This window comes from Geobacillus sp. Sah69 (assembly GCF_001414205.1).
GTDB lineage: Bacteria > Bacillota > Bacilli > Bacillales > Anoxybacillaceae > Geobacillus > Geobacillus stearothermophilus.
In genome coordinates, this window is the sequence record NZ_LLKS01000042.1 from 1 (window position 1) to 57671 (window position 57671).

General features: G+C 52.8%; 51 protein-coding genes, 10 tRNA genes and 4 rRNA genes (1 of these 65 running past the window's edge). 3 read left to right on the plus strand and 62 right to left on the minus strand.

Translation table 11 applies throughout. The features are described 5' to 3' along the window. A partial coding sequence (locus AP057_RS10935; RefSeq protein ID WP_055358729.1) for an ExeA family protein occupies nt 1-642 on the plus strand: 642 nt, incomplete at its 5' end. Between the two features lie 197 nt (nt 643-839). On the opposite strand, the gene AP057_RS17060 is transcribed toward AP057_RS10935, so the two are convergent. The 3 genes from AP057_RS17060 to guaB all read right to left on the minus strand — a co-directional run bounded on the left by AP057_RS17060 (nt 840) and on the right by guaB (nt 4132). Further along, complete coding sequence (locus AP057_RS17060) at nt 840-1067, minus strand: hypothetical protein (protein WP_152968880.1); 228 nt, start codon at nt 1065-1067, stop codon at nt 840-842. Between the two features lie 138 nt (nt 1068-1205). Beyond that, entirely contained in the window at nt 1206-2561 is a 1356-nt protein-coding gene (locus AP057_RS10945; protein WP_055358731.1) for a D-alanyl-D-alanine carboxypeptidase family protein, read from the minus strand. Between the two features lie 104 nt (nt 2562-2665). Beyond that, entirely contained in the window at nt 2666-4132 is a 1467-nt protein-coding gene (gene guaB / locus AP057_RS10950; RefSeq protein ID WP_055358732.1) for an IMP dehydrogenase, read from the minus strand. A gap of 126 nt (nt 4133-4258) precedes the next feature. Between guaB and AP057_RS10955 the strand changes: the two genes are divergently transcribed. Beyond that, complete coding sequence (locus AP057_RS10955; protein WP_049625370.1) at nt 4259-5248, plus strand: YaaC family protein; 990 nt, start codon at nt 4259-4261, stop codon at nt 5246-5248. 104 nt (nt 5249-5352) lie between these two features. On the opposite strand, the gene rrf (AP057_RS10960) is transcribed toward AP057_RS10955, so the two are convergent. The 58 genes from rrf (AP057_RS10960) to metG all read right to left on the minus strand — a co-directional run bounded on the left by rrf (AP057_RS10960) (nt 5353) and on the right by metG (nt 56960). Further along, a 5S ribosomal RNA gene (gene rrf, locus AP057_RS10960) occupies nt 5353-5469 on the minus strand. Nucleotides 5470-5667: 198 nt separating this feature from the next. Then, nucleotides 5668-8595: ribosomal RNA gene (locus AP057_RS10965) — 23S ribosomal RNA — on the minus strand. A 397-nt stretch (nt 8596-8992) separates the two neighbouring features. After that, nucleotides 8993-10551, minus strand: a 16S ribosomal RNA gene (locus AP057_RS10970). Nucleotides 10552-10755: 204 nt separating this feature from the next. After that, nucleotides 10756-10828, minus strand: a tRNA-Ala gene (locus AP057_RS10975). A gap of 12 nt (nt 10829-10840) precedes the next feature. After that, nucleotides 10841-10914: transfer RNA gene (locus tag AP057_RS10980), tRNA-Pro, on the minus strand. Between the two features lie 4 nt (nt 10915-10918). Further along, a tRNA-Arg gene (locus AP057_RS10985) sits at nt 10919-10992 on the minus strand. A 3-nt stretch (nt 10993-10995) separates the two neighbouring features. After that, nucleotides 10996-11081: transfer RNA gene (locus tag AP057_RS10990), tRNA-Leu, on the minus strand. Between the two features lie 15 nt (nt 11082-11096). Next, nucleotides 11097-11171 (minus strand) — tRNA-Gly (locus tag AP057_RS10995). An 11-nt stretch (nt 11172-11182) separates the two neighbouring features. After that, nucleotides 11183-11267, minus strand: a tRNA-Leu gene (locus AP057_RS11000). A gap of 17 nt (nt 11268-11284) precedes the next feature. Continuing rightward, nucleotides 11285-11357, minus strand: a tRNA-Lys gene (locus AP057_RS11005). 285 nt (nt 11358-11642) lie between these two features. Continuing rightward, nucleotides 11643-11718, minus strand: a tRNA-Val gene (locus AP057_RS11010). An 8-nt stretch (nt 11719-11726) separates the two neighbouring features. Next, nucleotides 11727-11843 (minus strand): 5S ribosomal RNA (gene rrf / locus AP057_RS11015). Together the 16S, 23S and 5S rRNA genes with 8 tRNA genes alongside form the textbook arrangement of a ribosomal RNA operon. Nucleotides 11844-12350: 507 nt before the next feature. Further along, nucleotides 12351-13835: a lysine--tRNA ligase gene (gene lysS / locus AP057_RS11020; RefSeq protein WP_033008952.1), complete on the minus strand. Its 1485-nt coding sequence runs from the start codon at nt 13833-13835 to the stop codon at nt 12351-12353. A gap of 330 nt (nt 13836-14165) precedes the next feature. Then, on the minus strand, nt 14166-15164 hold the full coding sequence (gene dusB / locus AP057_RS11025) for a tRNA dihydrouridine synthase DusB (RefSeq protein WP_055358733.1): 999 nt from the start codon (nt 15162-15164) through the stop codon (nt 14166-14168). Between the two features lie 15 nt (nt 15165-15179). Beyond that, nucleotides 15180-15401, minus strand: a complete 222-nt coding sequence (locus AP057_RS11030) for a helix-turn-helix domain-containing protein (protein WP_055358734.1) — start codon at nt 15399-15401, stop codon at nt 15180-15182. Continuing rightward, nucleotides 15353-15880: a 2-amino-4-hydroxy-6-hydroxymethyldihydropteridine diphosphokinase gene (gene folK / locus AP057_RS11035; protein ID WP_033008956.1), complete on the minus strand. Its 528-nt coding sequence runs from the start codon at nt 15878-15880 to the stop codon at nt 15353-15355. Before folK ends, AP057_RS11030 begins: the two co-directional genes overlap by 49 nt. 1 nt (nt 15881) lies before the next feature. Further along, nucleotides 15882-16241 carry a dihydroneopterin aldolase gene (folB, locus tag AP057_RS11040; protein ID WP_287136198.1) on the minus strand — a complete coding sequence of 120 codons (360 nt, stop codon included), beginning with the start codon at nt 16239-16241 and terminating at the stop codon, nt 15882-15884. Continuing rightward, a complete protein-coding gene (folP, locus tag AP057_RS11045; RefSeq protein WP_050368050.1) occupies nt 16234-17088 on the minus strand; it encodes a dihydropteroate synthase in 855 nt (284 codons plus the stop codon). The genes folB and folP overlap by 8 nt, the downstream gene beginning before the upstream one ends. Then, the gene (pabC, locus tag AP057_RS11050) at nt 17085-17960 is read right to left on the minus strand and encodes an aminodeoxychorismate lyase (protein ID WP_055358735.1); all 876 of its coding nucleotides are present in this window, start codon (nt 17958-17960) and stop codon (nt 17085-17087) included. Before pabC ends, folP begins: the two co-directional genes overlap by 4 nt. Nucleotides 17961-17967: 7 nt before the next feature. Next, nucleotides 17968-18543: an aminodeoxychorismate/anthranilate synthase component II gene (gene pabA / locus AP057_RS11055; protein WP_055358736.1), complete on the minus strand. Its 576-nt coding sequence runs from the start codon at nt 18541-18543 to the stop codon at nt 17968-17970. A 5-nt stretch (nt 18544-18548) separates the two neighbouring features. Further along, a complete protein-coding gene (gene pabB / locus AP057_RS11060; RefSeq protein WP_055358737.1) occupies nt 18549-19970 on the minus strand; it encodes an aminodeoxychorismate synthase, component I in 1422 nt (473 codons plus the stop codon). Nucleotides 19971-20088: 118 nt separating this feature from the next. After that, entirely contained in the window at nt 20089-21015 is a 927-nt protein-coding gene (gene cysK / locus AP057_RS11065) for a cysteine synthase A (protein ID WP_033014187.1), read from the minus strand. 86 nt (nt 21016-21101) lie between these two features. Next, nucleotides 21102-21980, minus strand: coding sequence for an Hsp33 family molecular chaperone HslO (gene hslO, locus AP057_RS11070; RefSeq protein ID WP_033014188.1), 879 nt, complete (start codon nt 21978-21980; stop codon nt 21102-21104). Between the two features lie 14 nt (nt 21981-21994). Continuing rightward, complete coding sequence (locus AP057_RS11075; protein WP_033009019.1) at nt 21995-22771, minus strand: type III pantothenate kinase; 777 nt, start codon at nt 22769-22771, stop codon at nt 21995-21997. Between the two features lie 131 nt (nt 22772-22902). After that, nucleotides 22903-24801, minus strand: coding sequence for an ATP-dependent zinc metalloprotease FtsH (gene ftsH / locus AP057_RS11080; protein WP_033014189.1), 1899 nt, complete (start codon nt 24799-24801; stop codon nt 22903-22905). 94 nt (nt 24802-24895) lie between these two features. Next, entirely contained in the window at nt 24896-25441 is a 546-nt protein-coding gene (gene hpt, locus AP057_RS11085) for a hypoxanthine phosphoribosyltransferase (RefSeq protein WP_012820458.1), read from the minus strand. 11 nt (nt 25442-25452) lie between these two features. Beyond that, nucleotides 25453-26847: a tRNA lysidine(34) synthetase TilS gene (gene tilS / locus AP057_RS11090; protein WP_055358738.1), complete on the minus strand. Its 1395-nt coding sequence runs from the start codon at nt 26845-26847 to the stop codon at nt 25453-25455. Between the two features lie 87 nt (nt 26848-26934). Then, a complete protein-coding gene (locus AP057_RS11095) occupies nt 26935-27918 on the minus strand; it encodes a phosphotransferase (protein ID WP_033014215.1) in 984 nt (327 codons plus the stop codon). Then, the gene (locus tag AP057_RS11100; protein ID WP_080706498.1) at nt 27881-28675 is read right to left on the minus strand and encodes a VWA domain-containing protein; all 795 of its coding nucleotides are present in this window, start codon (nt 28673-28675) and stop codon (nt 27881-27883) included. The genes AP057_RS11095 and AP057_RS11100 overlap by 38 nt, the downstream gene beginning before the upstream one ends. 13 nt (nt 28676-28688) lie before the next feature. Beyond that, entirely contained in the window at nt 28689-31166 is a 2478-nt protein-coding gene (spoIIE, locus tag AP057_RS11105; RefSeq protein ID WP_055358739.1) for a stage II sporulation protein E, read from the minus strand. Nucleotides 31167-31370: 204 nt separating this feature from the next. After that, nucleotides 31371-31442: transfer RNA gene (locus AP057_RS11110), tRNA-Glu, on the minus strand. 11 nt (nt 31443-31453) lie between these two features. Then, a tRNA-Met gene (locus AP057_RS11115) sits at nt 31454-31530 on the minus strand. A 167-nt stretch (nt 31531-31697) separates the two neighbouring features. Then, a complete protein-coding gene (locus AP057_RS11120) occupies nt 31698-32093 on the minus strand; it encodes a S1 domain-containing RNA-binding protein (protein ID WP_055358740.1) in 396 nt (131 codons plus the stop codon). Between the two features lie 118 nt (nt 32094-32211). Continuing rightward, on the minus strand, nt 32212-32583 hold the full coding sequence (locus AP057_RS11125; RefSeq protein WP_033014193.1) for a septum formation initiator family protein: 372 nt from the start codon (nt 32581-32583) through the stop codon (nt 32212-32214). A 16-nt stretch (nt 32584-32599) separates the two neighbouring features. Then, on the minus strand, nt 32600-33232 hold the full coding sequence (gene yabQ / locus AP057_RS11130; protein ID WP_049624443.1) for a spore cortex biosynthesis protein YabQ: 633 nt from the start codon (nt 33230-33232) through the stop codon (nt 32600-32602). Then, complete coding sequence (gene yabP / locus AP057_RS11135; protein WP_033008977.1) at nt 33229-33534, minus strand: sporulation protein YabP; 306 nt, start codon at nt 33532-33534, stop codon at nt 33229-33231. Before yabP ends, yabQ begins: the two co-directional genes overlap by 4 nt. Nucleotides 33535-33896: 362 nt before the next feature. Further along, entirely contained in the window at nt 33897-34178 is a 282-nt protein-coding gene (locus AP057_RS11140) for an RNA-binding S4 domain-containing protein (RefSeq protein WP_033008978.1), read from the minus strand. 12 nt (nt 34179-34190) lie between these two features. Beyond that, a complete protein-coding gene (gene mazG / locus AP057_RS11145; RefSeq protein ID WP_033008979.1) occupies nt 34191-35651 on the minus strand; it encodes a nucleoside triphosphate pyrophosphohydrolase in 1461 nt (486 codons plus the stop codon). Nucleotides 35652-35657: 6 nt separating this feature from the next. After that, nucleotides 35658-37214, minus strand: coding sequence for a polysaccharide biosynthesis protein (locus AP057_RS11150; protein WP_055358741.1), 1557 nt, complete (start codon nt 37212-37214; stop codon nt 35658-35660). 320 nt (nt 37215-37534) lie between these two features. Continuing rightward, nucleotides 37535-38071, minus strand: coding sequence for a stage V sporulation protein T (gene spoVT, locus AP057_RS11155; protein ID WP_033014196.1), 537 nt, complete (start codon nt 38069-38071; stop codon nt 37535-37537). Between the two features lie 228 nt (nt 38072-38299). Then, the gene (mfd, locus tag AP057_RS11160; RefSeq protein WP_055358742.1) at nt 38300-41833 is read right to left on the minus strand and encodes a transcription-repair coupling factor; all 3534 of its coding nucleotides are present in this window, start codon (nt 41831-41833) and stop codon (nt 38300-38302) included. 88 nt (nt 41834-41921) lie between these two features. Beyond that, on the minus strand, nt 41922-42152 hold the full coding sequence (locus tag AP057_RS11165) for an anti-sigma-F factor Fin family protein (protein WP_049624440.1): 231 nt from the start codon (nt 42150-42152) through the stop codon (nt 41922-41924). Between the two features lie 102 nt (nt 42153-42254). Continuing rightward, nucleotides 42255-42815 (minus strand): aminoacyl-tRNA hydrolase, encoded by a 561-nt coding sequence (gene pth / locus AP057_RS11170; RefSeq protein WP_033008986.1) that lies wholly within the window; start codon nt 42813-42815, stop codon nt 42255-42257. A gap of 60 nt (nt 42816-42875) precedes the next feature. Then, nucleotides 42876-43508, minus strand: coding sequence for a 50S ribosomal protein L25/general stress protein Ctc (locus tag AP057_RS11175; protein WP_049626432.1), 633 nt, complete (start codon nt 43506-43508; stop codon nt 42876-42878). Between the two features lie 77 nt (nt 43509-43585). Continuing rightward, on the minus strand, nt 43586-44533 hold the full coding sequence (locus tag AP057_RS11180) for a ribose-phosphate diphosphokinase (RefSeq protein WP_055358743.1): 948 nt from the start codon (nt 44531-44533) through the stop codon (nt 43586-43588). A 12-nt stretch (nt 44534-44545) separates the two neighbouring features. Next, nucleotides 44546-45922: a bifunctional UDP-N-acetylglucosamine diphosphorylase/glucosamine-1-phosphate N-acetyltransferase GlmU gene (glmU, locus tag AP057_RS11185; protein WP_033008990.1), complete on the minus strand. Its 1377-nt coding sequence runs from the start codon at nt 45920-45922 to the stop codon at nt 44546-44548. Between the two features lie 470 nt (nt 45923-46392). Beyond that, entirely contained in the window at nt 46393-46683 is a 291-nt protein-coding gene (spoVG, locus tag AP057_RS11195) for a septation regulator SpoVG (protein WP_003247437.1), read from the minus strand. Nucleotides 46684-46810: 127 nt separating this feature from the next. Continuing rightward, nucleotides 46811-47185: a RidA family protein gene (locus tag AP057_RS11200; protein ID WP_055358745.1), complete on the minus strand. Its 375-nt coding sequence runs from the start codon at nt 47183-47185 to the stop codon at nt 46811-46813. A 47-nt stretch (nt 47186-47232) separates the two neighbouring features. Further along, nucleotides 47233-48054, minus strand: a complete 822-nt coding sequence (gene purR, locus AP057_RS11205) for a pur operon repressor (RefSeq protein WP_033014206.1) — start codon at nt 48052-48054, stop codon at nt 47233-47235. Between the two features lie 55 nt (nt 48055-48109). Next, nucleotides 48110-48982: a 4-(cytidine 5'-diphospho)-2-C-methyl-D-erythritol kinase gene (ispE, locus tag AP057_RS11210; RefSeq protein WP_033008994.1), complete on the minus strand. Its 873-nt coding sequence runs from the start codon at nt 48980-48982 to the stop codon at nt 48110-48112. 224 nt (nt 48983-49206) lie between these two features. After that, nucleotides 49207-49386, minus strand: a complete 180-nt coding sequence (locus AP057_RS11215) for a small, acid-soluble spore protein, alpha/beta type (protein ID WP_011886605.1) — start codon at nt 49384-49386, stop codon at nt 49207-49209. A 193-nt stretch (nt 49387-49579) separates the two neighbouring features. After that, nucleotides 49580-49837 carry a biofilm formation stimulator Veg gene (veg, locus tag AP057_RS11220; RefSeq protein ID WP_033008996.1) on the minus strand — a complete coding sequence of 86 codons (258 nt, stop codon included), beginning with the start codon at nt 49835-49837 and terminating at the stop codon, nt 49580-49582. A 181-nt stretch (nt 49838-50018) separates the two neighbouring features. Next, nucleotides 50019-50915 (minus strand): sporulation peptidase YabG, encoded by an 897-nt coding sequence (gene yabG, locus AP057_RS11225; protein ID WP_055358746.1) that lies wholly within the window; start codon nt 50913-50915, stop codon nt 50019-50021. Nucleotides 50916-51007: 92 nt separating this feature from the next. Then, nucleotides 51008-51889 (minus strand): 16S rRNA (adenine(1518)-N(6)/adenine(1519)-N(6))-dimethyltransferase RsmA, encoded by an 882-nt coding sequence (gene rsmA / locus AP057_RS11230; RefSeq protein ID WP_055358747.1) that lies wholly within the window; start codon nt 51887-51889, stop codon nt 51008-51010. Next, a complete protein-coding gene (rnmV, locus tag AP057_RS11235; RefSeq protein WP_033009000.1) occupies nt 51882-52445 on the minus strand; it encodes a ribonuclease M5 in 564 nt (187 codons plus the stop codon). The genes rsmA and rnmV overlap by 8 nt, the downstream gene beginning before the upstream one ends. Nucleotides 52446-52703: 258 nt before the next feature. Further along, nucleotides 52704-53909 carry a G5 and 3D domain-containing protein gene (locus AP057_RS11240; protein ID WP_055358748.1) on the minus strand — a complete coding sequence of 402 codons (1206 nt, stop codon included), beginning with the start codon at nt 53907-53909 and terminating at the stop codon, nt 52704-52706. Between the two features lie 197 nt (nt 53910-54106). After that, on the minus strand, nt 54107-54877 hold the full coding sequence (locus tag AP057_RS11245) for a TatD family hydrolase (protein WP_033009004.1): 771 nt from the start codon (nt 54875-54877) through the stop codon (nt 54107-54109). Between the two features lie 133 nt (nt 54878-55010). Continuing rightward, entirely contained in the window at nt 55011-56960 is a 1950-nt protein-coding gene (gene metG / locus AP057_RS11250) for a methionine--tRNA ligase (protein WP_055358750.1), read from the minus strand. A gap of 393 nt (nt 56961-57353) precedes the next feature. On the opposite strand from metG, the gene AP057_RS11255 reads away from it, so the two are divergent. Further along, nucleotides 57354-57647: an AbrB/MazE/SpoVT family DNA-binding domain-containing protein gene (locus AP057_RS11255; protein ID WP_033009007.1), complete on the plus strand. Its 294-nt coding sequence runs from the start codon at nt 57354-57356 to the stop codon at nt 57645-57647. A 19-nt stretch (nt 57648-57666) separates the two neighbouring features. Here AP057_RS11255 and rsmI read toward each other — a convergent pair whose 3' ends face one another. After that, nucleotides 57667-57671, minus strand: partial view of a 16S rRNA (cytidine(1402)-2'-O)-methyltransferase gene (gene rsmI / locus AP057_RS11260; RefSeq protein ID WP_055358752.1) — the 3' end only. 904 nt of this gene lie beyond the right edge of the window; only the last 5 of its 909 coding nucleotides appear in the window; its start codon lies beyond the right edge, outside the window; its stop codon occupies nt 57667-57669.

Genomic DNA, 57671 nt, shown 5'->3' on the forward strand with positions numbered 1-57671 from the left:
GGCAAGACGTTCGCCCTTCGGGCGCTGAAAGAGTCATTGAATCCATCATTGTATCATGTCGTCTACTTTCCGTTATCCACCGGAGGYGTGATGGATTTTTACCGTGGACTGGCCTTGGGATTAGGAGAGGAACCGAAGTACCGCAAGGTAGAYCTCTTCCGCCAAATCCAGCAGGCGATCGAGCGATTGTATCATGAACGGCGGATCACGCCGGTGTTCATTTTGGATGAGATGCATTTAGCGAAGGATGCATTTTTACAGGACATCGCGATCTTGTTCAACTTTGAGATGGATTCGACCAACCCATTTGTCTTGATTTTGGCCGGGCTGCCCCATTTACAGGGGAAGCTGCGGCTCAATCAGCACCGCCCTCTCGACCAGCGGATCATCATGCGATACCGGATGGGGCCKCTGGAGAAGGAAGAGGTGGCGGGCTACATCGARCATCGGATGAAACAGGCCGGGGCGAAGCATCCGATCTTCACCCCATCGGCGTTAGAGGCGATTGCCCTGCAGTCGCGGGGATGGCCTCGGGTGATCAACACGTTGGCCACGACGTGCCTGTTATACGGGTATCAGCTGAAAAAGGACGCCATTGACGAAGAAGTGGTGCGCATGGCCGCAGAGGAAATGGGGTATTAGCACGAAAGGGGCCGAATCGGCCTCTTTTGTGCTTTCTCTTTTCCATAGGTCCATCAGGCGCGCTGGAAATCTTCATCTGAAAGAGCGTGCAAACGTTCCGAAAGAATGTGCAAAATCTGGAACAATCCGCAAAAATTTTGCACATTATTTCCGAATCCGCCTGAAATAATTTGAAAAAGGGATTCTGAAATAATGTGCTAATTTACAGTGTAAGCGTAAAGGAGAATTTTGGTCATCATTTTCGGATGATAGGCGGAGGCGCCCCCTCCTTTGTAGTAAGCAAGAAACGTCTCCATCGGGATGCGTTCAACCATCTCATGAACCACGTGGGCCATGTTATCCCGTGGAATGAGATCGGCGATGTTGCTTGGCAAAGAGAGGTTGTCCATGGTATACTCTTTAAAGGAAATATGATCATGTTTCATAAAAGAATCGCCCTTCTTTCGGTGGTAGTGGTTTTGGTGACTCTATTCTACCAGAAAAAAGGGCGATTCTTCTATATTTGAGGCAAAAAAGTGGGGGCTGATCCCAAAACGCATTCGCGTTTTGGGTCAGCCCCAGCGTTACAACCAACCTTTCACCGTTTTGGCAACGCTTGTCCATAAATCAGCAAACAGTCCGCCAATCGCACGCATCGAGAGAACGAACCAGTTGGCTTTCTCCACCTCGGTTGTCGTAACGAGCGGCACCCGGATGTTTTTTTGCATGTCCGGGCTTAAGAACGCGAGCGAGTCATCGCCTTTGTATTCAAGCGTCATATATCCGACCGTCTCTCCTTTTTTCAACGGAGCGATCAATTTTCCTTCTTTCGTCATTTTTTTCTGATCCAATACATAAACCGGCTTGTACTGTTTTTCCTCGCCATTTTTGATGAGCAGAGACAGCTTTTTCGCCGTTGCGACGCGAACTTCTTTTTCCTTCCCTTTCACGACTGGAATCGTCTCTTTCCCCTTCAGCTGATACCCTTTCGGATAGAGAGTTTGGAGCGAGTATTGATGAAATCCATAGTTAAATAGTTTTTCTGTCTCCTTAAAACGCGCCTCTTTCGTCGTTTTTCCGCTTGCATCCTTGGCATTCATCACGACGGAAATTAGACGGACGCCGTTCCGCTTCGCCGTCCCGGTGAAACAGTTGCCGGCAAATTCCGTATAGCCGGTTTTCAACCCGTCTACCCCTTCGTATCCGTACACAAGCCCTGGTAGCATCCAGTTCCAGTTGTCCATTTTAATTTCGTCCTCTGTTCCTCCTCGGAACATTTTATGGGGAATGCTCGCCGTTTCCAGCACCTCTGGATGGTCTTTCAGCAGCCGGTAGGCAAGGGTGGCCATGGCTCGCGCAGACATGACATTTTCCTCATCCGAGTTTGTCCCTTCCGGGTAGATTCTTTTTAAGTCTTCGTTGCTTAACCCTGTCGCATTCACGAATTTATAATCTTTCAACCCGAGCTGTTTCGCTTTTTCATTCATCATTTTCACGAAATTTTTCTCTGACCCAGCAATGATTTCCGCAATCGCGACCGTAGCCCCATTGGCCGAATAAATGGCCATTGCCTCGTACAGTTCGCGCACTGTATACTTGCCATCTTTGCGCAGCGGAACGTTGGACAGCGCCCGGTCTTGCGACAACCGGTACACATACTCACTCGGCGTATACGTCTGATCCCACTTGACACGTTTCGCCTTAACGGCGTCAAGAAGCAAATACTCGGTCATCATTTTTGTCATGCTGGCAATACCAAGCACCGTATCAATGTTTTTCTCATATAAAATTCTTCCCGTCTTCGCGTCCACTAAAATCGCGGCGTCCGCCCGGATGTCAAGCGGAGCGCTTTCCGCCTTCGCCGTCTGTTGAAACGGCCATAGTGTTAAGCAAAGACAAACAGACAGCAGCCAAAACAACCACTTTCGTTTCCTCTTCACATCGAAACCCTCCTCACACAACCGTTATTGTAACATACAGGCGGCCAAAAAAATAGACGGAGAATCTGTCTCCGTCAAAGTTAGGCTGATGGACGCAGCCTTGATCAAAACGTGGAGTAGTTCGGCGCTTCTTTCGTAATTTGCACGTCATGCGGATGGCTTTCGCGAAGCCCTGCGCCCGTCATGCGGACAAATTGCGTTTTCTCCCGCAGCTCATCCAAGTTCCTCGTTCCACAATAGCCCATACCGGCGCGCAAGCCACCGACAAGCTGATAAATCGTATCGGCGAGCGGCCCTTTGTACGGCACACGCCCTTCGATGCCTTCCGGGACAAACTTTTTCGCGTCTTCTTGGAAATAACGATCTTTGCTGCCGCGCTCCATCGCCGCGACCGACCCCATGCCCCGGTATACTTTAAAGCGACGGCCTTGGTAAATTTCCGTCTCGCCTGGGCTTTCCGAGACGCCGGCGAGCAAACTGCCGAGCATGACCGCATGAGCTCCGGCGGCAATCGCCTTCACGATGTCGCCAGAGTATTTAATGCCGCCGTCAGCGATGATCGGGACGCCATGTTTGCGCGCCTCAGTCGCACAGTCATAGATCGCCGTAATTTGCGGCACACCAACCCCGGCGACAACCCGGGTCGTGCAGATGGACCCCGGACCGATTCCGACTTTAATAATGTTCGCCCCAGCCTCAATCAAGTCGCGCGTCCCTTCAGCTGTCGCGACATTGCCGGCGATGATGTTCAAGTCCGGGTATTGGCGGCGGATGTTGGCCACCGTCTCTAGGACGCCTTTCGAATGGCCGTGCGCCGTGTCAACGACAATGACATCAACCCCTGCCTCAACAAGCTTTTTGACGCGAATCATCGTGTCCGCCGTCACCCCGACGGCCGCCCCGACAATCAGCCTCCCTTTCGCATCTTTCGCCGAATTCGGGAACTCGATCACCTTTTCGATGTCCTTAATCGTAATAAGCCCTTTTAGAACTCCATTTTCATCGACGAGAGGCAATTTTTCCACTTTGTGCTTTTGCAAAATTTTTTCCGCTTCTTCTAACGTAGTCCCTACCGGGGCTGTAACCAAGTTCTCCTTCGTCATTACCTCGGAAATTTTAATCGAGTAATCCTGAATAAAGCGCAAATCGCGGTTCGTGATAATGCCGACAAGCTTTTGTTCCTCGGCATTGTTGACGATCGGCACGCCGGAGATGCGATACTTGCTCATTAAATGTTCCGCATCATACACTTGATGATCAGGCGTTAAGAAAAACGGATCCGTAATAACACCGCGCTCTGACCGCTTTACTTTGTCGACTTGTTCCGCCTGTTGCTCAATCGACATGTTTTTGTGAATGACGCCAAGACCGCCTTGACGCGCCATCGCAATAGCCATTTCCGCTTCGGTTACTGTATCCATGCCGGCGCTAATGATTGGGATGTTCAACTGGAGCGTATCGCTTAATTTCGTCGTGACATCAACATCACGCGGTAGCACGTCCGATTTTGCTGGAATGAGAAGAACATCATCAAACGTCAAGCCTTCCTTTGCGAATTTCGCTTCCCACATGTTTTCTCCCCCTTGTCCGGAAATATTATTAGTAGCTTAACAACTGGTTAAACTACTGTCAAGGAATCAAAAAAATGTCCAACTTTTCAGTTATCTTCTTACAATTCCATGGCAAGGGGGGTAAAAATGTTCGGAAATCCCGGTAAAGCTGTCAACTTTTCTATTTTCCGCTCCGCTGACGTCGCCCAGCGCTTTTTGCTGCAATGCTACAAACAGCAACAACGGGAAGACGCTGTTCAGCGCAGTTATACAAACTGTTATCCATTTTTATATTATTTGGAGCATGGGCAAAACTTTTATGCCGCCGCCAGGCAGTCGCCATTGTCCATTAAACCGGTTCTTTTGTTTTATGGCATGGTGCAGCTGATAAAGGCGTGCCTGCTCACCGTCGATCCGGACTATCCTGAATCGACATCCGTTTTAGCCCATGGAGTGTCAACGAGAAAGCGCAAAAAACAAGGCTATGAATTTTTAGATGACGAAGTCAAAATCCAAAAAAACGGTTTGTTCACTCATTTTTCTGAAAAAATGTTTCATGTGAAACAAGAGGCGGGGGAAAAATTTCGCATGGGCATGCTGTTGCAACGAATCTGCGAACTGCACGAAACATTTTTTTGTTTAAGCGACCGAAAAAAGCCATTGTCGTTGCCGGTCGTACATACGGTTTCACCGCCCATGCTGGCCATTCCGAAGGCGATTTTGGACCATTACCATATGTCGCAGCTCCGCTTCATCCAGTACATGAGCGAGGAAGGGCACGAAAAACAGCTGACATTCGCCAAGGAGGAAGGGGAATTTCTTTATTTCAAAATGGAATCGCCGCTATCGCCGATTAAGGAAGGGCCGTTTTTATTCCATTCGAACGGAACATACCATATCCCAACGAAGAAGGAAAAAATCTTTGCGCTCCCGGAAATCCATGCCCATTATTTGCTGCTGTACAATTTGAGCATGATCTCCCGCTACGAAACAGAGTGGTGGAGCGAACTTCTTCACTCTTACTCAAGCAAGGCGTACATTTTTATTCTTCAATTTCTTTCCATATCGGCGGACAAAGTGCCCCTGCTGCTAAACGAATATTTAATGCATAAGTTTTGGGCCAAGCCAAATGATTGAATGCTCTCCCACCTGCACGAACACGCGGGAGTAAAGGCTTCCCAGCGCGGGTTGATAAAAAGCACCCCATTGCGCGTCATGCACAATGGGGTGCTCTGTTTTCCGCCTAGCAGCGACCTACTCTTGCAGGGGCGCTGGCCCCAACTACCATCGGCGCTGGAGGGCTTAACTTCCGTGTTCGGGATGGGAACGGGTGTTTCCCCTCCGCTATCACCACTAGGCCATATGAGGTTGTCAGGAATTCGTTCCCTGAAAACTAGATAACCGTTTCAGGAAGAAGCCGGGGCGCTTTCACTTTTCATTGTCTAGCTCCGGCTCGCCGCCGCTCGGGGTCAAATAACCTTCCCCCTCGGGGTGCTAGCACCCCTGCGGGTGAAGAACATTTGCCCGTCGCGGCGAACCGCTCGCCTGCGCTTTTCTAGGTTAAGCCCTCGATCGATTAGTATCCGTCAGCTCCACGTGTCGCCACGCTTCCACCTCGGACCTATCGACCTCGTCATCTTCGAGGGATCTTACCCGCCTGACGCGGTGGGAAATCTCATCTTGAGGGGGGCTTCACGCTTAGATGCTTTCAGCGCTTATCCCGTCCGCACATAGCTACCCAGCGGTGCCCCTGGCGGGACAACTGGTACACCAGCGGTGCGTCCATCCCGGTCCTCTCGTACTAAGGACAGCTCCTCTCAAATTTCCTGCGCCCGCGACGGATAGGGACCGAACTGTCTCACGACGTTCTGAACCCAGCTCGCGTACCGCTTTAATGGGCGAACAGCCCAACCCTTGGGACCGACTACAGCCCCAGGATGCGATGAGCCGACATCGAGGTGCCAAACCTCCCCGTCGATGTGGACTCTTGGGGGAGATCAGCCTGTTATCCCCGGGGTAGCTTTTATCCGTTGAGCGATGGCCCTTCCATGCGGAACCACCGGATCACTAAGCCCGACTTTCGTCCCTGCTCGACCTGTCCGTCTCGCAGTCAAGCTCCCTTGTGCCTTTGCACTCTCCGAATGATTTCCAACCATTCTGAGGGAACCTTTGGGCGCCTCCGTTACCTTTTGGGAGGCGACCGCMCCAGTCAAACTGCCCGCCTGACACTGTCTCCCACCCCGCTAAGGGGTGCGGGTTAGAATTTCAATAYCGCCAGGGTGGTATCCCACCGCCGCCTCCACCGAAGCTGGCGCTCCGGCTTCCCAGGCTCCCACCTATCCTGTACAAGCGATACCAAAATTCCATATCAGGCTGCAGTAAAGCTCCACGGGGTCTTTCCGTCCTGTCGCGGGTAACCTGCATCTTCACAGGTAGTATAATTTCACCGGGTCTCTCGTTGAGACAGCGCCCAAGTCGTTACACCTTTCGTGCGGGTCGGAACTTACCCGACAAGGAATTTCGCTACCTTAGGACCGTTATAGTTACGGCCGCCGTTTACTGGGGCTTCGGTTCGCACCTTCGCTTCCGCTAAGCGCTCCCCTTAACCTTCCAGCACCGGGCAGGTGTCAGCCCCTATACGTCGCCTTTCGGCTTCGCAGAGACCTGTGTTTTTGATAAACAGTCGCTTGGGCCTTTTCACTGCGGCTCGTTCGGGCTCTTCACCCAAACGAGCACCCCTTCTCCCGAAGTTACGGGGTCATTTTGCCGAGTTCCTTAACGAGAGTTCTCCCGCGCGCCTTAGGATTCTCTCCTCGCCTACCTGTGTCGGTTTGCGGTACGGGCACCTCTTCCCTCGCTAGAGGCTTTTCTTGGCAGTGTGAAATCGGGGACTTCCGGATGACTCCGTCGCCATCACCGCTTGGCCTTACAATCCGCGGATTTGCCTACGGATCAGCCTTRCGGCTTGGACAGGCTCTTCCAGCCGCCTGCTCGCCCTATCCTCCTGCGTCCCCCCATCGCTCAAACGGGAAGGAGGTGGTACAGGAATCTCAACCTGTTGTCCATCACCTACGCCTTTCGGCCTCGGCTTAGGTCCCGACTAACCCTGAGCGGACGAACCTTCCTCAGGAACCCTTAGGCTTTCGGCGCAGAGGATTCTCACCTCTGTTTTCGCTACTCATACCGGCATTCTCACTTCTAAGCGCTCCACCAGTCCTTCCGGTCTGGCTTCAACGCCCTTAGAACGCTCCCCTACCGATGACCAACGGTCATCCCGCAGCTTCGGCGGCACGTTTAGCCCCGGTACATTTTCGGCGCAGAGTCACTCGACCAGTGAGCTATTACGCACTCTTTAAATGGTGGCTGCTTCTAAGCCAACATCCTGGTTGTCTTTGCAACTCCACATCCTTTTCCACTGAACGTGCACTTTGGGGCCTTAGCTGGCGATCTGGGCTGTTTCCCTCTCGACCACGGATCTTATCACTCGCAGTCTGACTCCCGGGCATAAGTCGTTGGCATTCGGAGTTTGACTGGGTTCGGTAACCCGATGAGGGCCCCTAGCCCAATCAGTGCTCTACCTCCAACACTCTCCATCCCGAGGCTAGCCCTAAAGCTATTTCGGGGAGAACCAGCTATCTCCAAGTTCGATTGGCATTTCACCCCTACCCACACCTCATCCCCGCACTTTTCAACGTGCGTGGGTTCGGGCCTCCAGCCGGTGTTACCCGGCCTTCACCCTGGACATGGGTAGATCACCTGGTTTCGGGTCGACGACGACGTACTTTTCGCCCTGTTCAGACTCGCTTTCGCTGCGGCTCCGCCTCTTCGGCTTAACCTCGCACGCCATCGTCACTCGCCGGTTCATTCTACAAAAGGCACGCCATCACGCATGAACGCGCTCTGACTACTTGTAGGCACACGGTTTCAGGTTCTCTTTCACTCCCCTTCCGGGGTGCTTTTCACCTTTCCCTCACGGTACTGGTGCACTATCGGTCACTAGGGAGTATTTAGCCTTGGGAGATGGTCCTCCCTGCTTCCGACGGGATTTCCCGTGTCCCGCCGTACTCAGGATCCGCTCGGGAGGGAACGAAGTTTCGACTACAGGGCTGTCACCTTCTCTGGCCGGCCGTTCCAGACCGGTTCGTCTACCCCGTTCCTTTCTCACTCCCACAATGAGCGGTCCTACAACCCCAAGAGGCACGCCTCTTGGTTTGGGCTGTTCCCGTTTCGCTCGCCGCTACTCAGGGAATCGCGTTTGCTTTCTTCTCCTCCGGGTACTAAGATGTTTCAGTTCCCCGGGTGTGCCCTCCATGCCCTATGGATTCAGGCATGGATACTGCCCCATTACGGACAGTGGGTTCCCCCATTCGGACATCTCCGGATCAACGCTTGCTTACAGCTCCCCGGAGCGTTTCGGCGTTTGCCCCGTCCTTCATCGGCTCCTAGTGCCAAGGCATCCACCGTGCGCCCTTTCTAGCTTAACCTACAGCGCTCTCGGCTTCTTCCTTGCTGTCTAGCGTCGGCGCCTGGCTCTCTTCTGCCAAATAACCTTCCCCCTCGGGGTGCCAGCACCCCTCTGGGTGAAGAACATTTGGCTTCGAGAGCCGATCGCGGCGCCTCCGCTTTTCTTTCCGGTTATCTAGTTTTCAAGGAACGATTTTTGTCATTGAGAGAACATGACTCGTTCCCTCAAAACTGAACGAAACAGAAGCGCGATTTGTTAATGGTTGGCCATTGCGGCCTCCGCTTTTCGAATTGTCTAGCTCCGGCTCGCCGCCGCTCGGGGTCAAATAACCTTCGCCTTCCGGGTGCAAGCACCCTTGCAGGCGAAGAACATTTGCCCATCGCGGCGACCCGCGAGCCTCCGCTTTTCGTCCTTAGAAAGGAGGTGATCCAGCCGCACCTTCCGGTACGGCTACCTTGTTACGACTTCACCCCAATCACTTGCCCCACCTTCGGCGGCTGGCTCCCTTGCGGGTTACCTCACCGACTTCGGGTGTTGCAAGCTCTCGTGGTGTGACGGGCGGTGTGTACAAGGCCCGGGAACGTATTCACCGCGGCATGCTGATCCGCGATTACTAGCGATTCCGGCTTCATGCAGGCGAGTTGCAGCCTGCAATCCGAACTGAGAGCGGCTTTTTGGGATTCGCTCCCCCTCGCGGGTTCGCAGCCCTTTGTACCGCCCATTGTAGCACGTGTGTAGCCCAGGTCATAAGGGGCATGATGATTTGACGTCATCCCCACCTTCCTCCGACTTGTCGCCGGCAGTCCCTCTAGAGTGCCCAACCGAATGCTGGCAACTAGAGGCGAGGGTTGCGCTCGTTGCGGGACTTAACCCAACATCTCACGACACGAGCTGACGACAACCATGCACCACCTGTCACCCTGTCCCCCCGAAGGGGGAACGCCCAATCTCTTGGGTTGTCAGGGGATGTCAAGACCTGGTAAGGTTCTTCGCGTTGCTTCGAATTAAACCACATGCTCCACCGCTTGTGCGGGCCCCCGTCAATTCCTTTGAGTTTCAGCCTTGCGGCCGTACTCCCCAGGCGGAGTGCTTATCGCGTTAGCTGCAGCACTAAAGGGTGTGACCCCTCTAACACTTAGCACTCATCGTTTACGGCGTGGACTACCAGGGTATCTAATCCTGTTTGCTCCCCACGCTTTCGCGCCTCAGCGTCAGGTGCAGGCCAGAGAGCCGCCTTCGCCACTGGTGTTCCTCCACATCTCTACGCATTTCACCGCTACACGTGGAATTCCGCTCTCCTCTCCTGCCCTCAAGTCCCCCAGTTTCCAATGACCCTCCACGGTTGAGCCGTGGGCTTTCACATCAGACTTAAGAGACCGCCTGCGCGCGCTTTACGCCCAATAATTCCGGACAACGCTCGCCCCCTACGTATTACCGCGGCTGCTGGCACGTAGTTAGCCGGGGCTTTCTCGTGAGGTACCGTCACCGCGCCGCCCTCTTCGAACGGCGCTCCTTCGTCCCTCACAACAGAGCTTTACGACCCGAAGGCCTTCTTCGCTCACGCGGCGTCGCTCCGTCAGGCTTTCGCCCATTGCGGAAGATTCCCTACTGCTGCCTCCCGTAGGAGTCTGGGCCGTGTCTCAGTCCCAGTGTGGCCGGTCACCCTCTCAGGCCGGCTACGCATCGTCGCCTTGGTGAGCCGTTACCTCACCAACTAGCTAATGCGCCGCGGGCCCATCCGCAAGTGACAGCCCAAAGGCCGCCTTTCAACCGAAGACCATGCGGTCTTCGGTGTTATCCGGTATTAGCTCCGGTTTCCCGGAGTTATCCCGGTCTTGCGGGCAGGTTGCCCACGTGTTACTCACCCGTCCGCCGCTGACCGAACAAGAGCAAGCCCTCGTTCGGTCCGCTCGACTTGCATGTATTAGGCACGCCGCCAGCGTTCGTCCTGAGCCAGGATCAAACTCTCCAAAGAAAGTTGATTGGCTTTTGCTTCGGCCCATGCGGACCTCCGCTTTTCGTATTGTCCAGCTTCGATCCGCCGCCGCTCGGGGTCAAATAACCTTCACCTTCCGGGTGCAAGCATCCTTGCAGGCGAAGAACATTTGCCCATCGCGGCGACCCGCGGACCTCCGCTTTTCGTCGCGCTTCGTTTCGTTCAGTTTTCAAGGAACGATAATGGAGCCTATCGGGATCGAACCGATGACCTCCTGCGTGCAAAGCAGGCGCTCTCCCAGCTGAGCTAAGGCCCCATGCGGACGCTATCGGGAAGACAGGATTTGAACCTGCGACCCCATGGTCCCAAACCATGTGCTCTGCCAAGCTGAGCTACTTCCCGCTAACGCGCTCGAGAGGATTCGAACCCCTAACCTTCTGATCCGTAGTCAGATGCTCTATCCAATTGAGCTACGAGCGCAAGTGCCGAGGGCCGGACTCGAACCGGCACGGTAGTTACCTACCCCAGGATTTTAAGTCCTGTGCGTCTGCCAATTCCGCCACCCCGGCTAATAGGAAAATAAATGGAGCGGAAGACGGGACTCGAACCCGCGACCCCCACCTTGGCAAGGTGGTGTTCTACCACTGAACTACTTCCGCCCAAATCATTATGCGGGTGAAGGGACTCGAACCCCCACGCCCGTAAAGGGCACTAGACCCTGAATCTAGCGCGTCTGCCAATTCCGCCACACCCGCAAATATATAGTTGGTAGTGAGCCATGGAGGACTCGAACCTCCGACCCTCTGATTAAAAGTCAGATGCTCTACCTACTGAGCTAATGGCTCATGGTTGGGTATACACTCACAGCGAACGATGTCCCTTCCTCTGCTAGCGTATTCGAAGATGCAAGATGCGTCGGGACAACTCGCAGCAAACTCGATGATGCAACGCTCGTTGCTCTACCTACTGAGCTAATGGCTCATGGTTGGGTATACACTCTAAGCTTCATTTCACTCTACCTGCCCCTTCCTCTACAAGCTTATTCGAAGAAGTCAAGTGCGTCGGGGCAACTCGCAGCGAACTCGAAGATGCAACGCTCGTTACTGAGCTAATGGCTCATGGTATATAAATGGTGGAGGATGACGGGATCGAACCGCCGACCCCTTGCTTGTAAGGCAAGTGCTCTCCCAGCTGAGCTAATCCTCCACGCTGTTGCCTAGCGACGACCTACTCTCGCAGGGGCGCTGGCCCCAACTACCATCGGCGCTGGAGGGCTTAACTTCCGTGTTCGGGATGGGAACGGGTGTTTCCCCTCCGCTATCATCACTAGGCAGTCAACAGAACAGACAAGTTATATTATAATCAAATTTGTTTGCTTGTCAATATCCTTTTGTTCGTCATTATTGACGTCTCACGTGCTATCATAATATAACACACTGAAGAAAGCTTGTCAACTCATTTCGTTTTTTGTTTTGTTCTCAAAAACAACATTGCTCATTATATACATTCTATGACTAAAAGTCAATCGTCGAACGAAAATTAGCGTTGGTACGTGTTATAGGCAAATGCGAGTGGTGTATGATGCAAATATGATTTGCCAAGACGATAGTAATGATCAACGATTTTCCGGTTTAGATCTTTCCATTTGTCTAGGACGGGCGGCAAATTGAGAAACTTTGCAACACTATAACTTCGTTCCTTTCGATTTCTCAAAAACCAAACGAATCCGTTGTTTTTCACCGGCCTTCTTAGGGGCTGGCAGCAGCCGGCTTTTTCTTGAATCGAGTTCTCATAACAAACTGTCCCCTGCCGTTGTTCGCAACAGGGGACGATCGTGGTTATTTATGGCGCATTTGCGGGAAGAGCAATACATCGCGAATGGACGGTGAATTGGTCAAAAGCATGACTAACCGGTCGACCCCGATCCCGAGTCCGCCCGTCGGCGGCATGCCGTATTCGAGCGCTTCGAGGAAATCTTCGTCCATTTCGTGCGCTTCATCGTTTCCTTGTTCGCGCTCCTTCAGCTGCTCCTCAAACCGTTGACGCTGATCGATCGGGTCGTTTAGTTCCGTAAAGGCGTTCGCATGTTCGCGCCCGACGATGAACAGCTCAAACCGATCGGTAAAGCGCGGGTCGTCTGGGTTTTTCTTGGCTAATGGCGAGATTTCGACCGGGTGGCCGTAAATGAACGTCGGCTGGATCAGTTTATCCTCTACTTTTTGTTCAAAAAATTCATTGACGATATGGCCGAACGTCATGTGCGGCGCGACTTCGACACCGTGTTCTTTGGCCAGCTCCCGCGCCTCTTCGTCGCTCATCTGCCGCCAGAAATCGACGCCGACATATTCCTTGATCGCATCGACCATATGGAGGCGCCGCCATTCAGGCGTCAAGTCGACAAGATGTTCGCCGTACTGGATTTTTGTTGTGCCAAGCACTTCCGTGGCAATATGAGCGATCAAGTTCTCCGTTAATTTCATGATATCGCGGAAGTCGGCATACGCCTCGTACAATTCGAGCATCGTAAACTCCGGGTTATGGCGGGTGGAAATGCCTTCATTCCGGAAAACGCGCCCGATTTCATACACTTTTTCCAAGCCGCCGACGATGAGCCGTTTCAAATGCAGCTCGATGGCGATCCGCATATACAGCGTCATATCGAGCGCATTATGATGCGTAATGAACGGGCGCGCCGCCGCACCGCCTGCTACGGCGTGCATCATCGGTGTTTCGACTTCTAAGTAGCCATGGCTGTCAAGATAGCGACGCATCGATTGAATAATGAGACTGCGGGTGATGAACGTCTTTTTGCTCTCCGGATTCATAATTAAATCGAGGTAGCGTTGGCGGTAGCGCTGCTCGATATCTTTTAAGCCGTGGTATTTTTCCGGCAGCGGACGCAGCGCTTTTGTTAAAAATTCATACGACGATACTTTGATCGAAAGTTCGCCGACCTTTGTTTTAAACATCGTGCCGCGCACGCCGACGATGTCGCCGAGGTCGGAGATTTTAAACAGCTCGTATTGCTGTTCGCCAACATCGTCTTGGCGGACGTAAATTTGAATTTGTCCCGTCACGTCCTGGATGTGAGCAAAGCCCGCTTTTCCCTTGCCTCTCTTTGTCATGATGCGGCCGGCGACGGCGACTTCGATTTGTTGCTCTTCGAGTTCCTCTTTTGACAAATCTCCGTACAGTTCAAACAGCTCTTCCGCTTTATGCGTGCGCTCGAACCGTTTGCCAAACGGATCGACACCCAATTCCTCAATTTTTTTCAGCTTTTCCCTGCGGACGCGCAGTTGGTCGTTCAATTCTTCATGGCTCATACCTCATTCACTCCATTTAGCGATTTTTTACGAAAAATACTGCCAGCACCCGCTGGCAGTCTTCCGCTGCATGAACGTCATCTCCGTTGTGTGAACTACCCGCTACCTACGCTTCGCTTAGAGGTGAAGGCTTCAAGCGACTTGTGCGTGTTCGCCGAACGGTAAGCCACACACCAGAACCCTTTACGCTTCCCTTCGTTCCGAAGGTGTCCGTTCTAGCCATATTCTATCCTATTCGTTGGCTAACGCCAACCAACATTCATCTCCCACTTACTCACTGGGTTACACCCTTCGCGTTCCTTGAGGTGGGAGACTTCTTTCGGAAATCCGTTAAACGGCTTCGGCGTTCGCCGCCCGGCTTTCCGCTTCTTCGGCGACTTGAAGCAAGAGCGCGGCCAATTCGTCCCGCGTCTCGCACTCGTTGATGGCGTTGCGGATTTTCGCCGCCCCGCGGATGCCTTTTAAATACCAAGCCGCGTGCTTGCGCATTTCTTTCACCGCAATGTACTCGCCTTTAAGGGCGATCAGACGGTCCAAGTGCAGCAGGCAGACATCGATTTTTTCCCTTGGGGTCGGTTCGGGAATGAGCTCCCCTGTTTCTAAATAGCGGACCGTGCGATAGATTATCCACGGGTTGCCGAGCGCCGCCCGCCCGATCATCACGCCGTCAACCCCAGTTTCTTCGAGCATCCGCTTGGCATCCTGCGGCGTTTTGACATCACCGTTTCCGATGACTGGAATGTTGACGGCCTCTTTGACTTGCTTAATGATGTCCCAATTCGCCTTCCCTTCATACATTTGCACCCTTGTCCGTCCATGGACGGCGACGGCTTTGCCGCCGGCGCGTTCGACCGCTTGGGCGTTTTCAACAGCGTAAATATGTTGGTCATCCCAACCGATTCGCATCTTGACCGTGACGGGTTTTTCGACGGCGTCGACAATGGCGGCGACGACATCGTAAATTTTGTTCGGGTCGAGGAGCCATTTCGCTCCGGCATCGCAATTCGTAATTTTCGGCACTGGGCAGCCCATGTTGATGTCGATAATATCGGCATTTGTATTTTTGTCGACAAATTTCGCTGCTTTGACAAGTGTTTCCTTTTCACCGCCGAAAATTTGCAAGCTGAGCGGCTTTTCGCGTTCGTCGATATAGAGCATATTTAACGTCTTTTCATTGTTGTATACGATTCCTTTATCGCTCACCATCTCTGCGCATACAAGACCGGCGCCGAACTCCTTTACGGTCAGGCGGAAAGCCGAATTGCACACGCCTGCCATCGGCGCAAGGACGACACGGTTTTGAATTTCCACATCACCAATGCGAAACATAAAAACGCCTCCTTTCTACCTGTTTGATTCGAACTTTGGCGGTTCCAGCTCCTCAACCGATACGTTCAGCCGCTCGGCGATCTGTCCGACAAGCGTGTCGGACGGCATCCGGTTCCCCCGTTCAATTTCGCCGAGAATCGAAACGGAAATGCCGAGTTCCTTGGCCAACTTTTCTTGTGTATATCCTTTCAGCTTTCGAAAAGCGCGAATACGTCTTCCCCATCTTTCTGCTTCCATACACGAACTCCTTTTTTGTCGGGTAGTCGGTCAATAATGTCTGCTAACGGTTCCGAAACGTTCGGTATTGTCAAATGGGAATTGATCTCGAGCAACGGGATTAAAACAAACGCCCGCTCCGCCATGCGCGGATGCGGAATGACAAGTCGCTCTGTCTCAATATTTTCATGATTGTACAACAAAATGTCAAGGTCTAACGTGCGCGGCCCCCAGCGAGTTTCCCTTTTCCTGCCAAATTCCTGTTCGATTTGTTGCGTCACGTCAAACAAAGCAAATGGCGACAAAGCGGTCGCCACCTCAATCACCATGTTTAAAAACTTGTCTTGGTTGACGTAACCGACCGGGTCGGTTTCATAGATGGACGAACCCGATGTGACAAAAATTCCCTTATGGCGATGAAGCGCCGCGACGGCTGAACGCAAATAGTACGCACGATCTCCAAGGTTGGAACCTAAAGCAATATACGCAATGTTTTCCATCTTACCGCCCCCTGTAGATTTCAACGGCGACATGCTGATAATGGCCGCGAATGGGCGGATTCGGCTTGATTACTTTCACCGTGCACCGCTGAACGGCGGGGAAAGCGGCAAGCAGCTCATCCGCGATCGCCTCGGCAACCGCTTCGATCAAGGCGAGCGTCCTCTCTTCCACGATCGTCCGACAGCGCTCGTATACTTCCGCATAGTTCACCGTATGCTCGAGACGGTCGCTCCGGCCGGCTGGACGCAAGTCGAGCTCAAGGGCCACATCGACCAAAAACCGCTGGCCGAGGACGTTTTCTTCTCGGAGCACTCCGTGATAACCGTAAAATTCCATACCTTGAATATAAATTTTATCGATGGCCGCTCTCTCCTTTCCCGAGCATCGCATCCATCATTTTCGCCATGCGGGCGATCGGCAATACGTCATGGACGCGGACGATATGCGCCCCCTTCACGATGCCAAGGCAAACCGTCGCCCCCGTTCCTTCGACCCGCTCCTCAACCGGCACATCGAGCACATGGCCGATAAACCGTTTGCGCGATGTGCCAAGCAAAAGTGGGTATCCCAAAGCAGCAAACTCATCGAGACGCCGCATCACTTCCAGGTTATGTTCAACCGTTTTGGCAAATCCGATCCCCGGATCTACAATAATGTTTTCCTCTTTTACTCCCGCCTGTTTGACAATACGGATGCTCTCCTTCAAGTCGGCGATCATGTCGGAAATGAGATCGCGGTATGCCATATCGTGACGGTTGTGCATTAAAATGATCGGCACTCCGTACGAAGCGGCGACGTGGGCCATATCCGGATCGGCTTTGGCGCCCCAAACGTCGTTGATGATATGCGCTCCCGCTTCAATGGCCTGCCTTGCGACCTCGGCTTTATACGTGTCGACGGAAATCGGCACGTCCACCGCATCGGCGATCGCTTTGACTGCCGGAATGACGCGCTGTAGCTCTTCATCAAGCGGCACTGGATCCGCCCCCGGACGAGTTGATTCACCGCCGATGTCAATGATGTCGGCTCCTTCCGCCACGAGCCGTTTCGCATGCTCGACCGCTTTTTCCACTTCATAAAACCGGCCGCCGTCGGAAAACGAGTCAGGCGTCACATTGACAATGCCCATGATCAACGTTTTTTGGCGCAAATCCAGCTCATGTCCGCGGCATTTTAATACAAAGGAACGCGTCATCGTTGCCATCATTCGTTCATCCTTTCTTTCAGTTCGTTCCTCGTCCATAATGTATCGGTAAAGCGGCGGTAATGATGTTGCAGCGCACAGGTCACCGGGCCATGTTTTCCGCTATAAGAGCGGCGGCCGATGCGGTGAAGCGGCACAATTTCCTGCAGTGAATTCGTAATAAAGACCTCATCAGCCTCCTGCAAATGGGACAGGGGATACGCTCCCTCTTTAATCGGGATATGAAGCCGTTCGAGCAAGGCGATGACGAACTGCCTCGTAACGCCGTTTAATATGCCAACAGACGGCGCCGGGGTGTAGACAACGCCGTCCTTGACCCAAAAAATATTCGAAACGATTCCCTCGGCTACTTGCCCGTCCCGATTTAAAAAAATGCCTTCCACATCCACACGGCGGCCAAGCTCCCACTTTCCAATTATATTGTTTAAATAATGATGCGATTTTAACCGTTCATCGCCTTCAGGGCTGTTCCGCCTCGTTGTTAAAACGACCCCTTCTTTCCCTTCTGGAGGGGCGGATGGCGGCAGCGGCTTCATATAGACGATCACCGTTGGATGGCTATACTGCTCCATCGACAAGCCAAGACCGCCAACCCCAGCCGAGACGTTGAAACGTACATAGGCGTCCTGAAGACCATTGGCCCTGAGCAACCGCTCGATGATCCCGAGCGCCTCCGCACGGCTTACCTGCTTTTGGATGCGCAACTCGGAAAGCCCGCGATTTAGCCGCGCTAAATGATCGTCAAGCAAAAACGGATGTCCCTCATACGTGCGGAACGTCTCAAACAAGCCGATCCCGTATAAAAAACCGTGGTCAAACGCCGAAACCCTCGCCTCCTCATACGGGACAATCTCCCCATTGACATACACATACATATGCCCATCACGCCTTTTTGTACGTATCAATAAAATTTTTCAGCAGCTGCATCCCATGGCTGGTCATAATCGACTCCGGGTGGAACTGTACTCCTTCGATTGGCAATGTTTTATGGCGAATGGCCATCACTTCGTCTTCGTCCGTCCAAGCCGACACGATGAAACAGTCTGGAAGCGTCTCTTTCTCAACGATAAGGGAATGGTAGCGCGTCGCTGTAAACGGGCTTGGCACGCCGCGGAAAATCGTTTCCCCGTCATGGTAAACGGACGACGTTTTCCCGTGCATCAGCCTTAGGGCACGGATGACGCGGCCGCCAAACGCCTGGGCGATCGCCTGATGGCCGAGGCAGACGCCAAAAATCGGGATGCGGCCGGCGAAGCGATCGATAACGGCCAAGCTGATTCCCGCCTCATTCGGTGTACATGGGCCGGGGGAAATCATGATAAAATCGGGATGAAGCCGCTCAATCTCGTCCACCGTAATTTCGTCGTTCCGCTTTACGAGCAGCTCTTCGCCTAAAACCCCTAAATATTGCACCAAATTGTACGTAAACGAATCATAGTTATCGATCATGACGATCATCCTTCTCACCTCATGCTCTGAAATAAAGTCTCTGCTTCGCTCAGCTCTTTCGCCTTCCAGAGGGCAGCGGCTTTTTTCAAACATTCTTTGTACTCGTGCTCCGGGTTGGAATCGATGACAATGCCTGAGCCTGCTTGCACATGGGCCAGCCCGTTTTTCACAACCATCGTGCGGATGGCGATGTTTAGCTCCATATTCCCTTGAAAATCGATCCAGCCGATCGAACCGGTGTACAAACCGCGGCGAACCGGCTCCAATTCTTCGATGATTTCCATCGTCCGCACTTTCGGAGCGCCGGTGATCGTTCCGCCGGGAAACATCGCACGAATAACAGAAAACGCATCATGTTCCGGAGCCATGATGCCGGATACGTGGGAAACAATATGCATCACATGCGAATACTTTTCCACCGTCATCCACTCATCGACACGCACCGTCCCATAGACACAGACACGCCCAAGGTCATTCCGCTCAAGATCAACGAGCATGGCGTGCTCGGCCCGCTCTTTTTCGCTGGCTAGCAGTTTGCGGGCGATTTGCCCGTCTTCCGCTTCCGTGCGTCCGCGCGAGCGGGTTCCGGCTATCGGGCGTGTTTCCAGCCGTTCTCCCTGCTTGCGGACGAGCAGCTCCGGCGAACCGCTGACAATTTGACATTCAGGGGTATGCACATACGCCATGTACGGCGACGGGTTAATGGTCCGCAGTTGTTTGTACACAGCGAACGGGTGGGTCAACAGCGGACGGGACTGGCGCACCGACAAATTAACTTGGAACACATCGCCCGCTGCAATATAATGTTGAACGCGGCGGACCGCTTCCATAAACTGCTCCTTTGTCATGGAAACCGATGGACAAGCCGATGAGACAACGGACGGCCAAACCGGCGGGCTGCTTCGCTCTTCAAGCCACAGCCGTTCATACATCTCCAACCGCCGCTCCGCTTCTCCTTCTTCCCCTTCATCTGCATAAGCGAGCAAATGAAGGCGATCGGTTTGATGATCGTAAATCGCCACATCGTCAAATACAAAAAACTGCATAGACGGTAGCTGCAAATCATCTACAGCCAACGATGGAAGCCGTTCGATATAACGAGCGGCGTCATAGCTGATATAGCCGACCAACCCGCCTTGGCACGGGAGCGGCTCCCCCTCCCCCGGCGCCACACGTTGTGAAAACCATTGCTGCAGCAACTCGAGCGGTGGCCCGTTCAGCACCGTTTCTTTTCCACGATAGATAATGGACAGCTGATGCCCGGCGGCACGAATGATCCCGCTCGGATTGAGGCCGATGATGCTGTATCTTCCCCCTTGTCCGCTCTCCAGCAACACGTGGTGCCGCCGGCCGTATGCCAGTTGCTCATACTGATAAAACCAATCCCGCCCGCTGTAATGAATGGTCCGCTTCAGCCGCCTTCGTCTTTGTTTCATCACAGCCAACCCCTTTACGACGCTCATCATTATCCTTATTGTACAATGAGTCGGCGCTCATATCACCCATAAACATAAAAAAGTTCGACAGGGTCACCCCTGCCGAAAGTAAAGCTGCTTAGTCTTCGAATTGGTAAAGCGGCGTGCTCAAATAGCGCTCCCCATTGCTCGGGATGATGGCAAGCACTTTTTTTCCTTTGCCGAGCTCTTTCGCCACCTTCAACGCCGCATGAATGGCAGCGCCGGACGAAATGCCGCCAAGGATGCCTTCTTCGCGGGCGGCGCGGCGGGCAGCCGCAAACGCTTCGTCGGTTGTGACGGTAATGACTTCATCGTAAATGCTTGTATCCAAAATATCTGGGATAAATCCGGCTCCGATTCCTTGAATTTTATGCGGGCCCGGTTTGCCGCCCGACAAGACCGGCGAATCAGCCGGCTCAACCGCATAAATTTTAATGTTTGGATACGCTTCACGCAACACTTTGCCGGCGCCTGTGATCGTTCCGCCCGTCCCGATGCCGGCCACAAACGCATCAAGCTGGTCGCCCATTTGTTCGACGATTTCTTTGCCCGTTGTCAAACGATGAATTTCCGGGTTGGCTTCGTTTTTGAATTGCTGCGGCATAAAATAGCCATGCTCGCGAGCGAGCTCTTCCGCTTTTTCGATCGCACCACGCATTCCTTGAGCGCCCGGCGTGAGCACCAGCTCAGCTCCATACGCCCGCAACAGGTTGCGGCGCTCTAAGCTCATCGTATCCGGCATGACCAACACTGCTTTGTATCCTTTCGCCGCCGCGACCATTGCCAGCCCGATTCCGGTGTTGCCGCTTGTCGGTTCGACGATCGTATCGCCTGGCTTCAGTTTTCCTTCTTTTTCCGCCGCCTCAATCATTGCCAATGCAATCCGGTCTTTGACGCTGCTGCCCGGGTTCATGAACTCCAATTTTACATAAACATCAGCGCTGTCCTCATCGACGATACGATTTAGTTTCACGGCTGGTGTATCGCCGATCAGTTCCGTTACAGAATTGACTGTGCGTGCCATGGTTCCACCCCTAATCCCGATTAATTTTATCGAATTTATCTCCAATGTATCAGCTATTAGTGAAATTGTCAATCATTTTCGCGTTTTCACCGTTTTTCGGCAAGTTGCTTCAGCTGTTCGAGCTCTTCTTTCGCAAAATGGTATGTTTCATTGCAAAAATGGCATGACGCTTCCGCCTGCCCTTCCTTGTCGATGATATCTTGAATCTCCCCTGGCCCCAGGCTGATGAGCGCATCCGCGATCCGCTCGCGCGAACAGCGGCAGACAAATGACACCGGCATCGTCTCCAACACCCGGACGCCGCCGCCTAATTGTTCCAATATTTGCTCCGGTGTTAGGCCGTTTTCAATCATGCGCGACACAGGCGGAATTTGTTTCAACCGCTCCTCAATGCGGCTGATCGTTTGTTCTTCCGTTCCAGGCATCAATTGAATGATAAACCCTCCCGCGGCCCGGATCGTGTAATCGGGGTTGACGAGCACGCCGACGCCGACGGACGACGGGATTTGCTCGGAAGAAGCGAAATAATAGGTGAAATCCTCACCGAGCTCCCCCGAGATGATCGGCACTTGACCGGTGAAAAAGTCGCGCAGCCCGAGGTCTTTGACGACCGTCAGCATCCCGTTTTTGCCGACCGCCCGCGCGACATCGAGTTTCCCGTGTTCATTCAGCTCGAAATGCACGTGCGGATTGGTCACATAGCCGCGCACTTCCCCTTTGGCATTGCTGTCGATTAAAATCGTGCCGATCGGCCCGCCGCCATCAATTTTGATGGTCAACGTTTCATCCCCTTTTAACATTGCTCCCATCATAACGCCGGCCGTCAGCGCCCGTCCGAGCGCCGCCGAGGCGGTCGGCCACGTTTGATGGCGGCGCTGCGCTTCCGCCACCGTCTCCGTCGTCCTTGCCGCATACGCCCTCACCTGTCCGTCATAGGCGAGCGCTTTGACTAAGTAATCTCCCATCTTCACCAAACCCTTCATCCTTTTTTCTCGGTGTTTTTCTCGTACAACAATTTTAAGCCTGTCAGCGTCAAAAACGGATCCACGACATCGATCACATCCGATTCGCCGGCAATGAGAGGCGCAAGGCCGCCAGTGGCGATGACTTTCGGCGGAACTTTGCTTTTCGCCTTCATGCGCGACACGATGCCTTCCACTTGTCCAACATATCCGTATAAAATGCCGGCCTGCATGGCGCTGACTGTATTTTTGCCGATGATATCGTCCGGACGGGCGATTTCAATGCGCGGCAATTTTGCTGCCCGCGCAAACAGCGCCTCCGTCGAAATCATAATTCCCGGGGCAATAGCCCCTCCCATATATTGTTTATGTTCGTTAATATAACAATACGTGGTCGCCGTGCCAAAATCGACAATAATGAGCGGGCTGCCGTACAAATGGATGCCCGCGACCGCATTGACGATCCGGTCGGCGCCCACTTCGCGCGGATTATCGTATTTAATGTCCAGCCCGGTTTTAATGCCCGGTCCGACAACGAGCGGCTTTACGTGGAAATATTTTAAGCACATGCGTTCAAGGGCAAACATAATCGGCGGCACAACCGAAGAAATGATGATGCCGCGGATGTCGGAAAACTGCAAGCCGACATGGCTCAAGAGCGCCTTGATGGTCATGCCATACTCGTCTTCCGTTTTCGCCCGGCTCGTCTCGATGCGCCAATGGTGTTTTAATTCATCGCCGTCATAAACCCCCAACACGGTATTGGTGTTGCCGACGTCCAACACAAAAATCATGGCCTCATTCCCCACTTTTCTTCAATAAGTTCCTTTCTCTATCATATCATACTTGATTTTCCCGCGGAAAAAACAGCGCCAACCTACGGGGCCGCGGCTAAAAAAAAGATGCCTCTGAATAGAGACATCGATTACTCCTCTTTCTTTTGAATATTGATTTTCACGTCGATGTCGCCCTTGCCTGCTTCATCGCGGCCTTTGCGGTCGGGCGGCAGCGTGCCGTGCTCAAATAAATGTTTAATTTGTTCCGCATCAAGCGTTTCGACTTCCAACAGCGTTGTGGCGATTAGATCCAGTTTGTCACGGTGCTGCGTTAAAATCTGCTTCGCCTTTTCGTAGCACTCTTTAATGATGCGCTGGATTTCCAAGTCAATTTCGTAAGCAATTTTATCGCTGTAATTTTGCTCATTATGCAAGTCGCGTCCTAAAAACACTTGCCCGCTCGGTTGGCCGAATTGCAGCGGACCAAGCTTTTCGCTCATGCCGAACTCCGTCACCATCCGGCGCGCGATGTTTGTCGCCCGCTGAAAATCGTTGTGGGCCCCCGTGCTCACTTCGTTGAACACGATTTCCTCGGCGACGCGCCCGCCGAGCAGGCCGGTGATTTTATCCATTAATTCGGCTTTCGTCATAAAGTACCGGTCTTCTTTCGGCAGCATGACCGCATAGCCTCCGGCTTGGCCGCGCGGAACGATCGTCACTTTATGCACCATTTCCGCGTCGGCAAGCACCATGCCGATGACCGTATGCCCAGCTTCGTGAAACGCGACGATCCGCCGCTCTTTTTCCGAAATGACGCGGCTTTTTTTCGCCGGTCCGGCAATGACGCGGTCGGTCGCCTCGTCGATGTCGCTCATGTCGATTTTCTTTTTGTTGCGGCGCGCTGCAACGAGCGCCGCTTCGTTCAACAAGTTTTCCAAATCGGCGCCGGAAAATCCCGGCGTGCGCATGGCGATCGCCTTCAAATCAACCGACTCATCGAGCGGCTTGTTGCGGGCATGCACGCGCAACACCGCTTCGCGCCCTTTCACATCCGGCCGGTCGACGGTAATCTGCCGGTCGAAGCGGCCCGGGCGCAACAGCGCCGGGTCTAAAATGTCCGGCCGGTTTGTTGCCGCAATAATAATGATGCCTTCATTGCCGTTAAAACCGTCCATTTCCACAAGCAGCTGGTTGAGCGTCTGCTCCCTCTCATCGTGGCCGCCGCCAAGGCCGGCGCCGCGCTGGCGGCCGACGGCGTCAATCTCGTCGATGAAAATGATGCACGGTGCGTTCTTTTTCGCTGTTTCAAACAAGTCGCGCACGCGCGAAGCGCCAACCCCAACGAACATTTCTACGAAATCCGACCCGCTGATCGAGAAAAACGGCACGCCCGCTTCCCCGGCAACCGCGCGCGCCAACAACGTTTTCCCGGTCCCCGGCGGCCCGACAAGCAACACCCCTTTTGGAATGCGGGCGCCGAGTTCGGCGAATTTGCGCGGATCTTTCAAAAACTCAACAATTTCCACGAGCTCTTCTTTTTCCTCGTCCGCTCCAGCCACATCGCGAAAACGGACCTTCCGCTTGTCATCCGTATACAGCCGCGCCCGGCTTTTGCCGAAATTCATCACCCGGCTGCCGCCGCCCTGTGCCTGGTTCAAAAGGAAGAAGAACAAAATAAAAATAATAACAAATGGGATGATGGAAGTGAAAAACGTCACCCATCCGCTCGTTTCATCCGCAGGCACAACTTCCACCCGCGTCCGCGCCGCCGCCGCATCGATGCGGTCAAGCACTTTGTCACTGTTCATGACGTAGGTGGAAAAGTACTGCCCTTCGCTATATGTTTTCAACTGGCCTTTGATTTCATATACGCCGCGCTCCGGCTTAATGGAAAACGACTCAACGTCCCCGTTTTCCAGATGAGTGATAAACGCATCGTACGTCATCGGCTCAGTTCGCTGGTTCGTGCCGTTAAAAAAGCTGACGACGCCGATCACGACGAGGAAAATCAGCAAATAAAAGATGGTGTTGCGGAAAATCCGGTTCATTTCTTGCCTCCTCCCATATGAAACACACTATACTCAATACTAGCATAGAAATTTGCTTAAATACAAACAATTCGGCCGGTGCACGACAATCGCTTCACTTTTGGTACACTTCTGGCTTTAAGACGCCGATAAACGGGAGGTTGCGGTATTTTTCAGCATAATCGAGGCCATAGCCGACAACGAATTCGTCGGGGACGGTAAATCCAGTGTAATCAGCCTGAATATCCGCCTTCCGGCCCGACGGCTTGTCAAGGAGGGTGACGATTTTAATCGAATTCGCTTTCCGGTAGCGGAACAAATCCACCAAATAACTGAGCGTCAATCCGCTGTCGATAATGTCTTCAATGATCAAAATGTCGCGGCCCTCAACCGATGTATTTAAGTCTTTGACAATTTTCACTTCACCGGATGAAACAGTCGCATTGCCGTAGCTTGACACATCCATAAAATCCATTTCCAAGTATGTATCGATATGTTTGAGCAAATCGGCCATAAACGGCATCGCCCCTTTGAGGACGCCGACGGCGAGCGGAAAACGCCCCTCATACTCTTTCGTCAACAAGCCGCCGAGTTCTTTGACTTTCGCCTGAATTTCCTCCTCAGTGATCAACACTTTTTGAATATCGTCTTTCATTCCCATCTTTTTTCCTCCTAGCTGTTCATCGCCTCATAATGGAGCAGGATATAACGGGCTTGCCCGCGGTCTTCGGCTTCAAAAGCCGATTTTTTCAGCCCTGGCACCCAGAGAATGCGGCCGTCGGCATCTTCGACGATCGGCCAGCCATCCCTTTCCGTCCGCGGAACTTTGGCTTCAATGAAAATCTCTTTAATTTTTTTCGTGCCTCCCGTCCCTTTCAGCACCATCCGGTCGCCCTCGCGGCGCGTCCGCACGCGAAGCGGAAGGGACACCGCATCGGGGTCAACCACAAACGAATCGTTTCCCAGCCGTCCCTTCGGATAGTGTTCCCTAAATTCACTCACGATTGCACCACCGGTTGGGAGGGGCAATAGCGCTGGAACCGGCAAGTCAAGCTGATAGCTTGGAGCGCCGCTTTGGACGCCAAACGTAAACAAACAGCGGTCATACGAGCGGATCGCTTTGAGCCCTTTTGGCAAATCAATTTGTCCGGAAGGGCGGGCGCGTTCGCAAAGCATCAGTATATGACCGATATGTACAAAAGTCAACGCCGCCGGAACGGCGTCGTAAAGGCGAAGCAGCAAAAGCTGCAACACCCGACGCTGCAACGGCCGAGGCAATGCGAGAAACGGGCGGAGATGCAACACAACTTCATTATATTGTTTTTCCATTACTTTATTCAGCGCGTCGATTGCTAATTCCTCCAAGAACTTCTCATCTTCCGCCATCATTTCACTATATTGTTGAAATCGCTCATGCAAGCGCGGATTTTCCTGTTTCAGCAACGGAATAATATAGCGGCGGAACCGGTTGCGCGTGTAGTCGTCTTTTTCGTTACTTGGGTCGCGGCGCGGGGCGAGCCCTGCCTTTTCGCAATACTCCTCGATGTCCGCCCGGCTGACGGCTAAAAACGGGCGGATGAGATACCCGCCGTGAAACGGCCGCTTGACGGGGATACCGGCATATCCTTTTCCTGTGCTGCCGCGCACAAGCCGCATTAAAATCGTCTCGACTTGGTCATCGCCGTGATGGCCGACAGCGACATACTGGGCTTGATGTTTTTTCACCAGTTCGGCAAAAAAGCGGTATCGACAGTTGCGCGCCGCCTCTTGGGCGCCAAGGCCCGTGCGGCGCTGGAAAGCAGGAACGTCGATTTGCGCCGTCTCACATAAAATACGGTGTTCGGCGCAAAAATGTTTCACAAACTCCATCTCCTCTTCCGATTCCCGCCCGCGAAACATATGGTCGACATGGGCCGCTACAAGGCGAAGCTTCCACTCATCGCGAAGCGAAAGAAACACGTGCAGCAGAGCAAGCGAGTCGGGGCCCCCGGAAACGCCGACAATGACTGTCGCCCCTTTTGAAAGCAGTCCGTGCCTGTCAATAAAGGCGCGCACTTTATCCATCATCGCCGAAACCCTCTTTCCCCTCTTTTAGCTTCATCGTAACACGACCGCCCCATTTTCTCAAAACTTCCGTTTCTTTATTTTACTAGGTTACATCGACAGATGCCAGTATATATAAAAACCGTACGCGCCAAGCAGCAAAACAGCGATCAGCACCGTTTCGGCAACCCTGCCCGTTTTGCGGCGCTTGGCGGCCCGCCGCCCCGACCGGCGGTTCGGTGCGGCCGCTGCTGTCTTGACCTCATAGTGTGCCGCCACGCGGCGGGAAGAGGCAGCCAATAAGTCGCGGCGCATGTCCTCGGCCTTCGCATACCGGCCGTCAAGCGCATTTTGCAAAACTTCTTTATATTGGGCTAAAAAACGATCCGTTTCAATGATGGACAAAAGTTGCGCCCTCCCGTTCCCTTTTTTCTCGAGCGGCCCCGGATAACAGGCGGCAATCATCACCATCGCCGCCGCAAACAAATCGTACGACGGCTCTGCTTTGCGCGACCCGAGCCCCCAATAGCCGCGGTCATACAGCTCGGTAAACTCTTTGATCGCCCGCCCCTGCATCGTCGTCCCCCCGACATCCAACAGTCGGACGGACGGCGGCGGCCCGGTGACGATCAAATTGTCCGGCTTCAAATCACCGAATACCCATCCTTCTTCATGAAGCCGTCCGAGCACAGACAAAAGCTGCATAAGCAGCACCGGCGCCCATTCTTTTCCGCGCCGGCGGACGAAAGCGGAGAACTGCTCCCCTTCAATGTACTCCATGGCATAAAACGGAACCACCCTCCGGGCAAACGGGCTTTGCCAATCATCGGCTTCCAGCAAAGAAGGCCCGAGGGCGGCTCCCTGGACCTTGGCAAAACGGCGCAATATATTCATTTCCGAGGCTAGCGACGCATAGTCGTCGCTCAGTTTCAGCGCAACGCGGCGGCGGCCGCTCTCCGCCAGATAGACGACGCCGTTCGCCCCGCTGCCGAGCCGACGCAGCAACCGGTACGAATGGCCGTGCCATTTGCCAGTGATGACCGTGCCGGGCGGAAGATTACCAAGACGATCCTTCGATGTATGGCTCATCGCCATCATGAATCCAACTCCTTAGCGACCGATTGCGGCCGAAATAGGCCATCGCTTCACGCAACGCCGGTCCGGTCGGCGTCAGCCCGCCTGATGAAAGCTTTGGAAAGATGGTGGACAGCTCTTCAATTTTCGGCGTCCAATCCATCATTTTCTCAGCGTAATTCCGTTTGCCCGGGAAAATAAACACAGAAAAGCGATTTTCGCCCATGCGCGCGTTTAAACTGAGCGACAAGTCAAGGAGCGCCTCTTTGACCATCGGCAGTTTCGTCTTCATGCTTCCGCTCGTATCGATTAAGATGAGCACATCAAGTGCGGCCGTTTCCCCAAGTTCATCGACGACTTCCATCACTTGGCCGCGCTTGTCCGGCGGCAAGTCCTCAAGCGAAACGTCAGAACCAAAGATTTGTTTCAACTCGCGATTGACGAGCCCTTGCAGCGTCTGCGTCATCGCCTGGCGCGTCACCATTTGCACCGTCTGCGACAGCTGTTTCGCGTACACGATTTGGCTCATGCCGCCGCCGGCGGCAGCGATCGCTTCAATTTCCCGCCGTCCGTTTTCGTCAATCGTGTCTTGATCCAACACGCCGATTACGTTCACTGTAATGCCTTGTTCGCGAGCCAATGCCGCCATCGCAGCCGGGTCCTCGCCATGGTTTGAGCAGCCGTCCGTAATCAACAAAATTTGCCGCAACGTTCCTTTCCGCATGTTCGTTCCCCTCCTTGGCGAATAAGTATTACCATCATCGCCGCCAGGGAACATTTTTATACGCGCATTACTGCGCCTTTTTCATATACATATACGCAGGAATCGTCGCCCATTTTGGCGTGTTGTGCCGCACTTTCGCGACAACGACCGTCATATCGTCTTCAATTTCCCCGCCGCATTGGCGGATCACTTCTTCTATGATCAAATCAGCGACTTCCTGCGGGTCGTTCGTTTTTAACTCTTGAATTTTTCGCTTCATCCATACATCATGGTTCTCTACGTTCATCGGCCCTTCAAACACCCCATCGCTCATCATGATGAGCAAGTCACCCGATTTTAACTGTTCGCTGACGACATCAAATTCGACCTCTTTAAGGATCCCCATCGGCAAGTTGCTCGCCTCTACCTTGATCACTTTGTTGCCCCGCTTGATGAAACTCGGCATCGACCCGATTTTCAAAAACTTTGTCGCGGCGTTTTGCAAGTCGATGATGGCCAAATCGAGCGTCGCATACATGTCCTCTGTCGTCCGCAGCGCCAGGATCGAATTGATCGATTTAATGGCAATCGATTCGTCCATCCCTGTCTGCAAAATTTTTTGCAGCAGGCGCAGCGTCTCGCGGCTTTCGTAGTGCGCCCGTTCGCCGTTGCCCATGCCGTCGCTGACGGCAACCGCATATTTGCCGGTGCCAAGCTCAATCGTCGCATAGCTGTCGCCGGAAATGAGCTCGCCCCCTTTAGCCGCAAACGCGACTCCCGTTTCCACGACAAACGCTTTGGTTGAACCAAAGGCAACACGGCAGTAGCCGTTCGGGTAAGCAGCGCACTCTTCACGCTTGACAACAATTGTTTCCCCTAAAATGTCCGACAGCATCGGCGCGATCAGTTTTTCGCACTCGCCGCGCCCATCGCAATACGGAATGCTCATTTCAATATCGATATTTCCCTTTTCCAAACTGTAAATATCGACGTGGCCGATTTCAATGCCAAACTCTTGCAAAGCGTGGTAAATTTGCTCTTCCTGCAAATAATGGTTTTCCTGTTCCTTTTGCATTTCTTTGGCGAAATCGTCCATCACCTGGGAAATGCCCAGCAACTGCTCGGCGACGAGTTTTCGGCTTTCATAAATTTGCTGTTTGAGTTTGCGATTCGCCTGATAAATGACCATCTCCTTTTCCATCGCGTCAACGACTTTGCCTGCTTTTACGCAATGGCGCTCCCATTCGCGCAGCAGCTGATGGTTGTGCGCCAATGTTTTTTCTTCGGCTTCATGCATCATTCGCTTCATATACGCATAGGTTGTACTAAAGTTTGTCACCCAGCACTGGGCCTTTTTGAAACACGTTTGGCACGTTTGCCCCGTAATATCGCCAAGAAAGTAGTCTTCTTCGCGCTCCTGATGTTCACTGTCATCTGACAATGGTTCGGGTGAAAAACTTTCCGCCAATGCTTGGAAGACGTTCGAAAACTGTGAAACGTGCTGGGCGGTCACGTCGCGAATTTTGCGGACGTATTGTTGCTGCTCATTGATATATTCGGCCGTACCCGGAATGTATTTGGCGATTTTCTCTGTCAAGGAGTGGGCCGTGAACAAAAACAGCACAATGGCGATGCCTGATTCAAGCAACGTCGGCACAAGCTCCGCCTTTCCATTCCCGTATAAACCCATTAACAACGTCGCGACGATAAGCCCGAACGCGACCCCAAGCTTTCGCCCTTCTTTAAGCAGCCCACCGAGCAGCCCGGCGAAGGCAAGCAAGCTCATTTCCAACAAGTTGCCGACGTTCGCTAAGCTCAAAATGAGGCCGGTGACCACTCCGACAGTCGAACCGGTCGCCGCCCCGGCGACAAATGCGAACAGCAGCACGAGATAACGCGACATCACATGCTCAAGCGACAAGCCATACGCCGACCAACCGATCATCCCTGTCAACATCGAGGCAAGCAAAATAATCAATGAAATGATTTCCTCAGCCCGCAAGGCATGTTTGTGTTTCCGGACCGTCAGCAAAGGGATGCTTTGCATAAAAATCAGTGTAAGCACAAGCGAAAGCCCGGCTTCGACAACCGCCATGGCCGTCCCGTAAACCGTCCGCTCCCCGACCCAGTAGTAGGAGATCAGCCATTTCGCTGCCAATGAGACCGCAAAGACGACGAACGGGACGATTTTTAACGATTCGCTGATCACCCTGCGCACCCATCCGTAAATAAAGAGAAAGCCGAAAATGGAAACGCCGACAAACAGCAAAACATCGAACGACAGTGTCAATGCGCCGGCCATTAGGGCAATCAAAGCAAAGGCCGCCTTGTCACGGCGCAACATATAGACGGAAACGAAAAACGGCAGCGCAAACGGGGTCAGCTTCGCCAAAATGAGTGCTCGTCCAAGCAAAAAGCCGACAAGAAGAAGCAAAAATCCTTGATGGACGAACAAGTGGCCAAGGCGCAGCTTCACATGGCGTATCCAACGCGATACGGTCGCTTGCGTGTCATGAATCGGCACTTCCGAAATACGGCGCACCGTCCCTCTTTCTACTCTTTCCATTCCCGATCCTCTCCTTTGCTTTTCTATTACCCCCTATTATATATTTGAAATTGCCAAAAATTTGTCAAAACAACGGAGAAAAATAAAAAATCGTTCGACGTTTTTCCCGACAATGTGCAGGCAACGTTTTTGTTCCGACAGAAGCAGACAAAAACGAAAAACGAGCATGTCGCTTCATGGCGCATGCTCGTTCGTCAATGATGATGACCCGTACGGGATTCGAACCCGTGTTACCGCCGTGAAAGGGCGGTGTCTTAACCACTTGACCAACGGGCCATATTGAATTTTGGTGGCGGTGGAGGGGATCGAACCCCCGACCTCACGGGTATGAACCGTACGCTCTAGCCAGCTGAGCTACACCGCCGTGTGGCAACATTTAATATAATACTGGAGCCCATACCGATTGTCAATATGTATCGTTCAGGAAAATACATCCTTTCTTTCGCCAAACCCAACAAAGAAGCATCCATGACCATGGATGCTTTGTTGTCCCCCTATTCGTCATCTTTCCGGCATTCATTCAGCAGCAAGTTACCCGCGTCTCGATCCACGACCTCCCCGCTTCGATTCGGTATGGCGGCGCAACGACGCCAATCGGTCTTCACTCTCTTTCAGGAAACGGCTGATTTTTTGCTCTAAGCTGTCAGCCGCAGAGCGGTCGTGCGCCCGGCGCGGCCGCTGCGAAGAAGGCGTATCCTTTGCTTTGCGAATGGACAAGCCGATCTTTCCGTCTTGGCCGACGTTAATGACTTTGACATACACCGTGTCGCCGACTTTCAAATGGTCGTTGATATCTTTGACGTAGCTATCGGCTACCTCGCTGATATGAACGAGTCCTGTCACACCTTCCGGCAGCTCCACAAACGCCCCGAATTTCGTAATGCCTGTGACTTTGCCTTGTAACTTGCTGCCTACTTCAATCGACATAAAAAAAGTGCTCCTCCTTAAAACGCTTTAAAGATGGTGTTGATTTCATTATAGCGAATAAAAAAAATAAGTGTCAATATGACGAATGCCCGTATTGAACGGGCATTGGAGGGATTTGTTACTTTTCGGGCAACACAAAAATAATTTCCCCATCCTTTGACAAATAATATTTTTTTCGCGCCAGCTCAGCGATGTAGTCATCATCATGCAGCCTTTTCATTTCCTCTTTCATCTGCTTTTCCTGGCGTTTCAGTTCCGCAAGCTGTTTGGTCAACCTTTCTTTTTCCGCCCTTTTCGCATCAACCGTCTTTGCCTGCAGGTGCAAAGCATAGACAAGGACGGAGGCGACCACGGCCAACAGCAACGACCAAAAGGCAAAACGGATGGCCAAAATTCGCCGTCTTCGCGACGCCCTCCGCTGTTTCTCCTCCTGCTCGGCCGCATACGTCGATGCCAGCTTCGTCACGTTTGTTCTCCTGGGCATGTTCATTGCCTTTGCACCTCTTTTACTTTCGCCATTTCGCCAGCCACATGCCTATTTTCTCTTGTGTATTCTTGATTTGTCCAGCAAATCCCTTCAAACGGCGAAAAAATTTTTCCACCCAGGCCCGGCGGGACGGCGGAATCCGCCGCCAAACGGCGATGCCCGTCCAACGAAACGGGGCAAACAGAAGAACAACGGCTTTCCAAACCGCAAGCAACAAAAATCGTCCCATCCATATCACAAGCCGCCAGGCAAACAAAAGAAGCGCAAGCGCCATTTGCCCGAGAAGAACGAGCGGGCGGATCACGATGTAACGGAACAGCTGGGCGATGATGTTTCCGGTTCTGACCGCCAGCTGAATGAGCCATTCCAGCACCCGAACGTACAACGAACGGAGCAGGCTTTGATAGGCGGCATAGCCGCACAACAGCGCCAAAAACAGATAAAAGCGAAGCTCGCCATTGTTGACGAGCAGCAACACATAAAATACGAGAAGCGCCTGCACCGCCCAAAACAGTACATCGTTCACGAAAACGAGCCAGTGCGCCCGTTCACGCCGGTTGAGAAACCGATTGTACGTGTCCAGCGCCATGCCGAGCCAGCCCCCCATGCCAATCATCGCGAGCATGGTGAGGAACTGTGTGGTGATGGTCATTTGAACAACTTGCTAAAGAATCCTTTAGCCTTCTCCTGATGATCGTCTAAGTAAACGAGGTCAAAAATGCGCCCTTTAATCGAAACGACGCCTTTGTCGACATCTAAGTTTTTCATTTGCAAATTCTGCCCGCGGATCGCCAAAAAACCCATGACCGTCTCAAGCAAAAACTCCTCATTGTCAAAGCTTTCCACTTGTTTGACCCCGGTAATGTCAAGGAGGCGCCGGCCGCGCATGATCACGTCGTGTTCTTGGACCGGGCCTTTGTTCGTGTTTCCGCCAAATTCCTCATGTCGGTTCATGTTCATCCCCCGCATTTCCGATTTAGAATGAAAGCCGGCTAGGCCGCCCGTTGTTTCTCATCCGCTGTCTGTACCATATGTATGTCAGCGGGGGGTCGTTTAGAACAAGCCTTAAGGACAAAGTGAACCCCCACCGCCTGCGCTTCACTTAGAGGCGGGGGCTTCCAGCGCCTTGTGCGTGCTCCGCTGAACGGCAGCCCTGCACAGGAATCCTTGACGCTTCCCTTCGTTCCGAAGGCGCCCGTTCGAACAAGAACCGAATGATATTCAATTGGCGATTGCCGGCCGAAATTCACTTCCCCCTATTCACTAGGCTTCGCCCTTCGCGCTCCCTGAGACAGGAGACGTCTTTCGGAAATCCGTTAAACGCCGCCTTGATCCGGATCAGGGGCCGTCCGTTCCTCGCGAACGAGCTCGTACATTTCGGCTGCCTCTTCTTTTTTCACCGTTTCTTTTACGCTAGTCACTTTTACCGTTACCCGTTTTTGCCCGAACTGAATCGTCAGTTCATCACCGATTTTTACATCTGAACTTGCCTTCGCGACGTGGCCGTTGATCCACACCCGGCCTTGGTCGGCGACTTCTTTTGCCAATGTGCGGCGTTTAATGAGGCGGGATACTTTTAAAAATTTATCAAGGCGCATGCCCTTTCCCCCTTACTGTTCGTTTTCTTTTGCTTCTTCCCAAAAGCGGTCGAGCTCAGCGAGCGAGAACGATGTGATCGGTCGGCCGCTTTTTCGCACTTGCTCCTCAATGTAGGCGAAGCGGCGGGCGAATTTGTCGTTCGCCATCTGCAATGCTTCTTCGGGCTGAATATCATAATAGCGGGCAAGGTTGATAAGCGCAAACAATACGTCGCCGAACTCGCTGACGAGCGCCGCGCGGCGGCCGCCCGAAGCTTCAGCCCGGAACTCCGCCATTTCTTCCTCTACCTTTTCCCAAATGGGAGCGGCATCGTCCCAGTCAAAGCCGACGTTTGCTGCTTTTTTCTGCAGCTCATACGCCCGCATCGTCCCCGGCAGGCTTTTTGGAACATCCGCTAAAATCGACGCTGGCCGGCCGGTCCCTTTTTCCTTCTCCTTAATTTTTTCCCAGTTCGCTGTAACTTGCTCAGCTGTTTCAGCCGTCGCATCGCCAAATACGTGTGGATGGCGGCGAATCATCTTCGCAGTCAATGTCCGGATGACGTCATCAATCGAAAACATCCCACGGTCAGCGCCGATCTGGGCATGGAGCATCACTTGCAGCAGCACGTCACCGAGCTCTTCGACCATATGGTCATCGTCATCATCGTCAATGGCTTCAAGCAACTCATACGCCTCTTCAAGCAAGTACCGCTTCAGCGACGCATGCGTCTGCTTCCGGTCCCACGGGCAGCCGTGCGGCCCTCTCAACGTCGCGATGACGCGGCGCAACGTTTCAAACCGATGGTATAGCAGCGGCTCATCCTTGACCGGCGGCACATAGACGCTCGTTAAATTGTCAAGCGCCGCCTGACGGTCCAATTCATAGAGCGGCACTTGCTTCACTTGTTCGCTCTTCGTCCCGGCCGCGGTCACAATATAGACCGGATAGTCGTCCGGAAGCTGTTCCATCAGCGACAGTTTCACATTCGAAGCGACGAACGGGTCGTACACTTGGCAAAAGACAGCATGCAGCGATGGCGACCATTCGTCCCCTTGGAAAGCGGTCGCATCCAACAGCTGGAACCCCTCGATTGGATCAATGCGCACCGCTGTAAACAACGCATCTAAAAAGCTTTGCCCGCCCTCGATGACCACCCGGCAATCGCCGCGTTGCTCCGCTTCCAACAACAGCTGCACCGTCCGTTCGGCGACAAGCGGATGGCCAGGGACAGCGTAAAACACATCCCCGTGTTTTGCCTGCTCGATGAGAGTGCCGGCAATTTCTTCATATACATCAGCAAATTGCTCATGCTTTTCGTAAACATCATCAAACGATGTAAACGCGATGCCCTCTTCTTGAAGCCCTTCGGCCGCCGGATGCTCCTTCGTCCGCAAAAAAAGCGGATGCGCCTTTTTTAGCTTTCGATACACGCCGACCGTCAGCTGCTCCACATCCCCGGCGCCAAGGCCGAAAATATAAATCGTATTCACCGCTGATCACCTGCTTCCTAATCGTAAATGAAATTTGTGAACGAACGGGAGAGCGGACAACTCTTGTTCGGAAAATACACTCCCCCTCACGATGCATGCGATATAGACAGCCGCGCCGAGAACGACGCCGCCAAGCGCCTCGGCGGACGCCCATAGGCGTCCCCCGCCTGAAGCGTCCATTAACCATGTATACAACTTCAGCACCGCCATCATGGCGACAGCCGCCTTCACAATTGGATATATGCATACTCGGGCGCGCGCTGACCGGCATTCACGCGGCAAACGCACGTATAAGAAGCCTGCCATAAGCGCATAAGCCCCTGTTGTCGCCAAGGCGGCGCCAAGGGCGCCGAACGACGGCACAAGCCAGCGCATAAGGACGATTTTCCCTGCCAAAGCCACCGCCACGCCGGCCGCCGCTGTCCACTCTTTCCCCATTCCTTGCAATAAAGCGGAGGCAGTCAACGCCATCGTCGCAAAAAAGACAGAAGCGGACAAGACGGCAAGGACCAACGAACCGCGGTCGTTTTCAAACAGCATGGTGTTGATCGGGCGAATGAGGCAAATGAGCCCCGATGAAGCGCCGACACCGATGACCGCGGCGAACCGGATCGGCAGCATGCTGTGCAGAAAGGACAGCTCCCGCTCGCGCCGCATGCCGGAAACGAACGGAACAAGCGCCAATGAAAGCGATGTGCCGACAGCCGTGCCAAGCTGAATCAGCGGCTGGCCGCGGTCGTACACCCCTTTTAACTCTTTCACCTCATTCAACTCCAGCCCGGTTTCTTGGAGAAGCGGGACGAACAAAAACGAGTCGACGAGCGGAACAAGCGTCAACACCATGTTGGTGAAACAAATGACCGTTCCAACTGTAAGCAAATGCCATCCCGCCTGTCGCACCGAACCGGGTGGCGTACGCCCGGCCGGTTTTTGCCGTCCGCGCCGGACCAGATAAAAGAGCAAGATGAGAAGCGCGGCCGCCATGCCCGCCAACGTCCCGCCGACCGCAGCCATGCCGCACGCATAGGCGTCAGCGCCGCGCTTGATCGCCCAATAAGACAACCCTAAAATCGCCGTCACACGCACCGTCTGCTCGCCGACTTGGGACACTGCCGTCGGCGCCATGTCATGGCGCCCTTGAAAAACGCCGCGCAACACCGCAATGAGCGGAAAGAATAAGCATGAAAATGAAAGCACCCGCACCAACCCTTCAAGCTGCCTGTCGCCCATCCATGACGAAATGGCGCCGGCTCCTATATATAACACGGCAAACAACACCGCTCCCGCCCCGCCCAACAGCAGCAGCGCGATGCGGCCGACAGCGGCCGCGCCCGCCTCGTCCCGCGCCGCCAGCCGCTCAGCGATGAGCTTCGAAATGGCAACCGGGTAACCGGTCAGCGACAGCGCGACAACAATTCCATAAATGGGGTAAACTTGTTGGTAAATATAAAAACCGACATCCCCGACCATATTTTGATACGGGATGCGGTAGAGCGCGCTTAACAGCTTCGTAAGCAAAGTGGCAGCAGTCAAGGCAGCTGCGCCTTTCCATACGTTTCCCATGCCCCTTCTCCTCCCGCTTGTATGGCGCCAGATGGCGAACAGTCCATCAAGAGCACTGGCCGCGCAAACCGTCAACATTACCGCAACAAACGGCTACGCTCGATATTATAGCGCAATGCAGGCGATGAGACAAAAGCGGGAGCCGCCCATCGGCCATGGCCTCAGTCCAGCGGAACGGGAACGGACCAACCAACATAGCAACCCCATTGCAGACAAAGCAGAAAGGAAAAGATCCCGACCTTCTCCCATCAACGATAAATGTGCGGCCCGATCAAAAAGGGTGTCCCGATCTTTTGGGACACCCTCTTTTTGCGTTCCATTTATTGTTCCATTTGCCGGGCCAAAAAGCTGGCCGCTGTTTCCACTGCTTTATGTTCAACTTCGCCGAGCGTTTTCTCGCGCGATAAAATGATGACGGCTCCAATCGGATCGCCGTTGGCCACAATCGGGCCGATCGTATACGACTTCAACGTTTCCGTCATCCCGTCGACTAGCTCGACCTCGCCCTCCTCCGTATGGAGAACGGAGTTGCGATCTTCCATGGCTCTCTCCACTAACGGGCTGACGCTTTTGTTCATGTATTCTTTTTTCGAAACACCGGCAACGGCAATAAATACGTCGCGGTCGCAAATGAGCACCGGCTGTCCGAGGCTGTCAAACAGCGCCTCGGCGTACTCCTTGGCAAAGTCGCCGAGCTCACTGATCGGCGAATATTTTTTCAAAATGACCTCTCCATCGCGATCGACAAATATTTCGAGCGGATCTCCTTCGCGAATGCGTAATGTTCTGCGAATTTCCTTCGGAATTACAACCCTGCCTAAGTCATCAATCCGACGAACAATACCGGTTGCTTTCATGCCTTTTATATCCTCACTTTCATCTAGAATTTGAAGGATACTCCGATGAACCCTGTTGTAATGGGGAATTCACCATTGTTGTCATTAGTATCCTTCACAATCCACGTTCTATGCACGATGAAAGTGATTTTGGCCATTTTAGATAAAATTGCCCATCCTTCACTATCGCCACATCAGCAAAACCGTAAACGTATAAAATGAACATAACGCCTCATTTTTTCTTTATAGCTAGGCGATGATCGACTTTTCGTTTTTCACTTCGGACAATTCCCTCAACGTCTCATATAAAATCGCCAGCCACTCGTGCGCTTTCATTTGCTTAATGTAAAGCACAATTTTCAGCTTCACCCCCTCCATGCCAAACCCAAACAGGCGCCCGTACTGCCGGCCGACGCCGGACAAGCGCTGAATCTCCACCGTTTTCGACGCTTCTTCAGTGAATAGAATGTCAACTTGCTGCTTATGTTGCTTAATCGATTCAACACCGAGCTGTTTCGCCAGCGCTTTGATCTCGGTAATCTGCAGCAAATAGGCGACGGCATCCGGATAATCGCCGAAGCGGTCCACCATCTCTTCGCGCAGCGCTTCAACATCTTCGAGCGTCTCGACCGCTTTAAACCGCTTGTACATCTCGATTTTTTGCAGCCCATCGGAAATGTAGGCATCCGGAATGTAGGCGTCGACTTCCACGTCGATCGTCACTTCCGGCCGCTCGTCTTCCCGTTTCAAGCCGCGCCGTTTTTCGATCGCCTCTTTCAACATTTGCGAATATAAGTCAAATCCGACCGAGTCGATAAAGCCGTGCTGTTCAGCGCCGAGAATATTGCCGGCGCCACGGATCGACAAGTCACGCATGGCGATTTTAAAGCCGGAGCCAAGCTCGGTGAACTCTTTAATGGCTTGCAGCCGTTTTTCCGCCGTTTCATTCAGCACTTTGTCTTTCCGGTAGGTGAAATACGCGTAGGCAACGCGGTTCGAACGGCCGACGCGCCCGCGCAGCTGGTACAGCTGCGACAGCCCCATCCGGTCGGCATCATACACGATGAGTGTATTGACGTTTGGAATATCGACGCCTGTCTCAATAATCGTCGTCGTCACGAGCACGTCATATTGTCCTTCCAAAAACGCTAAAATCGTTGATTCAAGTTCGGTTTCTGACATCCGCCCGTGCGCGAACGTGACGCGTGCTTCCGGGACAAGCTGGGCGATTTCTTCCGCTTTCAAGTCGATGTCTTCAATATGGTTGTAGAGGAAAAACACTTGCCCATCGCGGGCGAGCTCACGTTCAATCGCCTCTTTGACAAGCTCCGGCGTATACTCCATGACATACGTCTGCACCGGGAACCGGTTTTCCGGCGGCGTCTCGATGATCGATAAATCGCGCACGCCGATCATCGACATATGAAGCGTCCGCGGAATCGGCGTCGCCGTTAAGGTGAGCACGTCGATATTCGCTTTCAGCTGCTTGATTTTTTCTTTATGCGCCACGCCAAACCGCTGCTCCTCGTCGATGATGAGCAACCCTAAATCCTTAAACTTTACATCCTTCGACAGCAGCCGGTGCGTGCCAATGACCATATCGATTGTGCCGTCTTTCAACCCTTTGATCGTCTCCGCCTGCTGTTTTTTCGTGCGGAACCGGTTGAGCAGCCCGACGTTAATCGGAAATCCTTGAAACCGCTCACGCACCGTTTCGTAATGCTGCTGAGCCAAAATCGTCGTCGGCACAAGAAAAGCGACTTGCTTGCCGTCCATAATGGCTTTAAACGCCGCGCGCAGCGCCACTTCCGTTTTCCCGTAGCCGACATCGCCGCAAAGGAGGCGGTCCATCGGCTTTTCGCTTTCCATATCGCGCTTAATTTCTTCAATCGACCGGAGCTGGTCTTCCGTCTCTTGATATGGAAACGCGGCCTCAAATTCGCGCTGCATTTCCGTGTCCGGCGAAAACGCGTACCCCTTGCTCGCCTCGCGCTCGGCATACAACTTGATCAAATCTTCCGCGATATCTTGAACAGACGATTCCACTTTCTTTTTGACTTTTTTCCATTCCGAGCCGCCAAGCTTATAAATTTTCGGCTCTTTTCCTTCCGAACCGACGTACTTTTGCACTTGATCCATTTGGTCGACCGGGACGTACAGCGTGTCGCCGCCTTGATATTGGATATGGATGTAGTCTTTATGCACTCCATTGATTTCTAACGTCTCGATGCCTAAATATTTTCCGATGCCGTGGTTGACATGGACGACGTAATCGCCGACTTGCAGTTCAGCGTAGCTTTTGATCCGCTCGGCGTTGGACAGCTTTTGCCGGCGCACCGGGCGTTTCGCTCGCTTCTTAAACAGTTCCTCTTCCGTAATGACAGCCAGCTTTTGCAGCGGCAGCTCAAATCCTGTATTTAAATCGCCTTCGAGAAGTTGGCATTTGCCGTAAAGCAGTGCGGCCTCAGGCGGAAGCGGCGCTGCATCGACCCCATAATCTTCCAAAACTGACTGCAGCCTTTTTGCCCGTTCGGCATCCGGCGCCAAAAAGACGACGGCGTAATTCGCTTTCTTCCAACGCTCGACTTCAGACTGGAGAAGCGCCATTTGTCCGTGGAAGTTTTGCATTTGTTTGCACGTAATATTGACGACATTTTGCGGATGGGTATAAGGCGCATGGCGCAAAAACAAGGACAAATAAACCCGCTGGAATCGATGTTTTTTCAACAATTCAGAAAATGGGTGCGAAATGGGCACATCATGAATGATTTTCCCGCTGTCAAGCAGGCTTGTATACCAATCCGCTTCTTCGCGGTCGAGCCGCTCCGCCGTCTCCTGCAACCGGCTCATTTCATCCATCAGCAGCACGCCGTCTTCCGGCATATAATCTAGCAAACTTGAAACGTTCTCATAGAAAAGGGACATATATTTATATTGTTGCTCGATTTCCCGGCCCTCGCGCAACTGTTCCAATTCGGCATGGATCTGTTCGTACATCCGCTGCTTGGCGGCGTCATCCTTCATTTTTTCGAGGCTGGCCGCCAAACCGGCTTCAATTCGTTCAATCCCCCGCTGCCGCGTCCCCTCGTCGAGAATGATTTCGTCGGCTGGGCCGATGGCGATGCTCTCTACTTGCCCGTGCGAGCGCTGATCATCGGGGGTGAACGTGCGAATCGATTCGATTTCCGTATCAAACAGCTCGATCCGGTACGGGAGCTCGGCCGTGAGCGGATAAATATCCACGATGCCGCCGCGGATGCTGAACTCCCCAGGGGCGGAAACAGTTGCCACCCGCTTGTATCCCATTTGGACAAACCGCTGTTTATACTGCTCGAGATCCAGCTCTTGTCCAACCGTGAACGTGAACAAATACTGTTTCCAAAGCGATGGCGGCGGCAGCAAGCGCCGCAGGCCGGCGACCGGACAGACGACGATCCCCTTCCCGCCTTGCACCCAATGGTTCATAATTTCGAGGCGTTGTGCCTTCAGCTCCGGACTGGCGACTGCCATTTCGGCGGCGATCACTTCATCGACGGAATACAGAAACACCTCGTCCGGACCGAGCAGCGAAACGAGGTCATCATACATTTTTTGCGCCTGAAACAAGTTGTAAGCCACTACGAGCAACGGGCGTCCCGTTTCCTTATAAAGCGTGGAAACAAAAACAGACCGGGCCGACCCCGACAGCCCGGCGACAAGCTGTTCTTTCAGGCGGGCGTGGATTCCTTCTATGATGGTGCGAACATCTTGGTTCTCAGCTAAATAGCGATGCAATGAAAGCACCCCTATTCTCCCTCCTCTCAATGCTAGTTTCTTTCTCTTTCCGCGTTCAGCCAAAACATAAAAATGCTTTGGTCGCCCAAAGCTGCGCCTAATGGATAAATTTTTCGTATTGATGCCACTCCGGATTTCGCGCCAACACTTCTTGACAGTCTTCGCAAATGGTTTTGACGTGAATATCCCCGTTCGGCTTGTACGAAATCATATCAAGCCGTTCCTCTTCCGTTAAATGGTGGAATCCGAGCTTTTCGCTATAGACGGATACCTGTTCAATAGTTCCGACTCTGGCGCCGCAATGGCGGCAATAGTAATGCAATGCCATCGAAGCAAACCTCCTCACTGGGCTGTTCCGTCCGCAGGGCGGATGGAGCCGGCGCCCCATGCCTTCCGTACTCACATTGTGCACCAGTTTGGAGGAAAATATTCACTTGTTAAACTCGTTCATCACCTGGGTAAACGGCGCCGCCACCGCCTGTTCGCACGCATCGGCAGCCCGCAAAACCGCTTCAGCGACCGCCGGCTTCTCCTCCTCCGTAAAACGGCTGAGCACATAATCCGCCACCGGCTGCCCGCCGGCCGGCCGGCCGATGCCGATGCGAATGCGCTTAAACTGCTCGGTGCCGAGGTGATGGATAAGCGATTTGACACCGTTGTGACCGCCGGAGCTCCCTTTCAAGCGAAGGCGGATTTTTCCTGGCGGAAGATCGAGGTCATCGTAAATGACAATGACATCTTCAATGGCGATGCCATAGTAATCGATGAGCGGGCGAACACATTCCCCTGATAAATTCATATATGTCAACGGTTTGCATAATGCCACTTTTTCGCCGGAAACGGACGCCGTTCCGAACAGGCCGCGGAACTTGGCGGTTTTCAACGAAACGTCCCAACGTTTGGCCAGCTCATCAATGACGAAAAAACCGATGTTGTGCCGCGTTTGCTCGTATTCCTTGCCCGGATTCCCAAGCCCGACAAACAGCTTCAATCGTTGCGCCCCTCTCTATGCATGATACTACAAAAGACGTAACCGAAACGGTTACGTCTGTCACTTTTCTGGCGTCGTCTCTCTTCCTTCCTCGGCATCAGGCTGCCCCGACTCTTGCTGCTCGCCGCTATGGATTTCCTCTTCCTGCTGCGGCGGCAAGATCGTCGCAATCACTTCGGAAGGTTCATGGTTAATTTCAAATTTTCCATCTGTCTGCACATCGCCAACCGTGACGGTATCGCCGACTTGCAAACCGGAGATGTCCACTTCAATCGCTGGCGGAATGTTCGCCGGCAAGACGCGGATCGACAACTCATGCAAGTTTTGCTGCAACACGCCGCCGTCTTTTACCCCCGGCGCTTCGCCCACCAATCGGACTTCTACGTCAATATCGACTTCTGTCGACATGTCGACCGCTTGAAAATCAGCGTGAAGGAGCTCGCCGCGCAGCGGATCGCGCTGCAGCTCGCGCAAGAGCACCGAATAGTCGTCGCCGCCGACTTTCAATGTTATCAAGCTCGTGCGCCCACCTTCACGAAGCACCTTCTCCAGTTCAGCAGCGCTGACAAAAATCATTTTGTTTTCGACTTTTTTGCCGTACAAAATCGCTGGAATGCCCCCTTGCGAACGAATACGGCGCAATGTCGAACGTTTTTTGTCTGTGCGTTCTTTCGCTTCCAACACAATCGCCATGTTTCCTCACCTTCCTGAATTAGAATCTATTGACTACTTTATCCTAAAACAAGAAGGGCTAAACATGTTTTCTTGCGTTAGTCGAACAGGACGCTGACAGACTTCATTTCATACACGCGCGTAATCGCTTCAGCAATGAGCGGCGCCACCGACAGCTCTACAATTTTATCAATTTTCTTTTCTTCTGGCAAGGCAATCGAATTGGTGACGACCAGTTCCTTAATTTTGGAACTTTGAATGCGCTCGATCGCTGGACCAGACAGCACCGGATGGGTGCAGCACGCGTACACTTCCTTCGCCCCATGTTCAACAAGAGCGTTCGCCGCGAGCGTAATCGTGCCGGCCGTGTCGATCATGTCGTCAATCAAAATGGCCGTTTTCCCGCTCACTTGCCCAATAATGTTCATCACTTCCACCGCGTTCGGGCGCGGCCGGCGTTTATCGATGATCGCCAATGGCGCTTTCAGACGGTCGGCGAGTTTGCGCGCCCGCGTTACGCCGCCGTGATCCGGGGACACAACGACAATGTCATCCAACTGTCTGCTTTTAAAATAATCAGCCAAAATCGGCACGCCCATTAGATGATCGATCGGGATATCAAAAAACCCTTGGATTTGCGGGGCATGCAAATCAAGCGTAATGACGCGCGACGCCCCGGCCGTCTCAAGCAAGTTCGCCACCAGCTTGGCCGTGATCGGCTCGCGCGCCCGCGCTTTCCGGTCTTGGCGGGCATAGCCGTAATACGGGATGACGATATTGATCGTGCGCGCGGACGCCCGCTTTAACGCATCGATCATAATGAGCAGCTCCATTAAATGCTCATTGACCGGGACGCTCGTCGATTGAATGACAAATACATCGGCGCCGCGGATGCTTTCCTCAATGTTAATTTGGATCTCCCCGTCGCTAAAGCGGGAAACGGAACATTTGCCAAGCTCGATCCCCATGATTTCCGCAATTTCTTTCGCTAGCCTCATGTTCGAGTTAAGGGCGAACAACTTTAGTTGGTGCTGGCATTCAGACATGATAAACCTCCATTAAGATTTTTTCTTGCCTGGCAGGCGATCAACATAATGTTCTTTATTGACTTGCCGGGCGCGGGCGATGGCGAGGGCGCGGCCGGGAACGTCGTCGGTGATCGTCGATCCGGCGGCGACGTAAGCGCCCCGGCCGACCGTAACCGGGGCAATCAAGTTGACGTTGCAGCCGATGAACGCCCCGTCTTCAATTTTGGTCATATACTTATGCACGCCATCATAGTTGACGGTAATCGACCCGCAACCAAGGTTGACATCGGCGCCGACTTGCGCGTCGCCGATATAGCTTAAATGCGAGGCTTTGCTTCCTTTGCCGAACGTCGATTTTTTCACCTCGACAAAATTGCCGATCCGCACCTCGTCATCAATTTTCGACAGCGGGCGGATATGGGCGAACGGGCCGATCGTGACATCGTTGCCGATCTCGCTGTCATGGGCGACCGAATGGCGGATGGACGTGCGGTGGCCGATATGACAGTTTTTAATTTCCGCATGCGGTCCAATCGTGCAATCCTCGCCGATCACTGTTTCGCCTTCGATGACTGTGCCGGGATAAATGACCGTATCGCGGCCAATCGTCGCGTCGGCGGAAATATACGTGCAGCCCGGGTCGATGATCGTAACCCCGTTTTCCATATGCCGGCGGCAAATGCGCTCGCGCATGATCCGCTCCGCCTCGGCAAGGGCGATGCGGTCATTGACCCCGATCGTTTCCTCAAATGACGGCGCCTGATAAGCGGATACTGTGCCGCCGCCCGCTTTGATAATTTCAATCACGTCGGTTAAATAATATTCCCCTTGGGCGTTGTTGTTTGTCACGTTTGTAAGCGCTTGAAACAATGTTTGGTTGTCAAAGCAATACGTTCCAGTGTTAATCTCGCGAATAGCCCGTTCCTCTTCATTCGCATCTTTATGTTCAACAATTTTTTCAACGCCGCCGGCACTGTTGCGGACGATGCGGCCATATCCAGCCGGGTCGTCAGCGATGGCTGTCAATACCGTCGCCTTCGCTTTGGCGGCCAAATGGTGCTCGACGAGCGCCTTCATCGTCTCAGCTGTGATGAGCGGCGTGTCTCCGCAGACGACGATCGTCACCCCTTCGAGGCCTTGCAAATATGGGGCTGCCTGCATCACCGCATGCGCCGTCCCAAGCTGTTCCTCTTGCAATGCGTACTCGCATTGGGCGCCAAGCTGCTCTTTCACCTGCTCCGCCCCAAATCCAACGACCGTGACGGTTTTTTCCACCCCAAGTTTGGATACTTGGTCCATGACGTGCTGAACCATTGGCTTGCCGCAAACGGGATGAAGCACCTTATACTGCTTCGACTTCATCCGCGTTCCTTGTCCGGCCGCCAAAACGACCGCATATCGCTTCATGTGAAAAGCCTCCAATTATCCTTTTAATCATAGTCCCAAGAGAAGATCCCCCCGCTTCAAGCGCGTGAAAGACGAAGCCCCACGACCAGCGGGGGAATGCCGGTGGCATCAGCCAAAACACATAATCAAATCAATGTATATCATGTTCTTTGTAAACTTAGATATAGCGAGTTGCATGGAGAACATTCAATGCGAAAACAAGCGAAGCCTTCCATGCGTACCATATTCAAAGGCGCGAAAAAAACCCCAAATCGTCGAACCAGGGTTGGGACGACCCGAAGTGACGCTCAGGGAGACGAAAAAATGCCTTTCGTCATGGAACTGAGAAGCTCCCTCTTCAAGCAAAGCGAAGTGGGAGTAGTTCGCCCATAATTGAATATATATGAATCAACAGCACTTTTCAAGGAAACAATGCGGATGGCAAAAAATAAGGAGCTTGGTGAATTTCACCTAAGCCCCCTTTCATATGTTTACGAAGCGCCCGCTTCTTCAAGTTCTTCTTCCAGCTTCCCGAGGCGGTGGTACTCAGCTAAGATCGCCTCTTGAATTTTTCCGCGCGTAGCGGAGTTGATCGGATGCGCGATATCGCGGAACTCCCCGTCCGGTGTACGCTTGCTTGGCATCGCGACAAACAAGCCGTTATTCCCGTCAATGACGCGGATGTCATGGACAACGAACTCATTGTCCAACGTAATGGAGGCGATCGCTTTCATCCGTCCTTCGGTGTTGACGCGGCGTAATCTTACGTCTGTCACTTCCATTATGTTCACCACCTTTTCCCCTATATAAGACTCGATGTAATTAATTCCACGCCTTTCGGCAATTTCCTTCCTTTTTCAAAAAATTTTTTCTAAATTTCAGCAAGGGAAAAGATGGATGCGCCCCTCTTTATCGCACGAGGGCAACGACTTCGATTTCAACTAGGGCGTCTTTCGGCAGCCGAGCCACCTCAACGCATGAGCGCGCTGGTTTATGGTTCGGGAAATATTGACTGTACACTTCGTTCATGGCCGCAAAATCATCCATGCTTTTTAAAAAAACGGTTGTTTTCACGACTGTGTCGAGTGAGGCACCGGCGGCTTCCAGCACTGTTTTCAAATTTTGAAACACTTGATGCGTCTGCGCCTGAATGTCGCCTTTTACCATTTCCCCCTCTGGAGTGAGCGGAATTTGCCCAGAGCTGTAAACCATATTGTTGACGATGATCGCTTGCGAATACGGGCCGATCGCTTGCGGCGCATTGGTCGTTTCCACTTTTTTCATTGAAAGAAATCCCCTTTCTAAAGTTTTATAATCAGGCAGCAGGCTGCCTAAAAAAACGCTTTGTAATTGCCTTCCTTGACGGCGATCCGCTTTTCTTTCACGTCCACCGCCAACAGTTTGACGAGCGAGATGTACTCGTCGACAAGCCGCTCTTTTGCTTCCTCAGACTCAACGAGCACACCGATGCCGGAGACGTTACCGTTAAACTCTTGCAATAAGCTGACCATACCGTTGATCGTGCCGCCCGCTTTCATGAAGTCATCGACAATCAGCACGTTGGCTCCCTCCGCCAGGCTGCGCTTCGACAAAACCATTGTTTGGATGCGTTTGGACGAGCCGGATACGTAGTTGATGCTCACCATCGGCCCTTCCGTCACTTTATTGTCATGGCGGACAATCACAACCGGCACATACAAAAAATTGGCGATCGCATATGCGAGCGGAATTCCATTGGTGGCAATGGTCATAACGACATCCACCGGACGGTCGGCAAACATCGAGGCATAAAGGCGGCCGATTTTGTTCATAATACGGGGGTCGCCAAGAATGTCGGTCATATACAAATATCCGCCGGGAAGAAGCCGGTCCGGGCGCGACAATTGCTCGCACAAATAGGCGATCACTTCCTCCGCCTCCCCGGCAGCCATTTTCGGAATGTATTGCACGCCGCCGGCCGCGCCGGGCAGCGTCCGAACCGTCCCGATTCCTTGCCGCTCAAACGTTTGTTTAATAATCGTCAAGTCTTCGCTGATCGATGATTTGGCCGATTCGTACCGATCGGCAAAAAACGTCAGCGGAATGAGCTGATGTGGCCGTTCGAGAAGATAATGCGTCATATCGACTAAACGGCCGCTTCGCCTAAGCTTCATAGCCGACCTCCTAAAACCGAATATTATAAATTTATTTTAACAAAAATGTACGTGTTTAATCAAGCGAATGCCGCTCCCCCAACAGCCTGACCGCAAACACTTGATCGCAAAAGCCCCGCAGTCCGTTATACACCCGCTGCATTCTCGAATCATGCTCGATCAGCCCAAACACTGTCGGCCCGCTTCCGCTCATCAGCACCGCATCAGCTCCGAACCGTTTCATTTGCTCTTTAATATGCGCAACTTCCGGATATTTTTTTAAGGTCACTTCCTCCAACACGTTGCCGACCAACCGGCAAATGCCCTCATAATCTTGCCGTTCGATCGCTTTCACCATTGCATCGACATCCGGATGGCAGACATGCTCAAGCTGCAAATTTCGGTACACATCGGCCGTCGACACGCCAATTGGGGGCTTGGCCAACACCACCCAGCATGGCGGCGGCGACGGGATGGGGGTGATGATTTCACCGCGCCCGGTCGCCACAGCTGTTCCGCCGTAGACGCAAAACGCAACATCCGAGCCGATTTGCGCACCAAGCTCAGCCAATTCCCGGACGGTCAATCCGAGCTGCCAAAGCTTGTTGAGCCCGCGCAACGTTGCGGCCGCGTCGCTGCTTCCCCCTGCCAGGCCGGCCGCCACCGGAATATGCTTCGTAATCGAAATGGCCACCCCTTGGCGGATCGAAAACGTCTCCTTCATCAGTTTCGCCGCCTGGTACGCCAAATTGCGGCAATCATCCGGCACAAAGCGGTTTTGCGACACAATGCGGATCACATCCTCCTCAGGCAGCGGAATAAGCTCAATGCGGTCCGCCAAATCGATCGTCGTCATCACCATTTTCACTTCATGGTAACCATCGGGGCGTTTATAAAGAACATCAAGTGATAAATTAATTTTTGCCGGCGCTTTGATCGACAGCCTCACTCATCTTCACCTACTTCCACGCACATTGATGATAAACGGCTTCTGGCCAGCCGCCTATCCGCCCGTTGTTTCCTATTTTCAGCGTTTTCCCGCGTGACATTCGTGCTTTTTTCATCAATCCATTTTACCATATTAACATGTCCTGGTGCCGTCGCCAAACGATATATGTAAAAAGGGCGCCCCTGCTAGGGCACCCTTGCCGCAGCGCGCCATCGCCGCCGGCGCTATTCCGTTTTTCCGGCCAGCTGCCGTTCCGCCCGTTCAATCGCCAATCTTACCATGTTTCCTGCGTCTTTCGCGCGGATGGCTCCCCACCCTTCACGCTGCACGACATCGTAAAAGCCCAGCTCTTTTGCCAGCTCTTCTTTTAAGCGTTGCGACATAACCCCGCGGCGTCGACCCAATGTCAGCAACCCCTTTCCATGTTCGTTGGCGTTAAGGCGCGAAACGTTGTGCAACCCGCCGGCGCAACAGCCGGCTGACCCGCCTGGTCATGGGGCAGATGAAAGGCGGCTGCGGCAGTTTTAGTATGAAGTGGGGAAGGCGGCTTTATGTCCGCCTATTTATGACAAAACAAAAAGCAGCAAACAAATTTGTCTACTGCCCCCCTGCTTGCTCATCGTCCCAAAACGTCAGCTTTACGGTCTCTGTCAACACGTCGGCGTAGCTGAACGATACACGTTCAAACGAGTTTTCTTTTTGATCCAGTTCAATGACAAATACCGATGGGTAAGTCTCCGCCAAAATGCCGCAACGCTCGATCATTTTTCTGCGTCCGCCGTTGGCCCGCAGCGTTAAACGTCTCCCGATATTAGAGTCCAGCGCTTTTTTAATATCGGATAAAGTTTTTGGCATTCGTCATCCACCTCACTATTTGCAATTATAACAAAAATGGTCTTCAAAGTCAAAAAATAAAAATTATATCAGCGTGTTTTTATTGCTGTCAATGAATATTTTTCTACAATATCCTTCTTTTTATGTACCTTGTGGAACTTTTTTGTAAAAAATATGGCGAAAGACATAAAAAAACCGCCCGTCAATTGCGGCGGTTTTCCCCCCGTTCTTCGATCAGGCGAAACGGCATCCCGGTGCGGAGCACACCTTTCGTCTCGACTCCACCCAGCCCTTTTTCCCCGGTCAGCGTGTTGCGAAGCACATCCCACACATCGACCGTTTCCGTAAACGGGGTAAAACTGAGACGAGAAACGATATAAACCGGATCTAAGGCGTGAATGTTGACCCGCGCCGGCGAACTGGCAAAATTCGCCCCCGCGCGGATGAGCGATTCAAAATGCGATTGGCAGGCGCCGGCGAAAATGATGAGCTGATCGAGATGCGGCACTTTTTTGCGCGCTTCTTTCACTGTTTGAACAAAATGGCGTGAATGGCGGTACGCTTTCAAATCATGAAGCTTCCCTTTTGACTTTGAATACGAGTCATGACCGGTAATGACTAAAATATCCGGACGAAACTGCTCAATCAAGGAGCCGACTTTTTCCGGCATCTCGCTTTCCTCACAGTAAACGCCGCGCACCGGCACCCCAATCCGTTCATACAAATCCATGCATTTGCGCAAATATAACGGGTCGCCGTCCAAATGAAGGACGCATCCCGGAATTTGAAAAAAATCTTTCTCCACCCGGTACCCGCCGGTTGCCCGATACTCGACTTTTTGCTTGATCATCTGATAATCTTGGCGAAACAGCCGGTATGACTGTTCAATCAGTTCGATTTCCCGCCTTTTTCGTTCTTGTTGCCCCCGCTCATCGATAATGACCAAGTCGCTGCACGGGGCGTCGGCCACAAGCCGCACGTCCTCGCCATATAAAATGGCTTCCCATTCCCCGTCCTTTTCTTTAAGGTCAATGACGCGGAACAATACGTCGCATTGATAAGACTTGCGGGCGACAATATCGCCGATTTTGACGTCCATCACCGCTCACTCCATTGCATAATCGTTGTCATCCATACGATATGCAGACGCGGACAATAGGTGATAGACGCCTGTTTTCAGCTGCTGTGGCCTCAACGGCGAAAAAGCGGCGCCAATGCGTTGCTTAACGAGGCAAACTCGGTTATATGAAGCGTTTCCCCGCGGCGGCGCGGATCGATGCCCACCGCAGCAAGCGCCTGTTCGATTTGTTCTTTGTTCTCTTTTCCGCCTGGCAAGCTGCTCACTAAATTATTGAGCAGCGTTTTGCGGCGCTGAGCAAAGCTCGCCCGCACCACTTGGAAAAACACGTCCTCATCCTCAACAGCGACAGGCGGATGGGCCCGTTTCGTCAGCCGGATGACGGCGGAATCGACGTTTGGCTGCGGCATAAACACGGTGCGCGGCACCGCCATCACGACTTCCGCCTCTGTGTAATACTGCACAGCAATCGTCAGCGAGCCGTAATCTTTCGTTCCCGGCCTGGCAGCGAGGCGGTCGGCCACCTCTTTTTGCAGCATGACGACGATGCCGCGGATTGGGAGCCGGTCGGTAAGCAACTTCATAATGATCGGTGTGGTCACATAATACGGCAAGTTAGCGACCACCATCCGGTCGTTCACATCGGCCAGCTCTTCCGCAATGACCGCATGCAAATCCGCCTTCAACACATCTTGGTGAATAAGGCGCACATTGTCGTAGGGGGACAATGTATCCGCCAAAATCGGCAGCAGCCGGCCATCGATTTCAAAGGCGACGACCTTTTTTGCCCGCCGTGCGAGCTGTTCGGTCAACGCCCCGATGCCGGGTCCGATTTCAATCGCCCCCGTATCGCTGGAGACGCCGGCAGCATCAACAATTTTCCGCAAAATGTTCGCGTCAATCAAAAAGTTTTGTCCGAGGCTTTTTTTAAACGAAAAACCATACCGCTCCAAAATTTCTTTCGTCCGCCCCGGTGTTGCAATGTCTTTATGCATCGCCCGCCTCCTCCCGCATCACTTGCGCCAGCGCGGCGTAAAAGGCGTCTCGGGAAATGCGGAACACTTTCAGCCGCTTATGAAACTGTCGGCCGTTGGCATAACCGATTTTCAGCTCCTCCCCGAGCCGCTGCCGGCGCCGGCGCGCCATCTCCCCGCCAACCAGTCCGGCTTCAATCAATTCTGCAAACGTAATTTCTTCTTCCCAATCGGCTGTCTCTTCATACACGTTCGCAAGCGCCTGGCGAATGTCGTCGGGGGAAGCGTGCTCGACCCCAATGCCCTTCCCGCTTCTCGCTTTCGCGGCTTCGCGCGGCAAAAAGGCGTGTTTGCATCCCGGCACTTGCTCGGCAATCGTGCGGCGGATTTTCTCGCCGGGGAAGTCGGGATCGGTGAAGATGATCACCCCGCGCCGCTCTTTCGCCAGCTTGATCCGTTCGATGACTTCCGCCCCCACCGCCGCCCCGTTTGTTTCGATCGTATCGGCATCAACGGCGCGCCGGATCGCCGCTGTATCATCTTTCCCTTCCACGACAATCACTTCTTTAATCTTCATCCCATCATTGCAGAAACAGCGGAATGAGCGATTTTTCCTATTTCTGCAATGCCTCCTTTCCGGTAAAATAAAGGGTAGAGCGAACCGCCGCCGCTCCATGCCCCTATTTTATTTTTTCAACTTTGTTGAAACTTTTTTCTGCATCAGAAGTCTAATTAGACAGATGGAGCAATACGCGCATTGTTGCGGCCCAATGCCATTATAGCGAAAAAAATCAGAGGGGAAAAACCCCTCCGCTTGCATTCTCCAATCGCCTTTCTATGGCAGCACCCGTATTTTGACACGCTTTCTGCCCCAACCAAACGCATCCGACCGTTCCGGGAAAAACACGTCGATTTTATATCCGCGAATGCTTGAGCCGGTGTCAGCGGCAATAGCATATCCGTATCCTTCCACATACACCTTCGACCCGAGGGGGATGATGGACGGGTCGACGGCAATCACTTTGACGGAAGGATTTTGGCGCAAATTGATGCCTGTGCTCGTTATGCCTGAGCAACCCTCACAATAGGCGGTATAGGCGGTGGCGTTGACGTAAAACTCCTTCGCGGCTTGATCGGCGCCGCGCGAGGACGGCCGGCCGGATGATGCAACCGGGTGCACCGTTTTAGTGCCAATGGCGACAATGCGCGGTTTGCTCTCTTTTATCGTTCTTGTCGCCAGCAATTTGCGCGCCACTTCTTTGCCGTTTTCCAATGTCACTTCATACGTTTTTTCGATTTTTCCCTTTTCCCCGGGTGCAATGACGCGCCGCTCTCCTTTTGGCAGCGAATCGTCCCGCTTCGTCACCACGGCAAAGTCGACGGGCTCTTCCACTACATCGGTGACTTTTTTAATCCGAACGATGTAAACCGTCATCCCAGCTTTGACTGTTTCTTGCAAGGAAGGTTCAATTCGGTCCCATTGGCCCAACAGGATCCCTTGCTGTTTCAAAAAGTCAGCGACCGTAGTCGAAGTGGTCCATACCTGTTGCTGTTTGCCGCCGACATTTAGACGAACCGGAAACGCCCTTTCAATGCCGATGTTCATGCCTTTTTGAACTTTGGCGGAAAGCGACGGCGCCACTTTGTCATGCGGCCCGACTGCCACGTGTTGCGAACGGAGCAATTCCCCGACCGTATCGGCCGTCGTCCACATTTTTTTCTTTTTTCCATCGATCGTCAATGTCACTTCTTTGCTTGCTTCCCAAATGATGTGAAGATCGTCGGTGATCGGTGTATTTAGAGACGGATAGACGTAATCTTCCTTGCGAGGCTGAATGCCTTGTTCCTCAAGCAGTTTCTCCACATCCTTCGCATAAGTGCAGATTTCCTGCTTTTTTCCGTTGATCGTGAGCGTTACATCATCTTTGGCCATCTCGTAGCCGGCCACCCCTGTGGTTGCCGAGATGGCGAGAAATCCGCTCGCCGCAACGGTCGCATTTTTCCTCCATAAGTCCAGCCACTTTCTCCTGTTTGGCAACATCGGAAACGCCTCCTTTTCCTCTGAAATCCCCTCTCCCTCTAACATGTACGCGCGAGTATACTCTATTATGCGGAAAATTCAGTGAAAAAGGAAGGAAGACTTGTCGACACGCGGTTGGTTCATATCGGCTGAATTTGTATAATTTTATCGTCTTCGCCGCACCTTCGACAAGCCTCCCCGCTATTCGACGCCTAATTTTAGCGGTCGATGGCGAACAATTTTTTGGCATTTTCCGCCGTTGTTTCCGCTACTTCGGCAAAAGAAACGTTTTTAATTTCCGCGATGGCCTCGGCAACGTATTTGACATAGCTCGGCTCATTTCGTTTTCCACGGAAAGGGTGAGGCGTTAAATACGGGCAATCCGTCTCGATTAACAAATGGCGGAGCGGAATTTCTTTCGCCACTTCTTTCGGCTTTTTCGCATTTTTAAACGTGACCGGGCCGCCAAGGGAAATGAAAAAGTTCATGTCAATGCATTGTTTGGCCACCTCAACGCTGCCGCTGAAACAATGCATAATCCCACCGACTTCAGCAGCGTTTTCCTCTTGCAAAATTTTTAAAATATCGGCTGTTGCCTCACGGTTATGGATGATGATCGGCAGCTTCACTTTTTTCGCCAGCGCGATTTGCCGACGGAAAACGTCTTGCTGCACGTCTTTCGGCGATTTGTCCCAATGGTAATCGAGTCCCATCTCGCCGAGGGCCACCACTTTCGGATGGGCGGCGAGCTGTTCAATCATCTCCAAGTCGTCATCGGTCATATCAATCGCATCGACCGGATGCCAGCCGACCGCTGCATAAATAAACGGATATCGCTCAGCGAGCTCGATCGCCCGGTCAATCGTCGGCCGGTCAAACCCGACAACCACGATGTGCGAAACTCCTTCAGCGCGGGCGCGCTCGATCACTTGCTCCAAATCTTCCTCATATTGGACGGCGTTCAAATGAGCATGAGTGTCAAAAAGCATACGAAGTCCCTCTTTTCCACCTTGATGTTAAGTGTAGCATAGAAATTAGTTACGTATGTCACAATTTAGTAACATTTCCATTACAAAATAGCAACAAGGAGGTGTCAACGACGACACCCCCTCATCCGTTGCATTATTTGATTTTTGTGCCGTTTGGCACGTGCTGGTCGACGGTTGCCAACGAAAAGCCGCCGCCGCTGCCGCCGGCCAAAATCATTCCTTCCGACCATTCGCCGCGCAGCTTGGCCGGTTTTAAGTTGGCGACGCAAATGACCTTTTTGCCGATGAGTTCCTCCGGCTTGTAAAACTCGGCGATGCCGGAAATCACTTGCCGCTTCTCGCCGCCGAGATCAAGCTGGAGCTTCAGCAGCTTGTCGGCGTTTTTCATTCGCTCGGCGTGCACGACTTCGGCGACGCGCAAGTCGACTTTCGCAAAGTCGTCGATGGAGATTTCCTCCGCCCGAGCCGCTTGTTTTTCCTCTTTGGCCGCTTCCGCCGGTTTGCCGCCTTGCATATGCGCCTTAATGTACTCGACTTCAACGCCGATATCCAAGCGTGGGAAGAGCGGCTCCCCTTTCTGCACGTTCGTCCCTTCCGGAATAAGGCCGAAATCGTACAGGCTGTCCCACTCTTTCAATGAACGGTCGCTGATGCCGAGCTGGGTGAAGATGCGCTCCGGCGTGCGCGTCAAAAACGGCTGCAGCAACACCGCCGTATGGCGGAGCGATTCGGCTAGATGGGCCATGACAGAGGCAAGTTCCTCCCGTTTGCTTTCCTCTTTCGCCAACACCCATGGCTGCGTTTCGTCGATATATTTGTTCGTTCGGCCAATCAGCTGCCAAACGGCGGAGAGGGCAACGGAAAACTCCATCCGCTCCATTGCCTCTTCATATTGACGGACAACCTCGCGCGCCGTTTCGGAAAGATCTCGGTCAAACGGCGTTTTCGGGCCGCGGTACGGCGGAATCGCGCCGCCAAAATATTTCTCAATCATCGCGACGGTCCGGTGCAACAAATTGCCTAAATCGTTGGCCAAATCGTAATTGATGCGCTCGATAAACCCTTCCGGCGTAAACACCCCGTCAGAGCCAAACGGCACTTCCCGCAGCAAATAGTAGCGGAGTGCATCAAGCCCGTAACGATCAATGATCATCACCGGATCCACGACATTGCCTTTCGATTTCGACATTTTCCCATCTTTCATCAGCAGCCAGCCATGTCCGAACACTTTTTTCGGCAGCGGCAGGCCGAGCGCCATCAGCATGATCGGCCAGTAAATCGTATGGAAGCGGACGATCTCCTTGCCGACGAGATGGACATCCGCCGGCCAATATTTGCGAAACTTTTCATCGTTGTCCGTACCGTAGCCGAGCGCTGTGATGTAGTTGGCCAGCGCATCGATCCAGACGTAAATGACGTGCTTCGGGTCACCTGGCACTTTAATGCCCCAGTCAAACGTCGTCCGCGATACAGCCAAGTCCTCGAGCCCCGGCTTGATGAAGTTGTTGATCATCTCGTTTTTCCGCGATTCCGGCTGGATGAAATCTGGATTTTCTTCGTAATATTGCAGCAGGCGGTCGACGTATTTGCTCATCCGGAAAAAGTACGACTCTTCTTTCACTTTTTCAACAGGCCGGCCGCAGTCTGGGCAGTTGCCGTCAACAAGCTGCCGTTCGGTGTAAAACGATTCGCACGGCGTGCAGTACCAGCCTTCATACTCGCCTAAATAAATATCACCTTGTTCGACAAGACGGGCGAAAATCTTTTCGACAATTTTTTTATGCCGCTCCTGTGTCGTCCGGATAAAATCGTCGTATGAAATGTCCAGTTTTCTCCACAACTCTTGGATGCCGGCGACAATGTCGTCGACATATTGCTGCGGCGTGACCCCTTTTTCTTGCGCCTTGCGCTGAATTTTTTGCCCATGTTCGTCCGTTCCGGTCAAATACATGACATCATAGCCGCGCAGCCGCTTATAGCGAGCCATCGCATCCCCCGCCACGGTCGTATAAGCATGGCCAATGTGCAATTTGTCGCTTGGGTAATAAATCGGCGTCGTCAAATAAAACGTCTTTTTCTCCATCGGTTAGGCCCTCCCTCGTACTGTTGCGCACAAAAGCCCCCGTCCTGAGGACGAGAGCGGCGTTACTTCTATTTTACATAATTTTTTCATTGTACAAAAACATCTATTTCTCCTTGACGAAAAAAATATACGCAAATGGGCAAAAATACCTCCTTATTTTGGGCAATCGCCGCGAATTTATTTAGAGGGATAGAGTTTTGGCAAATAAAATGGTTCATGTTCCTTTATACCCAACCACAAACTTTTTTCCACAATAACAATATACATTTTTTTTAAATTTTACATATTAAAGGATTGACGCATAATGGAAACACTGATATGATTAGGGTGTAGGAAATTTGTCGAATATTGACGAATAAACAACAAAAATCATTGCGGAGAGGAGAGCAGACGATGAAATCGACGGGGATCGTACGTAAAGTCGATGAGTTGGGCCGTGTCGTCATCCCGATTGAGTTGCGCCGTACACTGGACATTAACGAAAAGGATGCATTGGAAATTTACGTCGATGACGATCGCATCATTTTGAAAAAATATAAGCCGAATATGACATGCGTCGTCACGGGGGAAGTATCGGACGACAACTTTAAATTAGCGGGCGGCAAAATCATTTTAAGCCGCGAAGGCGCGGAAATTTTGCTGCAGGAAATCCGCCAGCATTTGCAAGAAGCGGCGGACAACGAGTAAAAAAAGAGTTTCTCTGGTTTCAGA

Coding starts and splice junctions, on each gene's coding strand:
- AP057_RS17060 (WP_152968880.1), bottom strand. CDS start 1,067: ATGAAACATGATCATATTTCCTTTAAAGAGTATACCATGGACAACCTC.
- guaB (WP_055358732.1), bottom strand. CDS start 4,132: ATGTGGGAAGCGAAATTCGCAAAGGAAGGCTTGACGTTTGATGATGTT.
- AP057_RS10955 (WP_049625370.1), top strand. CDS start 4,259: ATGTTCGGAAATCCCGGTAAAGCTGTCAACTTTTCTATTTTCCGCTCC.
- lysS (WP_033008952.1), bottom strand. CDS start 13,835: ATGAGCCATGAAGAATTGAACGACCAACTGCGCGTCCGCAGGGAAAAG.
- dusB (WP_055358733.1), bottom strand. CDS start 15,164: ATGTTTCGCATTGGTGATGTGGAAATTCAAAACCGTGTCGTCCTTGCG.
- AP057_RS11030 (WP_055358734.1), bottom strand. CDS start 15,401: ATGGAAGCAGAAAGATGGGGAAGACGTATTCGCGCTTTTCGAAAGCTG.
- folK (WP_033008956.1), bottom strand. CDS start 15,880: ATGGAAAACATTGCGTATATTGCTTTAGGTTCCAACCTTGGAGATCGT.
- folP (WP_050368050.1), bottom strand. CDS start 17,088: ATGATGGCAACGATGACGCGTTCCTTTGTATTAAAATGCCGCGGACAT.
- pabC (WP_055358735.1), bottom strand. CDS start 17,960: ATGTATGTGTATGTCAATGGGGAGATTGTCCCGTATGAGGAGGCGAGG.
- pabA (WP_055358736.1), bottom strand. CDS start 18,543: ATGATCGTCATGATCGATAACTATGATTCGTTTACGTACAATTTGGTG.
- pabB (WP_055358737.1), bottom strand. CDS start 19,970: ATGAAACAAAGACGAAGGCGGCTGAAGCGGACCATTCATTACAGCGGG.
- cysK (WP_033014187.1), bottom strand. CDS start 21,015: ATGGCACGCACAGTCAATTCTGTAACGGAACTGATCGGCGATACACCA.
- hslO (WP_033014188.1), bottom strand. CDS start 21,980: ATGGGAGATTACTTAGTCAAAGCGCTCGCCTATGACGGACAGGTGAGG.
- AP057_RS11075 (WP_033009019.1), bottom strand. CDS start 22,771: ATGATTTTTGTGTTGGACGTCGGCAACACCAATACCGTGTTGGGGGTT.
- ftsH (WP_033014189.1), bottom strand. CDS start 24,801: ATGAACCGGATTTTCCGCAACACCATCTTTTATTTGCTGATTTTCCTC.
- hpt (WP_012820458.1), bottom strand. CDS start 25,441: ATGGGAATGAAAGACGATATTCAAAAAGTGTTGATCACTGAGGAGGAA.
- tilS (WP_055358738.1), bottom strand. CDS start 26,847: ATGATGGATAAAGTGCGCGCCTTTATTGACAGGCACGGACTGCTTTCA.
- AP057_RS11095 (WP_033014215.1), bottom strand. CDS start 27,918: ATGGCGATGAGCCATACATCGAAGGATCGTCTTGGTAATCTTCCGCCC.
- AP057_RS11100 (WP_080706498.1), bottom strand. CDS start 28,675: ATGTTCCCTGGCGGCGATGATGGTAATACTTATTCGCCAAGGAGGGGA.
- spoIIE (WP_055358739.1), bottom strand. CDS start 31,166: ATGGAAAGAGTAGAAAGAGGGACGGTGCGCCGTATTTCGGAAGTGCCG.
- AP057_RS11120 (WP_055358740.1), bottom strand. CDS start 32,093: ATGTCGATTGAAGTAGGCAGCAAGTTACAAGGCAAAGTCACAGGCATT.
- AP057_RS11125 (WP_033014193.1), bottom strand. CDS start 32,583: ATGAACATGCCCAGGAGAACAAACGTGACGAAGCTGGCATCGACGTAT.
- yabQ (WP_049624443.1), bottom strand. CDS start 33,232: ATGACCATCACCACACAGTTCCTCACCATGCTCGCGATGATTGGCATG.
- yabP (WP_033008977.1), bottom strand. CDS start 33,534: ATGAACCGACATGAGGAATTTGGCGGAAACACGAACAAAGGCCCGGTC.
- AP057_RS11140 (WP_033008978.1), bottom strand. CDS start 34,178: ATGCGCCTTGATAAATTTTTAAAAGTATCCCGCCTCATTAAACGCCGC.
- AP057_RS11150 (WP_055358741.1), bottom strand. CDS start 37,214: ATGGGAAACGTATGGAAAGGCGCAGCTGCCTTGACTGCTGCCACTTTG.
- spoVT (WP_033014196.1), bottom strand. CDS start 38,071: ATGAAAGCAACCGGTATTGTTCGTCGGATTGATGACTTAGGCAGGGTT.
- AP057_RS11165 (WP_049624440.1), bottom strand. CDS start 42,152: ATGGCATTGCATTACTATTGCCGCCATTGCGGCGCCAGAGTCGGAACT.
- AP057_RS11175 (WP_049626432.1), bottom strand. CDS start 43,508: ATGGCGATTGTGTTGGAAGCGAAAGAACGCACAGACAAAAAACGTTCG.
- AP057_RS11180 (WP_055358743.1), bottom strand. CDS start 44,533: ATGTCTGAATGCCAGCACCAACTAAAGTTGTTCGCCCTTAACTCGAAC.
- glmU (WP_033008990.1), bottom strand. CDS start 45,922: ATGAAGCGATATGCGGTCGTTTTGGCGGCCGGACAAGGAACGCGGATG.
- spoVG (WP_003247437.1), bottom strand. CDS start 46,683: ATGGAAGTGACAGACGTAAGATTACGCCGCGTCAACACCGAAGGACGG.
- AP057_RS11200 (WP_055358745.1), bottom strand. CDS start 47,185: ATGAAAAAAGTGGAAACGACCAATGCGCCGCAAGCGATCGGCCCGTAT.
- purR (WP_033014206.1), bottom strand. CDS start 48,054: ATGAAGCTTAGGCGAAGCGGCCGTTTAGTCGATATGACGCATTATCTT.
- veg (WP_033008996.1), bottom strand. CDS start 49,837: ATGCCAAAAACTTTATCCGATATTAAAAAAGCGCTGGACTCTAATATC.
- yabG (WP_055358746.1), bottom strand. CDS start 50,915: ATGGACGTCAAAATCGGCGATATTGTCGCCCGCAAGTCTTATCAATGC.
- rsmA (WP_055358747.1), bottom strand. CDS start 51,889: ATGCATAAAGACATTGCAACACCGGGGCGGACGAAAGAAATTTTGGAG.
- rnmV (WP_033009000.1), bottom strand. CDS start 52,445: ATGAAGATTAAAGAAGTGATTGTCGTGGAAGGGAAAGATGATACAGCG.
- AP057_RS11240 (WP_055358748.1), bottom strand. CDS start 53,909: ATGTTGCCAAACAGGAGAAAGTGGCTGGACTTATGGAGGAAAAATGCG.
- AP057_RS11245 (WP_033009004.1), bottom strand. CDS start 54,877: ATGCTTTTTGACACTCATGCTCATTTGAACGCCGTCCAATATGAGGAA.
- metG (WP_055358750.1), bottom strand. CDS start 56,960: ATGGAGAAAAAGACGTTTTATTTGACGACGCCGATTTATTACCCAAGC.
- AP057_RS11255 (WP_033009007.1), top strand. CDS start 57,354: ATGAAATCGACGGGGATCGTACGTAAAGTCGATGAGTTGGGCCGTGTC.